Raw genomic sequence first — 57,671 nt, 5'->3', positions numbered from 1 at the left:
TGGCAGCGCAATTAGCCTATTACTTCTTACTTTCAATTTTTCCGCTCTTAATATTTGTTATCACGTTATTGCCTTTTTTGCAGGTTTCCCAAGCGGATTTGATGGAGCTTTTGCATACGTATGCTCCTGCAGAATCGGCAAATTTATTAGAATCGAGTTTAAAGGATGTCATGGCTAACCAAAACGGCGGCTTGTTATCTTTTGGTATCTTGGCAACGATGTGGTCAGCATCCAACGGGACCAATGCCATTATAAAGGCTCTTAATCATGCATATGATGTTGAGGAAACCAGATCATTTATTAAAACAAGAGGATTAGCTTTGATTTTAACCATTGGATTAATCCTGGTTGTAGTGGTTTCTTTGCTATTGCCAGTGTTTGGGAAATATATTCTCAATATTGTATTTGATTTCCTAGGATACGAGCCTTCCTTTGTTTATGATTTACTGCGCTGGGTGATTTCTATTGCTGTCATTACCTTTGTATTTTTAATTTTGTATTGGATTGGGCCCAACCTTAAAATGAAATGTAGAGACGTTTTACCAGGGGCAATCTTCGCGAGTGTCGGATGGGCGCTATCATCGTGGGCATTTTCAGTTTACGTGAGTACATTTGGTAACTATTCTTCCACATATGGCAGTCTCGGAGGCTTGATTGTTTTAATGCTTTGGTTATATATATCAGGTCTTGTCATTATTGTAGGCGGAGAAATTAATGCAGTATTGTCCAGAAATAAGAGGCACTGGACGATTAAATAAGTAGAGCGTGGATTCAAATTATAATGGTTCAGAACTAATGTGCGGACGAACGGTGATTGATTATTAAATGAACAGCCACCGTAGTTTTAGGAAGATTTGATGTGTTTCAGATTAACTTCCCATGAATAAAGAAAATAGAGGCCGTCCGGAAAGTCATTAACAGACTTACAGGATAGCCTCTATTTGTATTCTATTTAGATTTTAATAAACGGAGACTGTTTAGGATGACTAATATGGTGCTGCCTTCATGGCCGATTACACCGAATGGTAGGTCGAGAGCCTGAAAAAAGTTTGATACAACTAAAATCATAATGACGGAAATTGAAAAGATAACATTTTGGCGAATGATTCGGTTCATTCGTTTGGATAATTGAATGGCTTCTGCTATTTTTGGTAAGTCGTTTTTCATGAGAACAATATCAGCTGTATCAAGAGCCACATCAGATCCTTCACCCATGGCAATTCCGACAGAAGCAGTAGCTAACGCAGGCGCATCATTAATGCCATCCCCAACCATGGCAACGGTAGTATATTTCTCTCTAAGTTTTTTAACTTCTTCTACCTTTTGTTCAGGTAAACATCCAGCAACAAACCCAGATAAATGGCTTTCTTTGGCGATTACCTTGGCAGTGTGCTCGTTATCTCCAGTCAGCATGCATGTATATACATCCAGTTCCTTCAATGCTTCGAGAGCATCGGCAGTCTCTTTACGAATGATATCTTTTAATGCAATTATTCCTGCAATACCTTTCTCATCTTTTACATAGGACAATGTTTTCCCTTCAGACATTAATTCAAGTGCCGCTCCATTTTTAAATGACATGGCGGCTTCTTCGCCTACAAAATCCTTCTTCCCAATCTTCCAATAGTGCCCATTTGCATGTCCTTGAACACCAAATCCGGATATTTCTTCAGATTCTACGCGCGGCATGGTCTGTGAATAAAGCTGTTCAACATGCTTAACAATGGATTGTCCCAGCGGATGATTCGAATTCTGTTCAATGGAAGCTACACTTAATAAAAATTCTTTTTGATCGATGTCATCGCGGATTAAAATATCCGTCACAACGGGTTTCCCCTGAGTTAGTGTCCCTGTTTTATCGAAAGCAATGGCCTTTACATTGCCTAGGTTTTCTAGATGGATACCGCCTTTGAATAAAATCCCACTTTTAGCGCCATTCGAAATCGCGGATAAAGTAGCCGGCATGATAGAAGCAACTAATGCACATGGAGAAGCTACCACTAACAAAACCATTGCCCGGTAGAAGGTCTCTGTCCAGGACCAACCCAGAACAAAATGTGGGAGAAACAACATAATTCCAACGACAACAAGAACAACTTTTACATACGTATCCTCAAATCTTTCAATAAATAATTGAGAAGGAGATTTTTCACTTTGCGCATTTTGAACAAGTGTGATAATTTTTTGGAATAAAGTTTCACTGTTAGGTTTTGTAACCTTAACTTTTATGGTTCCATGTCCATTAACCGTCCCTGCAAATACCTCGTCTTGAATATATTTGCTGACGGGAATCGATTCTCCGGTAATTGCAGCTTCATCAACAGCAGTCTCTCCAAATAAGATTTCTCCATCTGAGGGGATGCGTTCCCCAGGCTTAATTAAAATCAAATCTCCAACTTGCAGGGAAGAAACCGGTACTATTTCTTCAGTGTTATCGACTATTCTCAAAGCCTGTTCAGGCTGCAAATCCATTAATGAAGAAATTTCTTTGTGACTTTTATTCATCGTATACGTTTCAAGTGCACCGCTCAAAGAGAAAATAAAAATCAGGATTGCTCCCTCAGTCCAATATCCGATAATGGCTGACCCAATCGCTGCCAGAATCATCAAAAGCTCTACGTTCAGTTTTCTCTCTTCAATCGTCTGAGTGATGCCTTCTTTAGCCTTGGCATAACCCCCAATTACATATGCCAGTATATAGACGAAGGCAGATGAGGCATTCAAATCCTTTGTTGATAATAGCCAGCCGCATAAAATCAGAATTCCGCTTAAACCGGCAGCCAAGAGCTCCCAATTGGACGTAAGTTTAGAGGTGAATTCTTTCCATCTATTATATTGGCTAGGTGAATTTTTCAAGCTTGATTTATTTAGTGCTGTTTCCATGTGAATAACCTCCTTGTAATTGAGAATAGATCTCGTTGTTTTTCTTTTCTAATTGAGAATGATGTTCAAAATCATTAGGCTTATAAAATAGCGGATGCTGCCACAAATACTGTGACAGCAACATTTTTCTTTCTTATTTATAATAATTATTATCTACATATTAGTATAACATGAGTCGCTAAAGAAGTTAAGTGAATTTATTTGGAAAAGAAAAAATAGCAATTTTCTACCTTGCTTATTTGTGGATAGGGGAAATTTTAACTGAAGATGCGTGAAGGTGAATATGAGATAAAATTGAGTGGATGAATAAATACAGCAACAATTACAGTAATAAAGTCGAATGAAAAAACCTCTGCTTACACAGAGGTTTGAATCTGGTCATTAATTGGATTTCTTTTAAATCTGCTAAGAGCGATGAAAATCAGTAACAGGATAACACTGATTACAAGAAGGAAATTCCCATTAGGCAGATATTGAATGGCCAAGCCGCCAAAAAATGGCCCAGAGATGCTTCCAAGGCTAAAGACTATTCCACAAATAATATTGCCGGCAGGAAGCAGTTGTGTAGGCAATAGATCGGTCATATAACTGATTCCTAAAGAGAAGGTGGAGCCGACAAGCATACCTGCAATAAAGAAACAGATAAATAAACCTGTAACGGTTTGTTCAATTAAGGCAGCTGTTAAAAAGATGGCAAAACCGCTAAAAAGAACATATTGAAGAACGCGTTTCCTCCCTAAGGAATCACTTAAAATTCCTAATGGGATCTGGGTAATAATGCTGCCTGCTGCAAAAGCAGGCAAGATGATGGAGACTTGTTGAACATCCATATTAATTCGTAAAGCATAGATAGGGAAATTTCCATTTAGGGATGCTTCCAAAAATCCATAACCAAAAGGAGGCAAGAACGCAACCCATGCATACTTGGCAACTTTTTTGAAACGATGTAAGGTACCGAAAACATTGGTTGTTTCCAAATCTTCATCTGGAAATTCATTTTTTAATAAAAAGACGGTCAACCAAGCAATAAGACTGATTGCTGATGCAACGATAAAGGGTAATGCCCGATTAACTTCAATTAAATTAGTCAGTAATGGCCCAACTGCGAAACCTATGCCGAAGGATAAGCCATAAATGGATATATTTCTGCCTCTCTTGTTTACTGGCGTAAAAGCGGTTATCCAGGTTTGGGTTGTGAAATGTAAGGTATGATCTCCAATTCCGATAATCATACGGAGAATGAACCAAAACCAGAAAGAATCTAGGATCGGAAATAACAGAAACGCAATAATCACCGACAGTCCGCCGAAAAAAATCAGGGGTTTATAACCAAATTTTCGCAGAGGAATTTCCATGAAAGGTGAGATTAATAGTATTCCCAGATATAGTCCTGTAGCATTTAATCCGTTTAGACCGGAGCTTACTCCATCCTGTTCAAAAATAATGGCAATTAAGGGTAACAGCATTCCCTGTGAGAAACCTGACACAGCAACTAGAATAATAAGTGCAGAAAATCTAATTTTTTGATAGTTCATAATTATCTCTCCTATATCTATCTGAATCAATATTAGAGTTGTTCACAAACTTTAGCAAGGAGATTTTGAAGACTAATCTAAAGGTAATTCGGGAATAAATGAATATATTTTAGATTAGAAAGAAGGAATTCAAGGGATGGGACAAAAAATATTTTCTGCAATGCTAATGATTGGCCTACCGGTATCCATAGCCGGCTCCATTTTACATTGGCCAAGTCTGCTCATGTTTGCTGTTTATTGTTTAACGATTATTGCTCTGGCAAGTTTTATGGGGAGGGCGACAGAAAGCTTAGCAATCATATCCGGACCGAGGATTGGAGGATTGCTAAATGCAACATTTGGAAATGCTGTTGAGCTGATCATCTCCATTTTTTCTCTTAAAGCGGGACTGGTGGGAATTGTATTGGCTTCTTTAACAGGAAGTGTCATCGGTAACTTATTATTAGTTAGTGGGGCTTCATTTTTCTTGGGTGGTATTAAGTATAAAAGACAAAAATTTAATGTATTTGATGCCAGGCACAATGCAGGGCTATTAACATTCGGTGTATTAGTTGCATTTATCATTCCTGAAGTATTTGCCGGAGAGATGGAAAGAAGTAACCAAATGGTCATGAGTACAGGCATATCCATTATCCTGATCTGTTTATATTTGGCTGCTTTATTCTTTAAATTGGTCACCCATCGCGGTGTCTATCAACGTAAGGAAGACTTGTCTTTTGCAGAGGAAGAAACTGAAGAAGCAGAGTGGAGCAAAAAATGGTCGATTATGGTCCTAGCTTTGGCAACAGTGGCAGTAGCCTATGTATCTGAGAAATTGGTACATACATTCGAAGACGTAGGGAATCAATTGGGCTGGTCTGAATTATTTATCGGGGTTATCATTGTAGCAATTGTCGGAAATGCAGCTGAGCATGCATCTGCCATTATTTTCGCTTACAAAAATAAAATGGACATTGCTGTTGAAATTGCTGTTGGTTCTACTTTACAGGTGGCCATGTTTGTAGCACCGGTACTTGTTCTGGTATCTTTATTATTTGAAACGCAAATGCCACTTGTCTTTACATTGCCTGAACTTGTGGCGATGGTGCTATCTGTCTTTTTAATGATTGTAATAACGAACGATGGGGAAACAAACTGGTTTGAAGGACTCACCTTACTTGCTGCTTATTTAGTGATGGGGATAGGTTTCTTTCTGTTATAATAATAAATTAAAAAAGACTCTGATCTACTATGGATTCAGAGTCTTTTTTATGTTTTTCCAATTTGCTTCATCATAAGTCATGTCTAACTAAATTCTAATCCTTCCAAAAATAAATGTATCTTTTCAAAGGTAGATATTTCTGTTTTAAACAGTCATGTTAGTTAGCCCTATAGGTCACATCCTTTATCTTTATTGTCCTGATTTGTGACGAAATCTACATTAAGTTTTCCGTGTGAGGATGGTTTCGATAAGCATTCCTCCCTGCAGTTATTCCGGCTGTTGATTTCGCCTCCTTTACGATATGTTGGTTTTAGTATAGCACCTTCCTGTAGTTTTGTAAATATTCTGAATTTTACAAAACTGTGACAAAAAATACTGGTTTGTAATGTGCTAAATAAACAGTTAATATAGCTTAACAATCTGTTAATTCTAGTAACTGCAAGGTGTAATAAAACAATCCTGATTTTTGAATAGTTTTTTTGCTTAAGAGGGAAAATAACGGAACAATCATTCTTTTTTGTATGTAAGAAAGGAGCTTCAAGCATGAGAAGAAATTTTTTTATCATGATCGTTATAGCCATGCTCGTTATTATTCCAACCCAGCATAACTGGGCTGCCCCAAAAGAAGGAGCAGACCCTACGGTTGAGGAAGCTAAGTATAAAATTCCGGAGTCCGTTTTATCGATCAATAAAGAAAACACATATCCCAATTCCAGTCAGGACACGCCAATGCTTGAGCCAAGTGAGTTATCCAAACAATTGCTTAAGTCCAGCAACGTTAAAATAGAAAATCCTGAATTAGTTCACATGCTTAATGAAACCAATATCGGAACCAATCCGGTTGCCTTTTGGTATAGAGCCACTGTTTACTTAGGTAAGTGGGCTTTAAATTATGAATCGATGGAAACCTCTCCAAACTGGGAGTATCAAAAAATCAATACGAATTTTTATGATAACCGTGGCGGGGATACGAATTTTCAAATTCATTATGTCCAAGAGACACAAAAAGTGGTGCGCGGAGGATTGACAGCAAAAGTACCTTCCAGTCAGGATATTCAAAAAATGATGCTGGCGAGAGCATCAGAAAAATCTAAACTGCCACTGGCATTTGAGACCATCATAGGTAGCGGTACAAAAAAAGACAGAGTATACAATATACCGCCAATGAGACTTGGCTACCTCTATGGGTATGCGCCGGCAATAAACGAGAAGGGTAAAGTCACATATGGTGAGGTCTATTTAGTATTGAAAGGAAGCAAACGTGAGATTGTAGTAAGGAATGTAACCTCACAAGGGATTGGAGCCTGGATTCCTATTCAAGATCATGTTTCATTCCAGTTCAGAGCGGTCAACCGACCATATTGATTGCCGTTTAAGTCTGCAAGCTTCAGCCGGTTTTGGTTGAAGCTTCTTGCTTTTGGGTAAAATAGAAAATGGTCAGTTGCGAAATAGGCTACTATCGTTTAGGATAATATTTATGATGAAAGGAGCCGGATTAGTTTGACAACACCGATTTATAATAAAGATGAACAAGTAAAATACTTAAAAGACCGACTTGAGTTATTTATGGAGGTTTTAGACCGGATTGAGCCTGAAACAGCGGATATTGAAGATATTGACCGCCTAATTGAAATCGTGGATTCAATTGAGGAGAAGTTTCAAAGCTTTCAAAATCGACCGGAAACAGAACCTAATAAAGAGGTATAAATGAATAAGATTATATGGCAAATCCGTTATAAGCGGATTTGTCTTTTTTATATTATATCGTTAATGCAATCATTCGCTGTGCTGCATAAATTCCCTTACTCTGATTAAAACTATCTTTATCAAAAGTATATTCAGGAGGGAAAATAGTGAAAAAATGGCTTATCACCGGATTATCTGCCATCATGCTTTCGGGGACATTATTCCTGGGCGTTGCTGAGGCGATTTCAAACGTACAGTATGGTTGGGGCTTTAATAAGGGAAAGAATGAACAGCCTGCTGATGCAGGGCCTAAATATAATGCAATCGTTGAAAAATACGGTGCTGTTTATAAAGTAAACACGACAAAGAAAGAGATTTACTTAACGTTTGATAATGGCTATGAAAATGGATATACGGAGAAGGTACTGGATGTACTGAAAGAACATAAAGTTCCGGCTACCTTTTTTGTTACAGGTCATTATTTGAATACAGCTGAACCGTTAGTGAAAAGAATGGTGAAGGAAGGGCATATAGTTGGCAATCATTCATGGAGCCATCCCAATTTCACACAGGTATCGGATGATAAAATAGCTGATGAACTGGAACGGGTTAAGAAGAAGACAGAGGAATTAACAGGGCAAAAGGATATGTCCTATATCAGACCGCCACGAGGAGTATTTAGTGAACGAACTTTACAGGTGGCAAATGATCTGGGCTATAAACATATTTTATGGTCGGTTGCTTTTCTTGATTGGGATGTGAATCGTCAGCAGGGGTGGAAGCATTCCTATGATCAAATTATGGCTCAAATTCATCCTGGTGCCATTTTGCTCTTACATTCTGTGTCTAAGGACAATGCAGAAGCACTTGGCCAGGTGATTACAGATTTAAAAAAGAGAGGGTATACCTTTAAAAGCTTGGATGATATGAATTGTGAAAAACCACAGAAGACACCACAAAAACAGAAAATAGACATAAAGATATAATGTGCCTAAACAAAAAACCGCTTACAAATAATAAGCGGTTTTTAGTATTAATATTGAAAAAACAACGGGCATCATATTTATCTTGAGAAAATGGTGAGATAAGGGCATTCCTGTGTGGGGTTCCCTTTTTGATGGTTGAATTCCTGTCAATCTATTTGGGAGCCATTCGCTTTCATTTTCATTGGCAGTATGGATAACAACCTTTAATCGAAAAACATTTAAGACTGAGGAGTGTAAACGATACAACCAATTTTACTGGAGTGGTCCTGAACAAAGACATCTGCTGAATACTTGCGCAATATCCAAAGAATGATAAGGTCCCCTAATGATCCGATGGTCATAAACAAGCCAATAAAAAACCAATAATCATTTCCGTTTAAAAATGCATAAATTAATGGCACAATTCCGAGGACAATCGGTAATAAAACACTAATCCGATAAGCTTTGATCCTGATTGGTATTTTGCAATGGGCATAAGGAGTAAGATACTTCCATAAAACACCCAGTTTAACCTCACTTATTTTGGCTTTCCCGAAAAATATGTAGCCTACTAGATGCAGTACTTCATGCATGAAAATTAGGAGGATGTATCCAACAGCCAGTTCAATTAAAAAGAATAGGTCAATCTCACCGATTTTCCAAATGAACCAATAGGGGATAAGCAATCCGACCATAAGAGTGAAAGTACTGATCAAAATTGGTTTATTTAAATCTTCCATTTCACGAGTTTCATCTATTATTTGATATGATTTCAAGGAATCAGCCAGCATCGGAAAACCTCCAGTTATAGATTACTATCAGTTTATCATATAAGAAGGATATATTTGGTGATTTTTAAGACTCCAGCTATCTTGTCTCACTAGTATAGATCAATCTCTATAAGCTATAATGGATGGTAGAATGATCAATGAATGGAGGAGGGAATTCATGCTTACAGAAGCAAGCTCTCTTTTAAAGAAGTATTTTGGTTATGATTCTTTTCGCAATGGACAAGCCAAAATTATTGAGCAGGTGCTACAAGGAATCGATACACTAGGAATTATGCCGACAGGCGGAGGTAAATCAATTTGTTATCAAATCCCGGCGATGATAATACCGGGCGTTACCCTCGTTATTTCTCCATTAATCTCTCTCATGAAGGACCAGGTAGATTCACTGGATCAGGCCGGAATACCCGCCACCTTTATTAATAGTTCCCTAACCGCGAGTGAAGTGAATGATCGTTTGTATGACATCCAGCAGGGGGCCTATAAGCTCTTATATTTGGCGCCTGAAAGACTGGAATCCCATGGCTTTATTGAGGATATCCGTCAATTGCCGGTTGGATTAATTGCTGTAGATGAAGCTCACTGTATATCACAATGGGGTCATGATTTCCGCCCGAGTTATTTACGCATCCAATCATTAGCCGAACAATTGAATTCCAATCCGGTTGTCCTTGCCCTGACAGCAACAGCAACTCCGCGAGTGCAGGCAGATATTCGCCGGTCCTTGAATATTGAGGATTCACATACGGTTATAACTGGCTTCGAACGGGAAAATTTAAGCTTCCAGGTCGTGAAAGGGCAAAATAAACAAAAATATATTGATGCGTATGTAGGAAAAAATAAACAGGAATCCGGGATTATTTATTGTGCCACACGAAAAACAGTGGACCATCTATATGAACGTCTCCAACAAAAAGGTATATCAGTTGGGAGATATCATGCGGGTTTATCAAGTACAGAACGTGAAACAGAGCAAAATAAATTTTTAAGTGATGAAATTACTGTCATGGTCGCAACGAATGCGTTTGGGATGGGGATAGATAAATCAAATGTACGATATGTGATTCATGCTCAAATGCCTAAAAATATGGAAAGTTACTATCAGGAGGCAGGCCGTGCCGGACGTGATGGCTTGCCGAGTGAATGTATATTGCTTCAATCTGAACAGGACGTTCAGGTCCAGCGCTTTTTGATTGATCAATCGTTTGGTGATGAAAACCATAAAAATCAAGAGTTGCAAAAGCTCTATCAAATGCGTGACTATTGCCATACTCAAGGATGTCTGCAGGCCTATATTCTGCATTATTTTGGTGAGCAGGAGGCAGATGACTGCGGGCGGTGCTCTAACTGTCTGGATGAACGAAGTGCGAAGGATGTGACAAAAGATGCCCAAATGGTCTTATCCTGTATAATCCGAACTGGCGAACGTTTTGGAAAAACAATGATTGCCCAAGTGTTAACTGGCTCATCCAATAAGAAATTGCTTGAACAAAACTTTCAATCCTTATCAACGTATGGGTTAATGAAAAATCAATCAACCAAAGAGATCGCTGAACTGATTGATTTTCTAACATCTGAGCAATTAATTGGGATTACGGGTGGGCAATATCCGCTCTTATATGTCACAGCTTCCGGCAAAGAAGTGTTGCTCGGGAAACGTGCGGTAATGAGAAAAGAAGCTGTGCGAATCACCGCTATTTCAACAGATGATCCTTTATTCGAAGTGCTGCGTAATTTGCGAAAACAAATTGCAGGAGAGGAAAAAGTGCCTCCATATTTGATATTTTCCGACCAAGCTTTGCGCGATATGTGCGTTAAACAACCGCAAACCAAAGATGAGTTCCTTGAGGTGAAGGGAGTCGGAGCTCAAAAGACAGATAAGTATGGTGAGCGATTTGTGGAAGTGATCACAGCGTTTATAAAGGAAAATGATTATGAAGCACCAATTGTAGAACAAGAGGGGAAAATGCCTGCGATGAAAAAATCCAAGGCGGGTACTGCCAACTCACATATGGATACGTATGAATTATATAAACAAGGGCTTACGCTGAAGGAGATTGCAAAAGAAAGAGATTTATCTTCTCAAACAGTAGAAAGGCATCTATTCCGATGTGCAGAAGAAGGATTGCCTCTGAATTGGGAGTATTTCTTCTCACCTGAGGAGGAAATCCAGATTCTACAGGCGATTGAGGAAGTGGGGAATGATTTTTTAAAGCCAATTAAAGAGCATCTTCCTAATGAAATCAGCTACAGTGCGATTAAAGCGGTAATAACGAAGAAGAACATGGATACGGCTCCAATTTAATGGGCCGTTTTCCTATGTACCCATATAGCTGCAAAACCTGTTATAATAACTGGACTAGTCCATAAAGGAGTGATAATGATGTGGAAAGAAACCATTCATGTAGAAGCTCCCTATGATTTTGACCTGGTATTGGAAAGGATCGGTCTTGATCCTCTGTATGAAATAGATTACCGCAATCGCTTGATTCAGGTCCCTTTACTGATTAATGGTAAGCCCAATGTTTATACCGTCCAAGCGATCGGTACGGTAGATAAGCCGGCCTTTACGATTAGCGGCAAAGAAGAACAAGTATTGGCGACGGATCGTTTAATGGAGATTTTTCAGTGGCATCTGCCACTTTCAGATATACATGCTCACTTTGGAGAGACGAAGCTCAATGATATTTTTACTCGCCATCGCGGTACCCCGCTTATTTTAGAATTCGACCTATATGGCTGTCTCGTGAAAAGTATTATCCATCAACAGCTGAATATGGCGTTTGCTCAAAAACTAACGAAGGATTTTGTCACAGCCTATGGGTATCAGAAGGACGGAGTATGGTTTTATCCATCTCCAGAGACAACCGCTGCTCTCACAGTAGATGAACTAAAAGGAATGAAATTCAGCGGCAGAAAAGCAGAGTATGTCATTGGCCTTTCAGAAAAGATTGCAAGCGGTGAACTCAGGTTGGAAGAGTTGCGCACAAAGACAGATGAAGAAATTATAGAAGAATTAACAAGAATTCGAGGTGTAGGCAGATGGACGGCTGAAAACTTCCTGTTATTTGGTCTTGGCCGCCCGAATTTATTTCCAAAAGCAGACATCGGCATTCAGAATGCTATTAAGCTGCTATATAACCTAGAACGAAAGCCAACAATGGAAGAGATGGAGCAATTCAGTAAGGAGTGGCATCCTTATTTAAGCTACGCTTCACTTTACTTATGGAGAAGCATTGAAAAACGGAGGAATATTGATGAACCAACAGGCAACATTAGTCCGTGAAGGACAAGAGATTTTACTAACTATTAAACGCCTTGGCATAAATGGTGAGGGAGTCGGCTACTATAAACGTCAGGTTGTATTTGTACCGGGTGCTCTGCCGGATGAAATTGTAGAAGTAAAGATTACGAAGGTCCATCCGAAGTATTCGGAAGGTCTTGTCAAAAAGATTAAAAAGGCATCGCCACATCGAGTCGAAGCACCATGTCCGGTTTATGACGTATGTGGTGGATGCCAATTGCAGCATTTGGAATACAGCCAACAATTGAAGGAAAAACGTGATATCGTTATTCAATCATTGGAGCGCCATAGCCAATACGATGCCAGCAATGTAGATATCCGTCCAACAATTGGGATGGAGAATCCATGGAATTACCGTAATAAAAACCAATTCCAGGTTGGCACCAATGAGACTGGAGAGTTGATTGCCGGCCTTTATGCGGCAAATACTCATAACTTGATTGATATTCCAAATTGTATCGTTCAGCATGAAGCAACGAACAAGGTTACTCGTACAGTATTGGATATTTTGCAGGAATTTGGATTGCCATCCTATGATGAGAAAAAGAAAAGCGGGATTGTTAAAACGGTCGTAACCCGTGTCGGCTTCTCATCGGATCAGGTCCAAGTGGTGATCATCACCATTTCTGAAAAGCTTCCTAAGAAGCGCCAAATCATAGAAGAAATCAACAAACGTTTACCGGAAGTCGTTTCCATTGTTCAAAACGTGAATAAAGAACAGACTCCGCTTATATTCGGCGAAAAGACGATTCATCTGTGGGGAGAAGAAGCAATTGAAGAAGAACTTGGCGATTTATCCTATGAGCTATCAGCGCGTACCTTCTTCCAATTGAATCCAGTACAAACCGTGAAGCTCTATGATGAAGTGAAAAAAGCAGCTCGCCTTCACGGTCATGAACGAGTAGTAGATGCTTATTGCGGAGTAGGAACGATAGGATTGTGGCTTGCGGATTTTTGTAAAGAAGTTAGAGGCATGGATGTCATTCCGGAATCAATTGAAGATGCCATTCAGAATGCTAAAAAGCATCATATGGATAATGTCAGCTTCGAAGTAGGCAAAGCAGAAGTTCTCATGCCTAAATGGCTGCGCGAAGGCTGGAAGCCAGATGTTGTTGTCGTCGATCCGCCAAGAAGCGGCTTGGATCATAAATTAATGGATGCCATCCTGCGCACACGTCCAAGAAAAATCGTCTATGTATCCTGTAACCCATCCACACTGGCCAAGGATTTGGACTACCTAAGCAAAAAATACAGACCAAAATATATCCAACCAGTGGACATGTTTCCACAAACTTCTCATATTGAGTGCGTTGTGGAGATTATGTTGAAGGTGTAACCAATAAAAATACTCTTGGCTAACTAAATAAACATTTGTTAATCGACCCAGTTTTCGTATAAATAATCTTTTATGAAAACTGGGTCTTTTTTTATTGAATCCGATTAGCAGATAGGTTTGTCTATTTAATATAATTTTTTGAACATGTCCTGCTACCTAAACCATTTACAAATTCCCCTTTAGCAAAAGCGGGTTTGAAATTTGGACAGGAATGTGTTTGATGAAATCTTTTAATCTTATATCAAAATAATCCTCTATATCCCGTTTTAGTATCTCTTCTAGTAGAATGAATTCCATTACAATATAGTCTAGATCGAAAACATTATATAGATCTTGTTCTGCCCAGATTGATTTCACTCTGGCCTTATTGGAAAAGGGGATTAATGACAGGATAGCTCCATTCTCATAGTCAGCATATTCAATCGTGTAATAATGGAATTCCGGTGTAGGATTCTTCTTCGTAATCTCTTCTTTCCATCTATACAATGCTTTATAGAATTCGAGTATAGCTAGTTCTGTTTCAAAGTATAATTCGTTGTTGATTTTTATTGTAAATGTGGCATCCACGGCTAATATGGCAGGCACATCCCTTTTATGCTTTTTTGAGATCATTTCTTTATCTACTACAAAATTGTATTCAAACTTTATTTTGTTTGAAATACTGTCCATGTCTTCGTCACCCTATCTCTATTCTAATTTTGTCTCTTCCTAAAATGCTGGAGGCTATTTTAGTTAAGCTATATATAATAGAATTCGACAAAAAAATGATAAATCTTTCTTTTAGGTTCCATATTTAATCCAGTATTCTTTCTCGGTTTTCTAAATGAACGCTTAGATAACGAAGCAGAGACCTGGAATTGTCCAAGAATTAATCAAGTTATATAAAGAATATTGTTTTGTTAATCGAGGAAAGTAAATATAAGTTAATTAGTTGATTCATCCAAGTCTAAAAAGGAATTATAGTATCGATATTACTTTTGTAATGAGGTAGTATACTTGAAGACTCCGAAAAATACATTTGCCAGATCGATCCTTGTTTCGTGAATTATACGAATTCGGGTCTTTTTTTTTTATCATCCATCCCCCCTGGTGGTTATATACATTTATTGTGCACGAAAGAAGGCATCTATTGATGTCTTTTTGATGTTTATATAAACGTCAAACCAATCAAAAATAAACTTTATTCCGCTTCTTTTGGTATGCTCATAATGATTGGTGGTTTGGAAAATATTTTATTTTCTGTAACCTTTTTTATATTTATACGTGGTATTAGTGAGAGGGGGTAATGAGGCTGATTCAATAGATAGTCTCTATAGCACTTATTTTTCTGATATATATCGTTTCCTTTTCTCTCTTTGTCATAATCATCATACAGCGGAGGACCTTGTTCAAGAGACCTTCTTTCGTGCCTATTTATTGAGAATTATCAAAGTGGAAGTGTAAAGGCATGGCTTTTTACGGTAGCATATCATGCATATATTGATCATCATAGAAAGCATAAAAGAGTAACAATTCAGGATGAAGGCTATTTTTCTAGATTTTTAGATAAGAACAGAGCGATTGATGAAACGATTGTGATTCATGAGGAAATAGAAGAGCTATTACGTGAAGTGAATGCATTACCTGAAAAACATAAGATGGCAGTACTGCTTTGTGACTTTAATAGTCTATCATATGAGGAAGCTGCTGAAGTAATGAAGGTTAGTAAGGCATATGTAAAAGTTCTTTTATTTCGCGGGAGAAAAGCAATAAGGAAAAGAAGGAGTAAAGAATATGAGTGATGAATTTAAAAAGCGCATGGAATCATATGAAAAAGGTGAACTTTCTGCAGAAGAGGCAAAAGAGATTGAGAAAGAACTGGAGAGCATGGAGAGATATTTGGAAGAAACTGATGAAGAAAATAGGGGAAAGTTAACTGATTCTGATATTGGCATAAAAAAACAACAACGAATTATGAAATTTGCAAAATGGAAGGCAAGATTTCAAACAGCACTTATGGCTATAGGTTTATTTCTTCTATTTTCATTCTTTTCTTCCATCCTAACTCTGATGTATTACTCGTTCGGAGCTCCTGACCGAGTAAAGAAATTACGTAATATCGTTGATTACAGTCTGACTGTAATGAATCCTTATGGTCATATGGATGGTACAAGTACGAGCACTTCTGCCTATTTTGGAATGACAGCCTCAAAAGATATAAATAAGGTTATTGGAGATGATACGATCAAAGTAGGTGAAATGGAAACTGATTTTTTCTTCTCAAGGATGTCATATCCCGAAGTTACCTATTTCAGCCCTATATCTATTAACAGTCCTGCTTTTATTTATCCGGGCTCAAGCCCACGAGGTTTTTCAGGGTGGGAACGATTAAAAAAGGTTCCGGAAGGGACGGTTGTTTCAGCCTATGTTTCATTTACTGATTTACTAGAGACAGAAGAGGTATTTTCATTATTCGAGACTAAGGATATGAGATTAATATGGCTTGCAGTGGATACTGGTTTTGAAAAGAAAGAGACCAAGTGAACCAACTTGGCATGAGGATGATATGATTATAGATTTTCGACAAGAGGAAAAAGCTTTTTTTGGAACTGAAATAGTTTCTGAGGGGTTTTCCTCACCGGAATATGAGGTAGGCGAAGGAGAACCACTGCATAAGCAATTCCGAAAAACACTGCAATTCCTGGAAAAATATGAAGGAAAAGCTGAAAAGTTTTATATGGGAGAGCTAAATCTATCAAAACGTATTCAATACATGGAGAAGCATGGTTATAAGCATTACGGGGCTGTTATTACAGGACCAACAAAAGAAGTATTAAAATTACAGGATGAAGGAAAAGTAAGTGAATTAGAAGTAGACGAAATAGAATTTTGGAATTGGGAAAGTGAACTCTGAAAATAGTTTGAGTAAAACTTTTGTTATGCGATATTCAGGCAGTTAAATAGAGATAGCTTAATGAACTAATTGGGTGCTCTTATTCTATTCTGGACTGTCATAAAAGAGCACGGATTAACCGGATTTGCTAAACTCATGTTGGTAGACTGAGTTTAGAAAGGAGAGTGCTTACATGGAGGGGCTTCAAAGGATGCTCGACAGCATCGAGTATATAGAAGGTAATTTGGAACAGTATCTTTGTATGGAAGATATTGCTAAAATTGCGTGTATGTCAAAATTTCATTTCCAGCGGATGTTCAGCATGCTGACGGGATATACCGTAAGTGAATATATTAGGAATCGCCGTCTCACAGTTGCTGCGCAGGAACTGGTATATTCCAAGTCTAAGGTAATCGATGTTGCACTGAAATATGGCTATGAAACTCCGGAATCCTTTACAAAAGCATTCCGGAAAATTCATGGAATCAATCCGTCATCTGCAAAGAAAAATACTCAATCCTTGAAGGCTTATCCGAGGCTCTCTTTTCAAATTCAGTTAAAGGGTGATGTGGGAATGGATTATAAGATTGTCGTAAAGGAAGCATTTAAGGTTGTTGGGAAAAGCATACGCACGAGTACTAGTGGGGGGGAGAACAATCGGAAAATAGCCTCTTTCTGGGATGAATCTAATCAGAATGGATTCGCCGCTGTACTTGCTAAAAATAGTGGATCTCTTGGATTAATTGGAGTTTGTATGGACTTTGATAAACTACAAGAAAATCTAACTTACTTGATCGGGGCAGAGAAACATATAGAACATGTCCCAAATGATTGGGAAGAACGACAGATTCCGGCTGCTACCTGGGCTGTTTTTCCTGTTCATGGCGCTATGCCTGATGCCATGCCAAAGGTGTGGAATCGAATTTTCTCTGAATGGTTTCCGGCAACAGGCTATGAGCATTCGGGTGGACCTGAGATGGAGGTTTACTTAAGTGATGGAGATCCATCTTCTAAGGATTATTATTCAGAAATATGGATACCAATTAAAAAATAAATAGAAGGATAAGCTTATAAATTAATCGAGCGGATTCATTAAAGAAGCAATGTAGTGGGCTACATTGCTTCTTTCTATTTGAGAGATGGAGAGACTTGAATTTAATAGGGGTTCTTGCCCTAGTGTTTTCTTTTTGACCTTCATATAAGAAAGATATTTGTAAGTAATTAACAATTATCTTGTATTGCAAGGTAGTGTGGTTTAAACTGGTAATATACCTTGCAATGCAAGATAAAAAGAGTGGTGGATTATAGATGTCGCAAACCCAGATGATGAAGGGTATATTGGATGGTTGCCTTTTGGCTATTATCAAAGGAAAAGAATGTTATGGATATGAGATGGCAGAACGTTTAAGTGAGTATGGATTTGAGACAATCAGCGAAGGTACCATTTATCCATTATTGCTCCGAATGCAACGGGAAGGACTTATTACGTCTGTTCGCCGGGATTCAATTGCTGGACCAAAGAGAAAATATTATTCATTAACAGATGAAGGACAGGTAGCTTTAGAAAATTTTCTGGTTAGATGGGGTTACCTTGAGAACAGCGTAAACGCGGTCATTAAGAAAGAAATTGAAGGATGAGGTGATGCAAAAGTGGAGCAACTTCAACTGTCTGATAAAAGTCAGAAGTTTATTGATGATTTAAAGATATACTTGTTTTCAAGTGGAAAAAATGATCAGGAGATTAATGATATTACGAAAGAACTTGAGGAGCATTTATATGAAGCCGAGCTAAATGGTAAATCTATTGATCAGATTATTGGATCTTCTCCTAAAGAGTATATGCAGAGTATCTCCAATGAAATGAGGACGGATTATAAAGCATGGGTAAAATATATACCCCTGATTATAGCTGGAGCAATGTCATTTTCGATTTTCGGAGATCTTTTGAAAGGTACATTAAGCTATAGTGTATTAAAAATCATTGGAACGGCTGTGTATTGTGTGCTCTTTTTTATCGGAGTAATGATTGCATTTCGCTATACAGCCAGGAATCAAGTGTCTAAAATTCGAGAGTTTTTAATATTATTAGCCCCTATTTTCATTAGTATGGTCGTCTTTATGGGTTTGCTTGTCGCTGATTCAATCTATCCTACACCAACCATTAACTTTGGTGTTTTAGGGAGTACAGTCATCGGTTTACTTTTTCTTTGCTTTATCGTTGCATTCTCCATTTGGGCAAAAACCGCAATCCTGCCCGTTTTTTTAATTTCATTTCACTTACCGACCATCGTATTAGCTCGAACAACTTTAAATGAAGAATTGCAGTTAATTATGGGTTTAGCTATAACATATATATTGATCGGAATTTATTTATTTTATGAAGTGAGAAAAACAAAATCATAACAAAAGTTTTTTGGGGGTTATCCGGAACGTTAGTTTTACTAACTTTCTGGAGGACCCTTTCCTATCTTATTCAATTGATTTCCTATAACAAGCCGGTTAACTAGGAATGCAGGTTAGATTAAGAAGGATTTATATATTTTAATCGAATTATTTAACCAAATTTTAAATTTGGAGGATTATATAACTGCCTTTGCGTTTTTGTTTATTCTAAAAATTGTTTTCTTAAAGGTTACTATAATAAGAGTAAAATAATATAAAATGAAACTGAAACTGAGGAGGTTATTGAAGTGAAAGAATGCCCATTTTGTAATCCTGAAACAATAGAACTGCAAAAAGTGGTTATAAAAAATGAACATTGTATGTTTCTACAGATACCCCAAGAAGTATTAGTCGGTTCAGGATTAATAGTTCCAATAAAACACCGTGAAACAGTGTTTGACTTAACAGAAGATGAATGGTTTGCAACCTATTCATTACTGCAAGAAGTGAAAGATCTCCTGGATGAAACATATCGACCTGATGGGTACAATATTGGTTGGAACTGCAATGCAATTGGAGGTCAACATATCATGCACTCTCACCTACATATTATTCCTCGATTTAGTGATGAACCCTATGCTGGCAAAGGACTTAGACACTGGCTGAAAAGTTTAGAAAATAAGAGATAATGGTAACTAATTCGAGCCTTACTTATCTAAAAAGTATAGGAGAGTTTTTATGAAGATTTACTGGTTATTAGTGTTTTTAATTTTTATCATTTGGTACAGAGTATCTCTACCATACGCCGAACCAAGTTGGTGGTCTATCTTTTCCTCGAGCCGTTCAACGCATACACCTATGATGGAGCAAGTTTCTTTAATTAAAGCAATTTTTATAGCACTTATATTTTTTGCTTTGGCATCTCCAGTGCGTCAAATAATCCAAAAACGTAAGTAGCCATGTTTATAATTCATATAGTAAGTGGAATTCTCACTTAAATTTTCAGGGCGTTGATCTTAGGAGGATTAATGCCTTTTCGTGTTGAATTTCTTATGGAGATAAAGAAGCAGGAATGTTGAACAATAGACAGAAACTAAACGGTGGCAAATTTATTTTGAGGGGTATTTGTGAAATGTCAAAATACGAAAAAGAAGAAATTCTAACTGGAGGAAATGTCTCAACCGTATATCGTTTAGGAGATACCGTTCGAAGAGATTTAAAGCCAGACAGTACGAAAATTCACAAGCTATTAATACATTTGGAAAATAAAGGATTCGTATATGCCCCTAAATTTTTTGGCATTGATGAAAAAGGTAGAGAGATTTTGTCATATATAGAAGGTGAAGCTGGTAATTATCCTTTAAAGGGATATATGTGGTCTGATGAAGTTTTAAAAGAAATAGCTCAGATGCTTAGTCTCTACCACGATTCAGTGAGTGATTTTTTAATTGAAGAAGATTGGAAGTCGATAGATAATACTCCGCAACCATTCGAGGTGCTTTGTCATAATGATTTCGCTATATATAACATTATCTTTAATCGTAAACGACCGGTAGGGATAATCGATTTTGATGTTGCTGGTCCTGGACCGAGACTCTGGGACATTGCCTATACCCTTTATACTTGTATTCCTTTAAGTAGAACTTATCAATCTGAAACAGGTGAAGAAGTTATTTATAATTTCTTAGACCACGCTATGAAAATAAAACACAGAGTAAAATTGTTTTTTGAATCCTATGGAAAGGAAGTGGAAGAAGACTTTTTAGAGATGGTATTGTTGCGATTACAAGGGCTATGTAAAACAATTGAAAGAAAAGCTAAAGAAGGCGATAGTAATTTTCAAAAAATGATAGATGAAGGACACCTTGAACATTATCAAAACGATATTAAATTCATTCGTGAACACGGAAAAGAGTGGATTTAAGGGGGAAAGGTTGGAATTGACAGGGGAAAGAGCAGAAGGCCAAGTTGACCAAGAAGGATTAATGCCTTTTCATGTTAAATTTCTTATGGTAGTAAAGGGACAAGTTAGCGAAGAAAGACTTGTTACAAATTTACAGAATGTTACAATCGAAGTGGGATAATTTACAAAAAAATAATAGGGAAAAGGAAGTGATTGGTATGTCCATCGGAATTCTTGCCCTTGTAACTATGACAATATGGATTATACAAATTAATGAGTTAAATAAACCTGAAGAAAAACAAGACAATAGAAAAACAATAATCTTAACTTCCTGTGGGTGTTTGTTAACAACAGTTTTGACCGTCCATCTTTTTCAAAATTTCATCGCCAGTAGTTCTTTAATAGTGTTATAGCAATTATATGGAGGTGTTATTGTTGAATGAGGACAAAGATAAGCGTAACAAAAATAAGATAGACACCGAGGATGGTTGGAATAGAACCGTTTATGGAAGTCCAACAATAGGGGGAATAGTCGTAGTCGGTGCCATTGTTCTATACCTATTATTTAAATAATATTTATTAAAGATGTCTAAGTTGAACAAGGATGATCAAAAGTTGGTCATTTAATTTTTCTTTTTACATTGTTAAAATCCTTCGAAAATAGCCCTCTCAACTGAAGCTGCTTTATTATTCTAAGACTAAATGATAAATAAAGAGCTGCAAAGTTGCAGCTCCTTAGAGTGGCTAGGTTATAAGAATTGTATGGTTGGCAATCAATGCTGTTATCTTAGGCTGCTGGAGAGCTCTGTGAAGATAACTCCAAGTCCATAAGCTCCAGCATCAGGATAACCCAGGCTTCTTTCTCCAACCGTACCAGCACGTCCCATGCGGGCGACGATTGTTTCTGTATATTTAGCGCCTTTAACAGCAGCTGCTGCCCCATTTTCAAAGGCAGTTTTAAAGTCTATTCCAGCTTTTGCGCACTCAGACCAAGAGTCAGCACATGGAACTAAAGCATCAATCAGAGTTTTGTCACCGACGACTGCACCTCTACCAAATGAACGTTCTCCAGTTACTTGTATTCCTTTAACAGCTGCCTGTAATAGGTTTGCAAACTCCTCGATCGTTAATTCATTTTTATCGCCTGCGGCTTTGCCGGCTGCACGGAATGCAGAACCCCAAATTGGACCGGACGCTCCACCGCAATATTCCATAATGACCATTGAGCATGCATCAAGGAATGCTCCAATAGTTAATGGTTCTTGGTTTAAGATAGAACTCCATTCTCGCTTCAATTGCTTGAATCCTTTAGCAACGCTCATACCAAAGTCTCCGTCACCGGCATGAGAGTCAAGCTCGCAGAATGGTATCTCATTACGGATAATGACTTCGCTCATTTTATCAATGAGATAGATGATGTTCTCTAAGGAAAGGACATCATCGTGGATTACAGCGTATTCCTCACTTGTCTCAGTATTGAATGAAACGCTTCTTTCTTCAATCTCATCAATAGGATCGGTATACTGAACACCCTCAACAGGTGCATCCACTTTAAATGCCGCAGCAGAACATTCGCTTGATAATAATGATTTCAGCTCATCATCAAGCTTCATAATTGTCAAGGATACTCCAGCCATATCAATACTTGTCATATAATTGCCGACAAAGGTTCTATAAACATGAATATTTCTGTTACTCATTTCTCTCATAACCGAATTGTTAAATAAATAGAGTTCTTGAAGTGGAGTACTTCCGAAGCCATTTACAAGAATAGCAATATCAGATGTTTCATCCCCATCTTGTCCAAAATCCTTTAGAAGATCATCTATCATTTGTTTAGCCAACTCATTTGCAGAAATCAATTTTTCTCTTCTGATTCCTGGTTCTCCATGAATGCCGACACCGTATTCGATTTCATCTTCTTCTAATTTGAATGTCGGAGTTCCTTTAGCTGGAACGGTACAGGATGTAAGAGCTGCCCCGATGCTTTTTACATTTTCTGCGGCTTTTTCTGCAATTGCTTTTACCTGCATAAGGTCTCTGCCTTCTTCGGCAGCTGCACCGGCAATTTTATGAACAAGTACAGTTCCTGCAACACCGCGGCGTCCTACAGAATACAGACTGTCTTCAACGGCTATATCGTCAGCTACTCGAACATATTCAACCTGGATACCATCCTCGATTGCTAAAGCGGCACCATTTTTAAAGTTCATGATGTCACCGCTGTAATTTTTAATAATCATCAGGACCCCTTTTTGACCGGCAGCTGCTTTGATTCCCTGATACACTTGTATTTGTGATGGCGAAGCAAACACATCCCCGCATACTGCAGCATCAAGCATACCTTTTCCGACAAAGCCCGCATGTGCAGGTTCATGCCCACTGCCTCCCCCGCTAATTAAGCTCACTTTGTTTTCATTTATTACTCGTTTCTTAATAATTTTATATTTCTTCAGAAACTCGAGTTCCGGATGTGCCATGATTAATCCATTAGCCATCTCCATTACGAGGTTCTCAGGTTTATTTATAATCTTCTTCATTTGTATTGCCTCCCGTTTCTATTAAAAATTGGTAGTCTTGCTAAATTTATTCATACTGTTAACAGTATAATGTAAGCGTTTTAAAGTAAACGGACAAATAACCATATTTGTCAAAATAGCCGTAATTATATCATTTTTGTATAATTAAATTACAATTTTAATAGGGAAGGTAACCCATGACCTCATCGATTATCACACAAAAAATAATTGCAAAATCATTAAAAGATTTAATGGTAACTGAACCTTTTCATAAAATTTCAGTAAGCGACATTATGGTAAACTGTAAGATGCGAAGGCAAACATTTTACTACCATTTTCAAGATAAATATGAATTGCTTGGCTGGATTTATAAAGAAGAAACGAAGGAAAATATTACAGACTTTATTGGATATGAAAAGTGGGAGAACATCTTTCATTTGTTATTGGAATACTTCAGTCAGAATCGACGATTCTATCAAAATGCATTTAAAGTAGAAGAGCAAAATTCCTTTAACGAATACTTATATGAACACACAAAGAATTTGTATCTTGAGATTATTACTAACCGTTTGGACGGAAGCGGATTAAAGGTTTCTAATGAAAGGAAAGAATTAATGGCTTCTTTTTATAGCTATGGGTTTGTAGGGATAATCAAAGAGTGGATTGAGAAAGATTGCACTCTCGAATCTTCCACGATGTCATCCTTGATGAAATATATGATAAATGATCAATTACTGCCATTTCTGCAGGAGTGAGCAGCGAGAGGGAATAAGAATGAAAAAAATAATTAATGATGTTCAGCATGTTGTAAGAGACATGTTGGCTGGATTTTGTTTTGAACATAAAGAAAGGGTTTCTTATGAGCCCAAGCATGATATTGTTTATCGGAAAGATTTAAAAGATATAAGAGAGGAGGTAGTCATTATTAGCGGAGGCGGCAGCGGACACGAACCGGCTCATTATGGATATGTAGGGAAAGGAATGCTCTCCATTTCTGTTAATGGAGAAATTTTCACGCCGCCAACAACTGAGCAAATAGTAGCCGCCATTCGGATGATTGATAAAAATAAGCGTGTCTTGCTCATAGTCAAAAATTTTAAAGCAGATTTAGAGAGTTTTTTGATGGCTGAATCCATCGCCCAAAAAGAAGGCTGGACTGTTGATCATGTCATTGTAAGTGATGATGTCTCCATTGAAGACGACAATTCCTTCAATAAGCGGAAACGTGGTGTGGCTGGTACTGTGTTTGTCCATAAAATACTTGGAGCTGCTGCACGTGAGGGATATTCTCTAAACGAACTAACGGAAATTGGCCAGTCTGTCATCAATCATTTACATACATTGGGAGTTGCACTTTCACCGGTAACCCATCCTGAGACAGATAGAAGGTCATTTATACTACAGGATAATGAAGTATTTTACGGAATTGGGATTCATGGTGAAGTGGGATACCGGAAAGAAGAATTTCATTCCTCTGAAATTTTAGCCATAGAGCTTATGAATAAACTTAAAAGTCTTTATCGATGGAAAAAAGGAGATCGATTTGCCATTTTGGTGAATGGGTTAGGGGCTACACCGCTGATGGAACAGTATATCTTTACCAATGACATCCGACGTTTATGCGAGCTGGAAGGCTTGGATATTAGATTTGTGAAGGTTGGAAACCATTTAACTTCCTTAGATATGAAAGGTATTTCATTAAGCTTACTCAAAATAACGGATTCTGTTTGGGAAAAATGGTTAAAAGCAGAGGTGGAAGTAGCTAACTGGTAGTTAAGATTTGATTAGTGCACAGTCAAATACCATATATAGCAGAAATAGAGTAAAGCCCTGTTTATGCTCGGGTATCATAACGAGCATAAACAGGGCTTTTCTTTTTCATTAAGTAATTTAGTAGCACCATATGAAATAAAATATATTCATAACTATTGCTTAATGTATCTCTAAATCTTTTACTGTTTCTCCTTCAACTAACACTGGCTGATAATAGGTTTCGTTTGGTAAATCTCGTTTTCCTTGCAATTTCTTAATGAGCCAATCAGCTGCATCACGTCCCATTTGTTCCTGTGGGTGGGTTAATGTTGTCAGTGCAATAGTAGCATTTTTGGCAATATAGGAATTGTCCTGCCCGATTATTGATAACTTCTCTGGAATGGAAATATTAAGCTGTTTACACACATTTACTACTTCTAAACCGACTTCATCGTTATAGCAAACAATCGCGGTTAATAGGTGAATATTTTCCTCTAAAAATTTCTTCAAGCTAGCTGATAAATTGGGCTTTGTTTCTGTATCGAATGTAAGCACATGCTCAGGTCGAAATCCTAATTTGGCTTCTCCAAGCGCTTTTATATATCCCTTCATTCGATATTTTCCCTGTAGGTCATCTGATTTTGATATTAGCCCGATATGTGTATGTCCCTTCGAAATTAATTCCTTTGTTGCGAGATAACTGGACTGGACGTCATCAAGACAAAGAAAGGGAACACTTAATTCTTCATAATAAGCATTAATCATAATGAATGGAACCTCTTGTTCTTTAAATGACAGGTAATAAGAGATGTTTGGATTATATAGATTGCTTTTCGTAGGCTCTATGATCAAACCATCCACTCCAAATGACAGCATCATTTCCAAAGCTTTCTTTTCCTGTTCGACATCATTATTTGTACTGGCTAATAATAACGAATAATTCTCTTCATTTAATCTGCCTTCAATCCCTCGAATAATGGAGGGGAAAATATAATCAGAAATGTAGGTTGTAATGACTCCGATTGTTTTAGTGTTAGATTGACCGCCAGATTTTGCTTGATATTGGTTACTGACATAAGTGCCAGACCCTTTTTCACTTCTTAAAAATCCTTCGTTTGATAGTTCTAAAATAGCTTTACGAACAGTTTGTCGGCTCACTTCGTATTTTTCTTGGAGGGAAGCTTCAGTAGGGATTTGGTCACCAACTTTATAATCTCCCGAAAGAATCTTGCTTTTTATATCATCAATGATGACCTGATATTTTGGTTTCATTTATAGCTCACTTCCTTCATTGGTGCTCTTGCACTAATTGATTGATTCGAAATAGTTGTATGTACATATTTTACTTTGAATTAGTAAGAAATAAAATAAGCAATCTAATTCTATTTTATAAGTAACATCTTTCATTAGTTCTTTTAATAGTATACCCAATAAATGGTTTTGTGGGTCTTTGTTTGATTTGTACTAAAATCGAGAATGTTAAATTTGTGTGTACTAATTACACATTAGTTGACATTTGTACGTACAAATAAATATAATCAAGTTAACAAATAGAAAGCGTAATCATTCCGGATATTGAAACCGCTATCAGATGGGGGTTTATATGAGAAAGAACAAAGCAAACATACAAGAGGCAATTGCTAGGGGAGAGACTTCTCTTGGAATTGAATTTGGTTCTACACGTATCAAGGCAGTGTTAATTGATCATAATTTTGAAACGGTTGCATCTGGAAGCTATGAGTGGGAAAACCGCTTGGAGGATGGTTTTTGGACATACAGCCTAGTCGATATTATTACTGGACTACAAGCAGCGTATCGTGAGATGAAGCAAGAAGTTGAAAGAAACTATGGGATAACGATTCGGAAGATTGGTTCTATTGGAATCTCAGCCATGATGCACGGATATATGGCCTTTGATCATACAGGAGAATTACTTGTTCCGTTTCGTACTTGGCGTAACTCAACAACGAGTGCGGCAGCTAAAGAATTGACTGATACATTTAAATTCAATATCCCAGAACGATGGAGCGTTGCTCATCTTTATCAAGCTATCTTAAATGAAGAGAAACATTTGCCGCGTATTGATTATGTTACGACTTTAGCAGGTTATATCCACTGGTTACTGACTGGTAATAAAGCGATCGGTATTGGAGATGCTTCAGGTATGTTTCCAATCGATGAATCAACAAAGAATTATAATGAATCAATGGTTAAGCAATTTGATGAACTAATTTCCACGAAGGGTTGTCCTTTGAGCCTAGAGGAGATTCTTCCTAAAGTTTATCTTTCAGGAGAACAAGCTGGTGAATTGACTGAAGTTGGGGCAAAAATTCTTGATCAATCACAGAATTTACAACCAGGTATTCCGCTTTGTCCGCCGGAAGGTGATGCGGGTACAGGAATGGTTGCTACAAATAGTGTGAGAAAGCGTACTGGTAATATTTCAGTAGGAACATCAGTCTTTGCCATGATTGTACTGGAAAAAGAACTCTCAAAAGTGTATCCGGAAATTGATTTAGTAACAACACCTGATGGCAGTCCTGTAGCGATGGTTCATGCTAATAACTGCTCCAGTGATTTAAATGCCTGGCTGAAATTATTCCGTGAGTTCTCTGAAGCAATGGGCCAAAAGATAGAAACGGATCAATTATATGAAGTGATGCTGAATAAAGCTTTGGAGGCTGAACCGGATGCTGGCGGATTGCTAAGCTATGGCTATTTATCCGGTGAGAATATTACAGGATTAGATGAGGGGCGACCGCTATTCGTACGACCTCCTGGTAGTCAGTTTAATTTAGCAAACTTTATGCGAGCTCATCTTTTTACTGCATTTGGCGCATTAAAAATTGGAATGGACATTATGACTAAAGAAGAAAGTGTTGAAATTGACGGCATTTTGGCTCACGGCGGATTATTCAAAACACCTATTGTAGGTCAAAAAATCGTCGCAGCTGCCATTGATGCACCAGTATCCGTTATGGCAACAGCCGGAGAGGGCGGTGCGTGGGGGATGGCTATTCTGGCTTCTTACATGATGAACAAAAATGAGAAGGAATACTTGGAAGAATTCCTTGACCAAAAAGTCTTTTTCGAGGTTGATAGTCAAGAAATATATCCGGATCAATTTGATGTTAAAGGTTTTGAGAAATTTATAGAGCGATATAAAAAAGGTCTTGTAATTGAGCAGGCAGCTGTCGATCATTTGATTTTATGAGTCCAAGTTTGGAGGGGTTCAAGTGTTAGAAAAGTTAAAAGAGGAAGTATTTGAAGCAAATTTAGAATTGCCCAAGCATGGACTCGTCAAATATACATGGGGAAATGTAAGTGCAATTGACCGTGATAGTGGCTTATTTGTTATCAAACCGAGCGGTGTTGATTATAAGACGATGAAGCCAAGTGATATGGTGGTTGTTGATTTGGATGGTCAGGTGGTTGAAGGGGAATTGAATCCTTCATCAGATACAGCAACTCATGCAGTACTTTACAAGCATTATTCAGAGATTGGCGGCATTGTGCATACGCACTCAACCTGGGCGACTATATGGGCTCAAGCAGGTTTAGATGTTCCGGCGATGGGAACTACTCATGCCGATACATTCTATGGTTCCATTCCATGTGCAAGGTTTTTAACTCAAGAGGAAGTTGACCGTGGGTACGAAGTGGAAACTGGAAAGGTCATTATCGAAACATTTGAACAACGTGGATTAGATATATTGGCAGTTCCCGGTATTTTACTTCATGGACACGGACCATTTACTTGGGGCAAAGATGCAAAATCAGCGGTTATGAACAGTGTGGTATTAGAAGAGGTCTCAAAAATGAATTTATTTACACGAGAACTAAATCATTTTGCTGAAGAATTGCCACAACGTATTTTAGATAAGCACTATCTACGTAAACATGGAAAAAATGCCTACTATGGGCAAAAATAATACAAACTATCAAACTACGAAAAGAGGATTATTATGTCTAAAGTAAAAGAGTTTTGGTTTGTCGTAGGTTCACAGCATCTATATGGGGAAGAAGCACTGGCGGAAGTCAAAGCACACGCACAAACGATGACGGATGCCTTAAATGAAAGCGGTATATTACCTTACCCGCTTGTATTGCAGGATTTAGCTGTAAGTGCAGATAAAATTACAAGCATTATGAAAGAAGTGAACTATCGTGATGAGGTTGCGGGCGTAATTACTTGGATGCATACCTTCTCACCAGCAAAAATGTGGATTCGCGGAACAAAATTATTACAAAAGCCATTGCTACATTTAGCAACGCAGTTTAACGAAAGTATTCCATGGGAAACCATTGATATGGACTTCATGAATCTGAATCAATCAGCTCATGGTGATCGTGAATATGGATTTATCAATGCGCGTTTGAAAAAGCAAAATAAAGTTGTAGTAGGTTACTGGAAACGTGCTGAAGTCCAAAAGCAAATAGCAGAATGGATGGATGTAGCGGTTGCTTATAACGAAAGCTTCAATATAAAAGTTGCTCGTTTTGGTGATAACATGCGTAATGTTGGAGTAACCGAAGGGGATAAGGTAGAGGCTCAAATTCAATTTGGATGGACTGTTGACTACTTTGGTATAGGCGATCTTGTTCAATATGTGAATGACGTTAAGGACGAAGAAGTGAACGATTTAATTGCTGAGTATGCGGAACTATATGAATTTGATTATGGCATATACAGCAAAGAAGATTGGGAAAAGAGCGTGAAGGTGCAAGCAAGCTATGAAATTGCCATTAAGCGTTTCCTTGATGATGGTGGTTACAATGCATTCACAACTAACTTTGAAGACTTATATGGCATGAAACAGCTTCCTGGCCTTGCAGTGCAACGTTTGATGGCCCAAGGATATGGATTTGCTGGTGAAGGGGATTGGAAGACTGCAGCCCTAGATCGCTTACTTAAAGTGATGAGCCATAACCAATCGACTGGATTTATGGAGGATTACACTTATGAACTAGCTGTTGGGCAAGAAGCTGCTCTTCAATCACATATGCTTGAAGTAGATCCAACATTAGCTTGCAACAAGCCAAAAATTGTCGTATCTCCATTAGGTATCGGTGATCGTGAAGATCCGGCTCGTTTAGTTTTCGATGGTAAGGCAGGAGATGGTGTTGTTGTTTCAATGGCTGACTTTGGTACACATTACAAGCTTTTGATTAATGAAGTTTCTGCTTTTGAGCCAACTGTTAAAGCACCTAATCTTCCAGTAGCACGTGTACTATGGGAAGTAAAGCCAAACTTCCAGGATGGGGTTAAAGCGTGGATTGAGAATGGCGGCGGTCACCATACAGTTGTTTCATTGAATCTGACAACAGATCAAATTATCACGTATGCAAAGCTTGTTGACTTAGATTATGTAGTTATTAGGTAATGGCTTTATCCTCCGAGGGGGCTTATGCTTTCTTGGAGGATAATAGATTATCCCAGAAGGTAGAATAAGATGCTTTTATTTGTAAGCGTGTTCTTTGTTTATATATATGAAAGCGTTTAAGATGAAGAAATAAAACTAAATGTTTTTGGATTCATTATATTTGATTCAAAAGTACCCTAATGCGTTATTCATTAAATTAAACAGAGCATCTCTATTATTAAATAGGCAACACCTACTATCATGTAAGACAAGCTATGAACGTAAACTGGTATTATAGCAATTTTGCAGGACTTGAAAACGCTTTTATATATGTTAAGGCTATTAATAGTCTTAGTGGTAGGATTTCTAGCAATATATTTTTGCACCTAGTGGAGGGAACATTCATGGTTAATGAAAAGAAAATATCAAGTCGCTTTATTTATTTCTTTGGAGCTTTTGCCGGCATTCTTTTTGGTTATGATATAGGTGTTATGACGGGAGCATTACCTTTTTTAGAAAGTGATTGGAGCCTCGAAGGAAGAGCTACCGCTATTGGTTGGATTACCTCTTCGGTAATGTTTGGAGCTATTTTTGGAGGTGTCGTAGCTGGTCAGCTGTCTGACCGTTTAGGACGACGCAAAATGATTTTAATATCTGCTGTCATTTTTGTTGTGGGATCCATATTGTCAGGCATAGCCCCCCATGATGGAATACTATTTTTGATTGTATCACGGATGTTTCTAGGACTAGCTGTTGGGGCTGCCTCTGCGTTGGTTCCAGCCTATATGTCGGAAATGGCGCCTGCAAAATTGCGCGGTCGTCTGTCAGGAATAAATCAAACCATGATCGTTTCTGGGATGTTGCTCTCATACATTGTTGATTATCTATTGAAAGACCTGCCAGAAACTATGGCATGGCGGATGATGCTTGGTTTGGCTGCAGTACCTGCTATCATCTTATTTTTTGGAATGTTAAAGTTACCTGAATCACCAAGATTTTTAATTAAGAATAATAAATTTGATGAAGCTCGTAAGGTATTGGGCTATATTCGTTCAAATAAAAAAGATATTGATGCTGAAATAAAACAAATTCAAGAAGCTGCAAAAGAAGAAAAAACGGTAAGTCAGAAAACGTCTTGGGGAACTCTCTTAAGTGGTAAATACCGTTACTTGGTCTTTGCGGGTGTAGGTGTAGCAGCTTTTCAACAATTCCAGGGTGCAAATGCCATCTTCTATTACATTCCTTTGATTGTGGAAAATGCTACGGGTCATGCAGCCAGTTCCGCGTTGATGTGGCCAATCATTCAGGGGATTATCCTCGTAATAGGTTCATTAGTATTCCTGGTCATTGCTGATAAATTTAAGCGCCGTACTTTATTAACAGTTGGCGGAACCATTATGGGACTCTCCTTTATTTTTCCGGCCATCTTAAACATACTAATTCCTAATGTGAATCCGATGATGATGGTTGTTTTTCTAAGTATCTATGTTGCGTTTTATTCATTCACATGGGCTCCTTTAACTTGGGTCATAGTTGGAGAAATATTCCCGCTAGCCATTCGTGGACGTGCGTCAGGATTAGCTTCATCATTTAACTGGATTGGTTCTTTCTTGGTCGGATTGCTTTTCCCAATCATGATTGCTTTTATGCCTCAAGAAGCTGTTTTTGCCATCTTCGGTGGTATTTGTTTACTGGGAGTCCTATTTATACGGACATGTGTTCCTGAAACTCGCGGTCGCAGTTTAGAGGATATAGAGAAAATTGGAGAAAGTAAACAGGCTAAGGCGAAAAGTGCATAAAAAGTAACATATTAATTGCTTATCGAAATGCAGTAAAGCTATACAGTAAGCAGTCCCTGATTTCTATACTGGAATCAGGGACTTTTTTTATTCATTCATTTATCTGAAGTGCCTGTGTTTACTTAAGGGGAATTCCAGTTTCATTGCTCCATCTCTATTTTTTCGCTATTATTTTACTATAACTCAATGAATACAGGTGAAGAAATGAAACCGAATGATGGAGTAAAAGAAGATAATTATAAAGTGTTCGCATTGCTAAGCAATTATTTAAATAAGGCGCCCGATTTTGTTGATAGAGAAGAGATAAATGAGATTGTTCAGTATGGCGTATCTTATGAGCATGCATTTGCGGTCATTTTAGCGGCTGCTTTTGGATTGGATATTGTGGATAAGATGGATGATAAGAATCTATTCAACAATTACTTTAATGGAATGTTTTTTAAATTGGATGAAAAGGAATATTGCGAAAACCCTTATTATAAGAATATCAAGATCCCAACGTTGAAGATTGGTAATAGTGAACTAAAATATGAAAAGTATAAACCGTTTGAGGGTTTTGTATGCAATGATATTGTCAAAACAAAAGAAGGCAGGCAAATCCCGCAAATCGGTTTTTTTGAAACAGAATTTGAGTATCCAGCTATTTTAGAAAACGAAAGAATATGGATGACGGTAACGCCTAATGAAATCGAAACCATGAAAGAACCGATTGAGCAGGCGTTTGGAAATGTACTTACATATGGATTGGGACTTGGTTATTATACCTATATGATTTCTGAAAAAGAGAATGTTGACAGCATCACGGTAGTCGAAATGAATGAAGACGTGATTAACTTGTTCCAAACGTATATATTGCCGCAATTCAAAAACCATCAAAAGATTAAGATCATTAAAGCTAATGCCTTTGAATATGCTCAAAAATCTATGGCCAAGGGTCAATTTGATTTTGTTTTTACGGATTTATGGCATGATGTTTCGGATGGAATTGATATGTATTTAAAAATGAAGTTATTTGAAAAAAGATGTCCAAATACGATATTTACCTATTGGATTGAAAAATCAATTAAATGTTATTTATAAAACATGGATGAGAAATCCTCTTTCAAAGTTTGAAGGGGGATTTTTATAGTTAGTAAAGGTATGTTTTCCTGAAGAGTATATAAATAAGACGTTGGTCAGGGGCGATAATCGTTCACTGAGAAATAGGTCAAAAATACCACATTGTTTATTTTAGCTTTATGCTTATAAAGATGGTACTTTTGTATTAAGTGAGTAGGAAATTGTATAACCAAAAGAAAACAAGAGGTAGTTGAACTTATGAATGAGAAGGTCATAAATAATAGTGATAAATGTTATGTATTGGCTGAAGAGAAGGCTGAAAAGTATTTTGAATCCTTGCGTGCGCAGGTGATTGAAAAGAGCTATATCGATGCATTAACGAAAGATATTCAATCGTGGAAGCAGAATCATATTCGTCATCGATCCTTAGCTTCCCTTTTTGCTCATAAAAATAAAAAACCAACAAATAAGGAGTATCATCAGTATATAAGCTGGTTGAATAAGAGAGGGAAACTGGAGCAGTATCTTCATCGAAGTATTTCATATATCTATCTGAGAGATTTGGGCAAAGCCCTGGACAAGCCTGAAACACAAACTAAAATCAAACAAGTCGTGGATACGCTCATCTCTCAATTAGTTACAGATAAATTTGAAGAAGCTAGTGAGTTTGATTTGTTTAGTACACACGGTTTGTACAGATGGGGCCAAAAGGAGAATATCGAGTCAACAGTCATCTGGCTATTCGACAAGCTAAGAATCGTGTCATCCTCTATACCGAATGGAATGGATGCCGAAAATGCCCAACGTAAATTAATCAAAATCATAGGTGGAGTTATGATGCACGTTAGGGAAGAGATGGGCTCTGATATTTCCCCGGAGGAACGGGCACAGAAACTTGATGAAGCCATTCGGCTAGGATATTCCTATGGTCTGACCTATCCTTTTATAGATGATTTACTAGATGCAAATGTTTTATCCGATGAGGAGAAAAAGCAGTTTTCAACTATCATTAGAATGACGCTTATAAATGGGACAGTCCCAGAAATAGACGAGTGGTCTGGTAAAAATGAAGAACTTATCCGGTTTATTCATTCAGAACTGAAGGAAGCATTCGAGTATATTAAAGGTTGCCAAAGCCCTGAAAATTCCAGGATATTTTTCGACCAGGCGTATGTGTTTTTTCATTCACAGGAAGTAGACCGAGTTAAAGAGTTAACAAATGAACATTACACCAATGAAGATTTGTTTATTCCAATCATATTAAAATCATCATCTTCACGATTGATCGTTCGTTCTGTTATTAGTGCACCAGAGGATGAAGGGTTTAACAAACGCACGTTTTACTATGGAATATACAATCAATTGGCAGATGACTTTGCGGATTTATTTGATGATATGGATGCAGGAGCGGTCACTCCATATACGTATTATCTAACCTATCATGATAAGCGTCCTGACCTTATTAACCCATTCGAATTATATTGGACGGTTATTTTCAACTTGATTCATCATGTATATGATTCTGATCCACATGCTTGTGAGGTCATACTAGATCGAGCAATTAATGGCCTAAAAAGAAATAAAGAACGATTAGGTACTAAGCAGTATGATGAATTGATGAATTTATTAACAGCAAATATGCCGACATTTAATCGCCTTATCCAAACGATGGTTCAGAAAGCAGATGATGTGGATTTCTTTGATAAATTGCTCCGAGATCATATCCTTTCCAATATGAGAAAGGATCGTCAAGAGGAAAGCGAATTTGCTAACACAATAAAGAGCATTCGTCAGGAGATTAATCAATATCTGCCTATTAATCAACTAGAATCTACACTTTTGACGAATGATCCAATCATTGATGCGGCAAATTACAGTCTTGAAGGTGATGGAAAGAGGCTAAGGCCAATCGTGACCTGGATGATGGGAGTCAGGGAGTATGGGCTGGATTCTACAGCGATTGTGCCGCTTCTTAAATCCCTGGAATATATGCATACGGCATCTCTTATTCTCGATGATCTGCCATCTCAGGATAATGCGCCTATTCGAAGAGGCCGTGCTACCTTGCATACGGTCCATAATACAGGAATAGCAGAAATAACTTCAGTATATCTTATTCAGAATGCTATGAAGGAACAAGCATCACTGAAACAGTTTGATGCTGCGTCTGTTCTACAGTTAATTCGATATTCATCCCAGGTAGCCATGGATATGTGCAGAGGGCAGGCAATGGACTTGGAATCGAAAGGGAAAATGCTGACTTTAGAGGAATTAAACACGCTTTCCTTCTACAAAACAGGAATCGCATTTGAGGCATCACTCATTATGCCTGCCATTCTTGCTCAAGTAGGGGAATCCGAGATAGAGAAGTTAAAAAATTTCGCTCATCATGCCGGAATCGCATTTCAAATTAAAGATGACTTGCTTGATCTGGAGGGGGATGACCTTTTACTTGGAAAACCTGTCGGACAGGACAAAGAGAATAAAAATTCTACATTTGTATCAGTTCTTGGCAGGGAGGGTGCTCGTAAAGTAATGTGGGACCATTACTGCTATGCTATGGAAGCTATTGTACAAATTTCACCGAAGAGTTCATTTTTAAAGCATTTATTGAATTATATGGTGAACAGACAGCGCTAAAGTGATTGTCTGTTCGCTGCCTGATAGCAGAGAACATCCAGAACATAAAGATGCCCCCGGTTTTAAAACCAGGGGCATCTTTTTTTCTTATTTAACGCCTCTCATGTATTTTTGGATGGTTGGTGAGATGAAGTAAATAATAATTGAACATAGAATTGCGAATCCACCGATTAATCCAAAATACAGGAGTTCCGTTTCCGTACTATAAAGTTTTACAAGCTGTGCATTTATAGCCTGTGCAACTGCGCTTGCGAGGAACCATAGGCTCATCGTTTGAGCGGAGAATGCAGCAGGTGCCAATTTAGTTGTAGCAGATAAACCAACAGGAGATAGACAAAGCTCTCCAAGTGTGACGATTAGGTAGCTCAATATGAGCCAATAAGGACTAACAAGTGAGTCACCGCCACTTAGGTATCCTGGTACAAGCATCACAATAAATGATAGACCCGCTAATAGCAAGCCAATTGAAAATTTTCTGGAAGTTGAAGGCTGTCTATCCCCAAGCTTCATCCATAACCAAGCTGCAACTGGTGCAAAGATGATTACGAAGAGGGCAGGCATTGCCTGTAGCACACCAGGTGCGATTTTAAAACCTAACAAAGTTAAATTAGTTCTCTCTAAAGCATAAATATTCAGTAAATTAGAGCCTTGCTCATAAATAGCCCAGAATATAACTGCTGACAGGAATAATGGAATATAGGCAAGTAATCTTGACTGTTCTTCTGCAGTTGTTTTAGAGCTTTTGTACATCCAGACAAAGTAAACGACTGGTATAATAACTGCCAAAATCGTTACGAGTAAGACAAATCGATCAATGGTTAGCCAACCGATTGTAATCAGTGCGTAGAAAAGGACAATTAATAGAGCAATTGTTACCCCAAAATAAAGAGCAAATTTCTTTTTGCCTTCAGGGCTTAATGGATTAGGTGGCTGTGTTCCAATGGTACCCAGATTTTTCTTTTTCGTAATAACAAATACGATTAATCCAAGGAACATACCTACAGCAGCAGCTGAAAAACCTGCATGGTAGCTATCGTAATGTCCGCGTAATCCTTCTACAACAAATGGAGCTATAAAAGCACCTAAATTAATCCCCATATAGAATATACTGAATCCTGAGTCCCGGCGATTGTCGGCCTTTGTATATAAATCACCAACAACACTGGAAATGTTCGGTTTTAGCAATCCAGTACCAATGATAATTAAGAACATACTGGCAAAAAAGGCTTCAGCCCCGAGTGGCAATGCCAGAACAACATGGCCCAACATAATAAAAACTCCACCGTAGAATACGGTTCTGCTTGTCCCAAGTAAACGGTCCGCAACCCATCCACCGATAATACCTGATAGATAGACTAAAGATCCATAAATGGCAGCAATGGACATGGCTGTGGTTTGATCAAAGCCCAGTCCGCCCTTGCTAACTTCAGCGTATAAGTAGAGGACCAGGATGGCGCGCATTCCATAATACGAAAAACGTTCCCAAAACTCTGTGAAAAATAATGTGAAAAGTCCTTTTGGGTGTCCGAAAAAACCTGTGTTCGGAATGCCTGGAACACCCGACTGTTTGTTTAATTTAACCAAAAATTCTCTCTCCTTTAGCATGATGTAGTACAATATACCATTTTATTTTAGATTAACTAAAAAATCAAAATTGAGAGACTATAATTTTGCTAATTTAATAGAAATATGTCGAAAAATGTTAGATTATGTGTGATAAATAAAGAAGAATAAATAATGTTTAATAGAAAATGCCCCAAAGTTATTGATAACTTTGGGGCATTTTTATTTAGGCTTCTATTTGATTTTTTAGTTTTGCATATTCTTCATCAGAGAATACTCGTGATTTCGTAATGAAATGACAATCTTCTATACTATCAAGTGAAAAGGCTGCTCCTCTTCCATCAGTAGCATCTAGGATCAATTGAGTATGTTTCCAGTACTCATATTGCATCTTATGGATATAAAACGGTGCTCCTCCAATGGAACCGAGGTATACATCAGAATCCCCCGTTTTAAAATCATCTTCCTTATAACACTTGGGAGCAGATCCATCACAGCAGCCTCCGGATTGGTAAAACATAATAGAGCCGTGAGTTCTTTTTAATGAATCTATTAATTGAAGTGCCTCTTCGGTTGCTACGACACGTTCTACCATTTTAGAGTCACTCCTTTTAGAAGAAACCTTGAGCATTTTTATCATAGCTTACTAACAAACATTTTGTTTGTTGGTAATGATCTAACATCATAGCATGGTTTTCACGGCCGATACCGGATAATTTGTAACCGCCGAAAGCAGCACCTGCTGGATATTGATGATATGTGTTTGTCCATACACGACCAGCTTGTATCGCACGGCCGGCACGGTAAGCAAGATCTCCACTGCGGGACCATACACCGGCACCTAATCCGTACAAGGTATCATTTGCAATTTCCATTGCTTCGTCAAAATCTTTGAAAGTCGTTACACTAAGAACTGGACCAAAGATTTCTTCCTGGAATATACGCATTTTGTTATGACCTTTGAAAACAGTCGGTTTAATATAGTTACCATTTTTAAGGTCTTCACCAAGGTCATTTTCTTCTCCGCCAATTAAACATTCAGCACCTTCTTCTTTGCCGAGTTTAATGTAGGATAAGATTTTTTCTTTTTGTTCATTTGAAGCCTGTGCGCCCATCATAACTTCTGTGTCAAGTGGGTTGCCAATCTTAATAGCTTTCACACGCTCTAATGCACGTTCCATAAATTTATCATAGATTGATTCCTGGATTAATGCACGGGAAGGGCATGTGCAAATTTCACCGGAGTTTAGAGCAAACATCACTAAGCCTTCGATTGCTTTATTTAAAAATTCATCATCTTTGTCTATTACATCTTCAAAGAATACGTTAGGTGATTTACCGCCAAGCTCCAATGTGACAGGAATAATGTTTTCAGTAGCATATTGCATTATTTGGCGTCCCACTGCTGTAGAACCAGTAAAGGCAATCTTCGCAATACGTGGATTTGTTGCAAGTGGTTTTCCTACTTCAATACCAAAACCATTTACGATGTTCAGAACACCCGCTGGGAGTATATCCTGAATTAACTCAACAAGAACCATAATGGATGCAGGAGTTTGTTCAGCTGGTTTTAATACGATGCAGTTACCTGCTGCTAATGCCGGGGCAATCTTCCAGACAGCCATTAGAATTGGGAAATTCCAAGGAATGATTTGACCAACAACACCAAGTGGTTCTTGGAAGTGGTAAGCTACTGTATCATTATCTAATTGAGTAGTTCTTCCTTCTTGTGTACGAATGGCACTTGCGAAATAACGGAAGTGATCAATTGCCAAAGGAACATCAGCATTCAATGTTTCACGTACTGCTTTCCCGTTATCCCAAGTCTCAGCTACAGCGAGCATTTCCAGGTTTTCTTCTAAACGATCTGCAATTTTATTTAAAATACGTGCACGTTCAGCAGTAGAAGTTTTCCCCCAAGCTTCTTTTGCTGCATGTGCCGCATCTAATGCTAATTCAATATCTTCAGCAGAAGAACGAGCAGCCTTTGTAAAAACTTCTCCGGTTACCGGAGATTTATTTTCAAAGTATTGACCTTTAACAGGTGCGACCCATTTTCCGCCGATAAAGTTATCGTATTTCTCTTTGAAATGCACAACTGCGCCTTCTGTATTTGGATTTGCATAAATCATGTTGATATCTCCCCTATGTTCGTATTGAAAACTCTTAAATATAAAGTTTTGATGCCACTTTGGAATAAAAATACACCAGTGAAGCGTTTTCTATACTATTATTTGTCTAATTTAATAAAATTTCAAATAATATGACTGTGAATATAGGAGAAATATGATGTATAAGTGTAGTATAGAAATAGGAAAAAAATGTGTCTTCCATTACTCGTTACTAGATAGATAAATTTTGCAGGTTATCTATTACATCTAAAGAGAATTATTCACCCATGAATGGAACAAGAGATTGGAGACAGGCTGTTTAATTTTACTAACAGCAACCAACAGATACGGGCGCTCTTATTCTGCCGAAATGCAGCGCTGCAAAAAAAAATGATCTATATTTAATTCAGTCGGCAAGAGAAAAATAAGGTGGTAATAGCATGGATATTGCGGTGATAGGATCCAATATGGTCGATCTAATTTCCTATATTGATAGAATGCCAGAAGAGGGAGAAACACTTGAAGCACCTAGCTTTTCAATGGGGTGTGGAGGAAAAGGGGCCAACCAGGCAGTGGCAGCTGCAAAACTGGGCTCCAAGGTCATGATGGTTACGAAGGTAGGCGATGACATTTTTGCAGATAACACCATTCAAAATCTTAAACGCTATGGAATTGATACAGAATTTACGAATAAGGTCCCCGGAAGCAGCAGCGGGGTCGCACCAATCTTTGTAGATTCGGATTCCAAAAATCGTATTTTAATCATTAAAGGGGCCAATCAGTACCTTTTACCTGAGGATGTCGATAAAGCGGCCGAAAAGCTCAAGACATGTTCTTTAATTATTCTTCAGTTAGAAATCGCGCTCGAAACCGTTTATCGGGCGATAGAATTTGGGAACGAGCATGGGATTCCTGTTATTCTGAATCCTGCTCCTGCTACCAAAAATTTGGATTTCAATTATGTATGCAAATGTGACTTTTTTGTTCCCAATGAAAGTGAACTGGATATCTTGACTGGCATGCCTGTTTCAACGATTGAGCAAATTAAAGCTGCTGCAGTCAGCCTGATAGATAAAGGAGTTAAAAATGTTATCGTGACGATGGGAAGCCGAGGCGTGATGTGGATAACCGATAGAGGAACGCAAATCGTTGATTCATTCAAGGTTGATGCTGTAGACACAACGGGGGCCGGAGACGCATTCATCGGCTGTTTCGCCTATAATTATATTCAGAATGGGGATATTGTCCAATCGATAAAAATGGCTAATGCCTTTGCAGCATTAAGTGTCACAAAACGTGGTACACAGAATTCTTATCCAAGTATGGATGAAGTTAAGTTGTTTTTAAGCAAAAGAATTGAAGCGTAAGCAGGATTTTAATTAAAACTTGGTTTTTAGTGAATTAAAGGATGGCTCTTAGTGATGGAGTCATCCTTTAATATTTAAGTTATTTTACACAAATATATGACTAAGATATTTTTAGGGGTTATTAAGATTACCTTTCTATTGTTCAAGTGTTTGTCATAAAAACAAATATAATTCAGATTAATCAGTTAATAAATTTGTTATCAATCGATATAATGATATAATAAAAGTGTTCTGTATTATGCGTTTCTAACAAAATTTTAGGAGATGACCAATATGAAAGCACTCAGATGGTACAATGCTAAAGATTTAAGGTTAGACAATTTAGAGGAACCTACTGCCAAAAAGGGAGAAGCAAAAATTAAAGTTGAATGGTGCGGTATTTGTGGAAGTGACTTACACGAATATACTGCCGGTCCAATTTTTATCCCAACCGAAGAGCCACACCCATTGAGTAAGGAGAAAGCTCCGATTGTAATGGGACATGAATTTTCTGGACAAGTTGTAGAGGTTGGCGAAGGCGTAACCAGAGTCCAAGTTGGTGACCGTGTTACAGTTGAGCCCGTCTACTCCTGTGGAAAATGCGAAGCTTGTAAACAAGGAAAATATAATCTATGTGAGCTAATGGGCTTTTATGGTTTAGCAGGAGGCGGTGGAGGATTCTCTGAATACGCTTCTATACCGGAACATATGTTACATAAGCTGCCTGAAAATGTTTCATTTGAACAAGGGGCACTCGTAGAACCTTCAGCTGTTGCTGTACACGCTGTTAAACAAAGTAAACTTAAAGTTGGCGATAAAGCAGCGGTATTTGGAACAGGACCAATTGGTTTATTAGTTATTGAAGCGTTAAAAGCAGCTGGTGCGGCTGAAATTTATGCAGTAGAATTATCAGAACAACGCAGGCAAAAAGCAGAAGAACTTGGTGCTATTGCTATCGATCCGAATCAGGGTGATGTCGTTGAACAATTAACTAAATTGACAAATGGCGGTGTTGACGTTTCATATGAAGTAACAGGAGTACCGATTGTTTTAAAACAAGCTATTCATTCAACTAAATTTAATGGTGAAACGATGATTGTTAGTATTTTTGAAAAAGAAGCGTCTATTCATCCAAACGATATTGTTATGAAAGAACGTACAATCAACGGTATTATTGGATACCGTGATATATTTCCTGCTGTTATCAATTTAATGGCTCAGGGCTACTTCCCAGCTGACAAACTCGTTACCAAACGAATTAAGTTGGATGATGTGATTGAAGAAGGCTTTGAAGGTTTATTAAACGAACGAAATCATATTAAAATATTAGTAAAAGCTGAATAATCATTGTACAAATGCAAATATGATAATCATATATAGAAACTAAAATGGCCTTCTCTTCAAATGGAATGGCCATTTTAGTGTTTATGGATTTATTAGTAAGAAAGCAACACGTGGTGTATTGGATTTTGAGGTGTATTATACATTTCTGAGTATACAATTCTGCTAAAACACGTAATTTAGTCGTATTTGTGGAAGTTAGTTGGAGATGTATATATTTTAATAATCTGAATATATAAAATCGTTCAATATGTATTTACTTTGCTAACTATTATAATTATAATAAGTATGTGAAACATTGAGCAAGTTAATATACATACGGAGGATTGATTGGAATGAAAGCAGCTGTAGTGAGTGCAACGAACCCTGGTAAGTTAGAATTAGTTGAAAAGGAGCTTCCTAAGTTAAAACCCGGTCAAGCTTTAGTTGATGTAGAATATTGCGGAGTATGTCATACAGACTTGCACGTAGCAAAAGGAGATTTCGGCGCAGTTCCAGGAAGAGTTCCAGGGCATGAGGGAATCGGAATCGTTAAAGAAATCGCAGACGATGTGACAAGTTTAAAAGTAGGAGATCGTGTCAGCATTGCTTGGTTCTTTAAAGGATGCGGAACTTGCGAGTACTGTGTAACAGGAAATGAAACATTCTGTCGAAGCGTACAAAATGCAGGCTTCACTGTTGATGGTGCAATGGCTGAACAATGTATCGTAGAAGCGGATTATGCGGTTAAAGTTCCTGAAGGATTAGACCCAGCTCAAGCAAGCAGTATTACTTGTGCAGGTGTAACTTGCTACAAAGCAATCAAAGTTTCCGATATTAAACCAGGTCAATGGATTGCAATTTATGGTTGCGGTGGTTTAGGCAATCTTGCCATTCAATATGCGAAAAATGTATTCAATGCGAAAGTAATCGCAGTGGATATTAATGATGATAAATTGGCGCTATCAAAAGAAGTAGGAGCAGACCTTGTATGTAATCCATTAACTGATGGTGATGCAGGTGAATGGATTCAGGAAAAAGTTGGTGGAGCTCATGCTGCTGTTGTAACGGCTGTTTCTAAAGTTGCCTTTAACCAGGCAGTAAACTCTGTTCGTGCTACTGCTAAAGTTGTTGCAGTAGGATTACCTCCTGAAACAATGGATTTGGCTATCGTGAAAACCGTATTAGACGGTATCCAAATTGTTGGTTCCTTAGTTGGTACACGTAAGGATTTAGAAGAGGCTTTCCAATTTGGAGCAGAGGGAAAAGTAGTTCCAATTGTTGAAACAAGATGCTTGCATGAAGTAAATGATATTTTTGAAGAAATGGAAGCAGGTAAAATCCAAGGCCGTATGGTCATCGATATGCACAAACACGAATAATTCCAACCAATAACCTTATAAAATAAACCTCAAACAGTCTTACATTTAATTATGAATGTAAGGCTGTTTTTTTGTACGTTTTTTTTATATATGAGGGCTTAGTAGATAGATAATATTTTTAATAGCATGGGTGCTTTAGTAGGATTATTTTTCTAAAAAATAAAGGTAATGTGAAGCTGGTTGATGTAGTGTGAAACTAGATAAATCTAACGTGTGTGCTAAGTATCCTAAATAAAAATAAAAAACTTCCAATATTTGAAACCATTTCAAGAGAATTCATCACTAATAGGCAGAAGGGGGCGAGAGAGTGAATTATAAGGAGGAGCAGAAGCTGGTCAAGAAAGCAATAAAGGGCAATAAAAAGAGTTTTGAACGATTAGTTAAACAGCATTATGAAAGAATATATCGAACAGCTTATATATATGTTAATAATCAGGAGGATGCATTGGATGTGGTTCAGGACGCAACATATCAGGCCTTTATCTCTATTCATTCCTTAAAACATCCTGAGTACTTCATGACTTGGCTCACAAAAATTATCATTCGTTGTGCTGGCCAAGTGGTCAAAAAGAGAGGAACTGTTATACCTTTTTCGGATGAAATATTAATCGGTATGATTCCGCAATCGGAGGAAAAGAGAGAATTCGATTGCGGAGAAATAATGGATGCTTTGGCCCAAATTAAAGAGAATTATCGGACAAGTATTCTTTTGTTTTATTATCATGATTATTCTATTAAAACAATCAGCACCATTATGCAAATACCTGAAGGAACCGTTAAAACCTATTTAAGCAGAGGGAAAGAGGCGTTAAAAAAAATCTTGAATGAGGAGGGATTCGACTATGGAAGAAAAGGATTTAAAGAATGCATTCAACCAAATACCAGTACCTAAAGAGAGAGTGTTAAAGGCTATTGATGATGGTCTAAATCAGGTGGTACATGAAAAAAAGAGACGGCAACCGAAGAAGAAACTCCTGTATGGTGGTGTGGCTTCTATAGCGATTCTATCTTTGACCATCAGTTCAGGATTTATCATACCGTCGTTGAACAAAGTGCTGGCTAAAGCTCCTATAGTCGGCGGAATATTTAAAGACTTTAATGATCCGCTTGGAATAGAATTAGCCGAACAAAACCTCGTTACTGAATTAAATAAAACTAGTACCAAAAAGGGGATTAATGTAACCCTGACAAGTGCTTATTTTGATGGATATATTGTATCGATTACTGGACATGTGGATGGCGATATAAAAAAGCAAAGTAACGAAGAGAGCGAAGAATTAAGTGTGGATGAAAACTTTGAGAACTATGAAGGGGATGCTGATCCTTGGTTCAATGGGCAATCAACTGTTTATAAGAAAAAAGGAGATGGGTATGATTTTCAAATGACTTTAAATTATCCGTATGAGGAGCTTAAAGAGAATTACACTCTGCCACTCACAATCCATTCTATAAACGGAGTTGATGGAGACTGGAGATTCTCGATTCCAATTTCACAAGAAAAGAATAAAGCTACCGCAATAGATTACACAAAAAACTATCCGAATGAAAATGTTCAAATTAAAGTAAATGAATTGCTCTTTGGCAGAATATCCTCGACTGTTATGTTTGAAACAAACACAGAGTATGAGAAGGATGAGATATACATATGGAAGGCAACTGACCATAAAGGGAAAGAGTTGGATATTGGAAACAGTGTAAGATTTAATAAGGGGATAGATGGAGAAGTACGTGAATTTAGACGATCTACAATAGGGAATTTAAATCAAGATGTTAAAACCATCACGTTCTATCCACATCTAGAACGATCAGAACCTTTAGCGGAGAAGGATTTAGCGACCGGTACTTCCTTTACATTGGAAAGTCAACGTTCAAATAAGGCAATCCGAGTTAACAGTATTAAACATGAGCAGGATAAATTGATTGTTGATTATCAAGTACTTGGATTTCCTAAGAGTCTTAAGGGAGAGAACTATGATCGTTTACTGCATAATTTAGGTTATCAGTTTAATATAATAGACCCACGGATTGATTTGGATGATGATTGGCCATTTTATATACATCGGAATCATGTTGAAGTCCTTAATAAAGATACAATGCATTTTCAATCAGTATTTGATTTAAGTGGAGAAGTTGTGTATGAAGGGGATATGGTTCAAAAAATCACCAATTTTGAAATGGATCATGCCATTCTGCAATTTGATTTTAACTCATTTTTAGATACAGTGGAGCTTGAGCCTTTCACAGTAAAAATACCTCAGAAGAAAGAGCAACTTGAGAATCATAAATAAAGGAAATAGTTTATTGAAACTATTTTGCTCAATTCGGTACCGAGCTGTACTAAGTTTTCATTCAACCATAGAATACTATAGAAAAAAATGCACTCCAATTGTTAAGTGTAATCTAACAACTGGAGTGCATTATTATTTTTGCTTTTGCTCTATTATCATAATCTCTTCTTTTTATGATAGTTATATAAAATGAACAATAAGACAAACCATAATGGTGTAAGCAGCATTGCTAAGCGTGTTTCCGCAGCAATGAGCATTACAATCAGTATGAAAGCAAACATACCTAGGATTACATAATTTATAGCTGGTGTTAATGGAGCTTTGAATGTAGATTTAGCTCTTAAATCAGGTCTTGTTTTTACATATTTGATATGCGAGATTAAAATAATGCTCCATACCCAAATGAAACAGATGGCGCTGATTGTTGTGACGATTGTAAAGGCCTGCTCTGGTATCAGCTTGCTAAGCAGTGCACCGACAGAAACTACAATAGTAGAAGTTAATAATGCATTGCTCGGTACATGGTGTTTATTTAATTTGCCAAGTTTTTTTGGTGCTTCATTATGATTGCTTAAGTTGTACATTATCCGGCTGGTTGAGAATAAACCGCTGTTTGCAGCAGAGGCTGCCGATGTTAATACAACAAAGTTGATAATACCTGCCGCCATTGGAATCCCGATTAAGGCGAAGACACCTACAAATGGGCTGCTTGTCGCACTTAATTGATCCCAAGGATTGATGCATAAAATAACAAATAAGGCACCTACATAAAACAGTAAAATCCGTACCGGTATTTTGTTGATAGCAGATGGAATGTTTTTTCGTGGATTAGCTGTTTCAGCAGCAGATACACCAATAAGTTCAACTCCGACGAAGGAGAAGACAACCATTTGCAGTGATAGTAAGAACCCTGATATTCCATTCGGGAACATGCCGCCATGATTCCAAAGGTTAGAAACAGAAACAGTTCCGCTATCTGTTTCAAATCCAATCACAAGCAGTACGATTCCTACGACAATTAGTGCAACAATAGTGACGACTTTAATAATCGCAAACCAGAATTCCAACTCACCAAACAGTTTGACGGTTAATAGATTTAATCCTAATAGAATTACTAAACAGATGATGGCAGGCACCCATTGCGGGATATCAAACCAGTATTGTGTATATAAACCAACAGCGATAATATCAGCCATGGCTGTCATAATCCAGCAGAACCAATACGTCCAGCCAGTCACAAATCCAGCCCATGGACCCAAATATTCAGCTGCGAAATCGATAAATGATGTATGATTTGTATTGGATAAAAGTAATTCACCCAGTGCTCTCATAACAAAAAATAGAGCTACTCCGATAATCAGATAAGAAAATAAGATGGATGGACCGGCTAAATGAATGGATTTTCCGGAGCCTAAAAATAAGCCGGTTCCAATTGTGCCCCCAATTGCTATTAATTGTACATGACGATTTTTTAAATCCCTTTTTAACTCTTGCTTAGCCAAGTTGCATGCCCCCGTTTAATCTTAGATGTCTAAAACAGGCACCTAGTAAAATAGATATTTATCATTTTTCTCGCTTGATTTAGATACTATGTCTCACCTCACTATTGATATTGGAAAATAAAAAAAGAGATTGGTTGTCTCCAATCTCTAAAAGGGCAAGAATAACAAAAATCGTTACCATTCTGTCCTTTTGCCTGAGATTGTGAATCCTTCGGCGCTGTATAAATACAGTCTCTCCAGAAGCTGCTCCCGCCATAGTTTTATCCACAGCGATCAAAGCGTGCTATATTAAATTATCAATTATCAGAGTATGTTACCTTATTAACATAATTCTGAAAAAATGTTATGGAAAAAATGCTATCACTAAATTATTATGTTGTCAAACTAAGTACATGTAATTAAATGATTTGTTGAAGCATATGGAAGAGACCAAGATTTACTTGAAATATATTTAACCCATATGCTTTTGAACAATCAATTAATGATACTAAACAAGCTTCAGTTCTGATAAACCATTACAATAAGTATTAAATAGTAAAGAAAGGTACTAGGTCTCTCTCTTTTTTTGTTTACTAATTTAAACATCTTGAGGAGTATTCCTTCAGATATATAAGCATGGCAGTGAGGTTAAGGGGAAGGCCAGAATCGAAAGCTCTCTTTTTCATGTTTATCTTAGCAGTAGCACAATTCATTCTGAAAAAAAGACCAAATCCATAAGGGATTTGGTCTTTAATCTACATTATTAAAAGGCAAATTCAAATTTAGAGTTCATCCGCTATCCCCAGCAGGATAATACCGAAGATAACAACTGCGATGATCATGTATTGTTTTTTAGTCAGCTTCTCTTTTAGGAAGATTCGTGACAGGATAATTGAAAAGATACTGTAAGAAGCAATCAATGGTGCTGCGATAATTGCATAGCCTGATGCCATGGCAAATACGTAGAAAAATTGACCAATCGTTTCCAAAATAGCAGCTATCCCTTTATCGCGCTCTTTAAATACATGGAAGGATTCCTTCTTAATAAAGCGAAGATAGATAAAACATACGGCAGCGCATAGGAAAAAGGTATATTCATACGCAAGCAAAGCTGAATTTTCGCTGATTAAATTCAATTCATCCAGATAGATGGCATCCGCAAATGTAGCAAGTCCATCAATAATGCAATATAAAATTGGGAAGATAATAGCCAAGAAACCAATTTGGTATTTTTTATCGATATGCTCAGAATTCAGTCGACGAGCTTCATCTTCTGCTCTTTTTTCCAGAACGGCTATCCCCACAATCCCAAGAGTGATGATGATAATCCCAAGTACTTCAATGATACTTAGCTCATGAGTGAAAAAGATGAAGAGCAGAATGCTTGTTACGACACCTGAGGAATTCTGTATTGGTGAGGCGATAGACAATTCAATATAGCGCAAACCAATATACCCAAATGCCATGGAAAGGATGTATAAAGAAGATACTGGTAAATAATGAATCATCTCCATTGGATTGAACTGTATATCTTTTATAATCATATAGGCTGTTGCATGAATTCCCATGACAAGACCAACCATGATGATAATTTTAATATGGCTGTACTTGTCATTGCTGTCTGATCCCTTTTTATAAAATAGGTCAGCACCACCCCATGCTAAAGCTGTTAGTAGTGAAAAAATAAACCACATAACGATTCTCCTTGTTGAAGTTTAATAAGCTTTCTGAACCCCGTATAACAAGACATACAGAATCGTTTACTCAAGTGAGAAGACGTTACTGCTGCTATTGCAAAACGGAGAGCAGAGCTGTGAATAAAAATGAATTTTAATAGAGTCACAGAGTCAAGAATATAATTTCATTGTAAACTGTGTCAAGGGATTTAAAGGATGAAACTATAATAGAAGTGTGCATTTAATATAACAATAGTAATGAAAGGGCTATCTTTTTGTTTTTCTTAATTTTTCAAATATAATAAAGGGAGAATTAACAATTATAGAAGAGGATGGAAAGTTCGCTAACCAGGGGAGATGGCTATGTTAGATTTAGTCCCAATTATGCTTGAAAAGGTAGGCATTATTGTCATTGTAGCCTTTTTAATTTCTAAAATGAATTCCTTTCGCCAAATCATTCACCCAGACCATAATCTAAATGAGCAGTTGAAATTATTTCTATTATTCGGCATGTTTGGGGTTATTAGTAATTATACTGGAATAGAAGTTTATCATTCTATGGTTGAAGAGAATAGATGGCTTTCAGCTATTGGAGAAGATAGTGCCATTGCTAATACAAGAGTGATGGGTGTTGTGATAGGCGGATTATTGGGAGGTCCCGTTGTTGGAGGAGGAGCTGGTCTGATAGCCGGTATACACCGTTATACATTGGGAGGGTTTACAGCCTTTTCCTGCGCCCTTTCTACCATCCTGGCCGGAATATTGGCAGGGTATATAGGCAACAGAAGAAAAAGGAGCGGGGGTCAGATAACTCCTTTGTTTGCTGCAGGAATTGGGATGTCCCTCGAAGCTTTGCAAATGGTGATTATCCTTGCGACTGCCAAACCTCTTGAGCATGCATGGAGCCTCGTGCAGTTTATCGGTTTACCAATGATCACCATGAATGGATTCGGAACACTATTATTTATGCTGATCGTTCAGTCTATAAAACGTGATGGGGAGATAGCGCGTGCGAATCAAACCAATCAGGCATTTTTAATTGCGGACCAGACTCTTCCGCATTTTCGACAGGGCTTAAACACCCAATCATGCAAAGAAATATCAAAAATTATGCTTAATTTAACCGATGCAGATGCTGTCTCTATCACGGATGAACATTTGGTTCTTGCACATTTGGGGGCAGCCTCCGATCATCATAAACCTGGCGTGAAGCCGAGTACTGGGCTGACTAAAAAAGTACTTGAATCAGGATATGTTTCAATAGCCAAATCGAAGGAGGAAATCGAGTGCAGGCATAAGGACTGTCCGCTCGTAGCTGCCATCGTCCTCCCTTTAAAAGTGAAGGGGGAAATATCTGGAACTTTAAAATTGTATTATACAAAGCCGGATAAATTAGACAGAGTTCAGCAGCAGTTAGCAGAGGGGCTGGCTAATTTATTTTCAACTCAGCTTGAGCTGGCAGAAGCGGAACGGCAGGCGAGGCTTTTAAAGGATGCTGAGATTAAAGCCCTGCAGGCTCAGATTCATCCACACTTCTTATTTAATAGTTTAAATACGATATCTGCCTTATGCCGGACTGATCCTGATAAAGCTCGTAAACTACTATTGGAATTAAGTTTATTTTTTCGAGGCAATTTACAGGGAGCCAGACAGTTGCTGATCCCGTTAGAAAAAGAGCTGGAAAATGTAAAAGCCTATTTATCTTTAGAGCAAACACGTTTTCCTCATAAATATGAAGTTAATTTTGATATAGAGAATGGATTAGAAAATGTATTGATTCCCCCATTTTTATTGCAGCCTTTGGTAGAGAATGCGATTCATTATGCATTTCCACAAAGAAAACAGTTTGGGAAAATTAATATACAAGTGTGCTCAAATGGCAATTATATGAGAATGATTGTTGCGGATAATGGACAGGGGATTGTGGAAGAAAGATTGAAAAGTCTGAGCAAGCAGGTTGTACCGTCAGCCGGTGGAAACGGTACAGCCATTTTTAATATTAGTGAACGCTTAAAAGGTATTTATAATAACCAAGCCCATTTTAAGGTTGATAGCAAAGTGGGTGAGGGCACCACTGTTAATATCTTAATCCCGCTGGAAAGTAAAGGAGGTGACGAGCAGGATGCTGCGAGCCTATGTAGTGGATGATGAACCATTAGCCAGGGACGAATTAAAATATTTACTAGCAAGAAGCAGAGAAGTGGAGGTCTTGGGTGAAAGTGATTGTATAGAAGATGCATTACATGATATTCCACTGTTAAAGCCGGATATTGTCTTCTTAGATATTGAATTAGCGGGAGAGAACGGATTACATTTAGCCGCTAAACTAGAAGGACTGAACCCGGTTCCAGCTATCGTTTTTGCGACTGCCTATGACGAGTATGCTCTTCAGGCTTTTGACGTAAATGCGGTAGATTATCTTTTGAAACCCTTCAGTGAAGAACGTATTCATAAGATGCTGGACAAAGTTAAAAAGCTTCATTTACACACAAAGGAGCCTGGAAAAGTAGATACCAGTAATCTTCAATGTAAGGGAAAAATAGCTGTTATGACAGAAGAAAAAATTATATTGCTTACATGCAATGATATCGTATTCCTAGAATCATACGAAGGAAAGTGTAAAATCCGGGCTGTTAATCATCTTTATAAAGTAAGTGAGGCACTGATTGGATTGGAAAAAAAATTGCCCCGGACACAGTTCTTTCGGGTACATCGGAGCTATCTTGTGAATATCGATCATATCGTGGAGATATTACCATGGTTTAATTCAACCTATAACTTACGTATGTCGGATGGTTCCGAGGTTCCAGTCAGTCGAACCTATGTAAAGGAACTGAAACAATTACTAGGATTATAGGACTGATTTGCTATTCATTAGTTGTAAGTTGTAATTCATCCCATTTATTTTGCGGTTCATTTTGAAAATGAGGTGTAAGTGTTTTCATTTGATACTATGATAGTATAATACGTATGCAAAAAAAGGGGGAACACTAAAATGAATGCGATTACAATTGTTATCGGCTCGATTTGTATCCTTTTAATAGCCTATCGTTTGTATGGGACATTTATGGCGGCAAAGGTGTTGAAATTATCTAATGATAAACCAACACCAGCTGAAAAGCTTGAGGATGGTCAGGACTATGTGCCAACAAATAAATGGGTGGTATTTGGACACCATTTTGCAGCCATTGCTGCTGCAGGCCCATTGGTTGGTCCGATTTTGGCAGCTCAGTTTGGTTATTTACCCGGACTGATTTGGCTATTGGTTGGGGCAGTAATTGGAGGAGCAGTTCATGATACAGTTGTGCTCTTTGCCTCTATGCGCCGCGATGGTAAATCATTATCCGAGGTAGCAAAAGAAGAACTTGGGCCTGTAGCGGGATTCTGTACTGGATTGGCCATGCTATTCATTATCACAATTACGATGGCAGGTTTGTCATTGGTTGTACTTGGAGCACTTGAAAGAAACCCATGGGGTACATTTGCGGTAGGGATTACAATTCCGATTGCGATGTTAGTGGGAATCTATCATAAAAAGACAGGGAATTTAAAAGTCCCGACGACCGTTGGATTTATCTTAATTATGCTAGCAATTTTCTTTGGTCCACAAATTCAGGGAACATGGTTAGGCGATTTCTTAACGCTTGAAAAGAGCACTCTTGCTATTATTTTACCAGTCTATGCCTTTTTCGCTGCTGCACTTCCTGTTTGGTTATTGCTTGCACCACGTGATTATTTAAGTACATTCATGAAAATAGGAGTTTTCGCAGCACTTATTATTGGTGTATTTATCGTTAACCCTTCAGTTGAGTTTCCTGCTATTATTCCAGATTTCATTAACGGTGGAGGACCAATTGTGGCCGGCCCAGTATGGCCGTTTATTTCAATCACAATTGCCTGTGGTGCCATTTCAGGTTTCCATGCTTTTGTTGGTTCAGGTACGACTCCGAAAATGGTCAGCCGTTGGAGCGATATTAAAGGCATAGCCTTTGGTGCGATGTTAGTAGAATGTTTAGTGGCTATTATGGCATTGATTGCTGCAGTTGCTCTTCAGCCTGGTGATTATTTTGCGATAAACTCATCACCTGAGGTCTATTCAACATTAGGAATGGAAACAGTCCATTTAGATAGATTGGAAGAAGCAGTAGATATGGACCTTGAAGGAAGAACAGGTGGAGCCGTAACACTTGCTGTTGGTATGACGGAAATCTTCACCAGTGTACCATTCTTCCAACACTTAGCTTCCTATTTCTATCAATTCGTAATTCTGTTTGAGGCGGTATTTATTTTAACAGCGATTGATTCAGGAACCAGGGTTGCCAGATATCTCATCCAGGACTTCTTCGGAGACTTTATTAAACCTTTGAAACGAACAGATTCTCTTGGGGCTAACATTTTTGCCAGTGCATTAGCCTGCTTTATTTGGGGATATCTATTATTCTCTGGAGATATCAGTTCCGTCTGGGCACTGTTTGGAGTATCCAACCAGTTGATGGCGTCAATCGGATTGATTGTCGGAGCTACAGTTGTTTTGAAAATTGCAGAGAAACGCTGGTATATGCTGACATGCTTAGTCCCATTGGCGTATCTATATGTTACGGTTAATGTGGGTGGATTCTGGATGATTAAGAATGTCTATTTGAATCCGGATGCAGGTGGATATAATGTATTGAACGGTGTTCTATCCATTATCATGCTTGCGTTAGGTGTAGTGATTATGGTGGCTTCCATCATGAAATGGATTAATCTATCCAAAATACCACAAGCAGAATTGGTTAAACAGTCAGAGGAAGAACTGATGAAAACGATGTGAAAAATTAGCAGGTAAAGGGTCCGAATAAATGGTCTCTTTACCTGTTTTTTTATGTTTAAAAGCGAATTATTGAAGCTTAACGGAGAGGGATTTTAGGAAAGGAATGCCCGATAATGTAATAATCAGTTTTTCCTTTTTTCGTACATTTTTATGAATATAAAATAATACTTGATCGGATGTAATTTGATAATAATGATTCAGAGTTTTAGGTTTACCAGGCAATGCTACAAGTTCTTGAACACCGGGTCCGCAGCAGGCTTTAACATCCAACGTTTTAATGGTTACTTGATCTCCTTTTGATGAAATCCACTTTTTTGATTCTTCGTCCATTTCAATAATCATTTTTGGTGCCTCCTTCAAGTGAGGTATATTCTTAACTATAATGGATGGGATTTTAGTTTCCTATAAAAATGCATTATAATAGAGTGATATAAGCTTTTTATAGATTGTTGAAGAGAATACAACAGAATGGGATTGGTGGAGCCAATTTTTATATACACATATGCATGCAGTTCAGAGGAAGAACCTTTATGCAAAATGGAATTCAGGGCGTTGTTTGATATGAATCCTGATGATTTTGTTTTTAAAAGTACAAGAAAAGTCGATCCAAGCCGAAGTCCCTTTATTAGGGAAAGAATAGAAGTACTGACCGAAGGGGATAGTTTGGAGGCCCTTTATCACAAGGCAGACAAACTTTCCTTCCCGGATCAGACATTCAAAACAATCTTTGTGAAAACGAATGATCTAGAGGATAAAGTTAGCTTTAGTCAACGAAGAAAGATTGAACGGGAAATCGGATTAAAAATCCAGGGTGAAGCTGATTTGGAGAAGCCGGATATCGTTCTTGGCATCATTACTTGCGGCGGTAAATGGTATGTAGGTATTTATGAAAAAAATGAAGCGATCTGGTTGCATCATCAGAAGAAACCACGAGAGTATTCGACAGCTCTCAGTACTAGAATGGCAAGAGCAGTTGCTAATATCGCGGTTCCCAACCCTGTTGGTGTGAAAGCGATTGACCCATGCTGTGGAATTGGGAATGTATTGGTAGAAGCCTTGTCGATGGGGATTACGATATGTGGACGTGATATCAAGCCATTGCCAGCTATTGGCGCCAGAGAAAATGTAGCTCATTTTGGATATAGCTGTGATATTGCAATAGGGGCAATTGAGGAAGTTACCGACTATTACGATGCAGCTATTATTGATTTACCCTATAATTTATGCCATACAGCGAGCCCGGAGGAACAATTATCCATTTTAACGCATGCCAATCGCATTGCAGACAGAATTGTTGTTGTTACCGGGGAACGAATTGATGACATGATTAAGGAAGCTGGCTTAACTATACAGGATCGATGTCAAGCGAAGAAGATTGGGTTTACAAGAGAGATTTTGTTATGTAATTAGATTAATAAATAAAAAAGAGGGTGGCACCGATTTTGCCACCCTCTTATTCTATATACTTTTAAACATCTACACGCTTAATGAAGAAAGAGACTACCAGTCCGATTATGGAGGCAATTAACGCAAATAGAAAGGCGTTTTGCACACCGGCTGTCAAAGCTTCAGAGGCAGCAAGCGGATTATTGGGGTCAGCCGTAGCCAAATAGCTTGCCTGGCCAGCGGACATGATGCTGACAGCAATAGCCGTACCGATCGCTCCGGCAATTTGTTGAAGTGTATTCATGACCGCAGCTCCATCAGGGTAATACTGTCTTGGCAACTGGTTTAAGCCATTTGTTTGCGAAGGCATCATAAGCATGGCAACCCCAATAAACATACATGTGTGTAAGATGATAACTGTTAGTTGTGAAGTTTCAGTTGATATATTAGTAAATAAGTAAGTAAATATGGTTGTTAATATAAAACCTGGGATAACCAAATATTTTGGCCCGAAGGTATCAAATAATTTCCCCGTAATTGGTGACATAATTCCATTCACAATACCGCCAGGCAATAAGACAAGGCCGGCTGCAAAAGCTGACAATAACATTCCGCCCTTTAAGTACATAGGCAATAGGATTGATGAGGATAAGATGATCATCATACCCAAGAATACCATTAAAAGTCCAATAGAGAACATAGGGAACTTAAATACGCGTAAATTCAGCATTGGCTGTTCCATTTTAAACTGGCGGAATGAGAATAGGATTAGGCTGAGTACCCCAACAATGATCGGTAAAAGAACTGCTGGGTCGCTCCATGAGCCAGCACCCTCCCCGGCACTGCTGAAACCAAAGACGATTCCTCCAAAACCAATGGATGAAAGAATAATAGAAAGAATATCTATCTTGGGTTTTGTGATGGTTGATACATTTTGCATATAGATGAGACCATATACGAATGTAAAAATTAGCAAAGGTAAGCATAGCCAGAAAATTGATTGCCAACCCAGACTGTCTACGATTAATCCTGATAGGGTTGGACCAACAGCAGGTGCAAACATAATGACAAGCCCCATCATCCCCATAATTGTTCCGCGTCTATGAGGTGGGAAAATAACCAAAATAACATTTGTCATTAATGGAAGTAAGAGACCTGTTCCTATAGCCTGGATGACACGGGCTAGAAGGAGTATTTCAAAATTAGGTGCCAAAGCTCCTACTAATGTTCCTGCAATAGAAAAAATGAGGGAGGCACTGAATAGTTGTCTGGTAGTAAACCATTGAAGAAGCAATGCTGTTACAGGCACAAGAATACCAAGTACTAGTAAGTAGCCGGTTGTTAACCATTGAACGACATGTGGTTCAATGCGAAAGTCCTCCATAATATTGGTGAATGCCATATTTAAGGCAGTTTCACTAAAGAGTCCGATAAAAGCACCAATCATTATAGCAATCACGATTGGAAGTGGCTTAATCTGCTTATTTTCTAAGTTTGTAGCATGATTATTACTCAAATAATATTCCCCTTTCATTATGTATAATTACTAGACCAGTCTATATAATATGCTGATTAAGGATATACATCTTTGCTTATTTCTTTATTATATCGGGCAGACATTTAGAGATGTTTAGTAAAGGCTGTCCATTTAAATTGGTTAGCGACCGGGTGATGGCTCCTTCTATCATTGAATTAACCAATAGACTTAAACGGTGCGCTTTTTCTGGTTCAAAGCCATCTTGAAGCATTTTATCATAATAAAGTGTTTCCCAGCCTTCAAATGCTGCCTTGCACGCTTTGCGTAAAGGTTCGCTCATTAAGGAAGTTTCCGCTGCCAATAATCCAATTGGTAAACCTTCAAAAAGGTCATTTTCATTGAAATGTTGAGCGATTTTTTTAATATGATATTGGAATGCCTCTAAGGCATGATCATACTGATTCATGGCCAGCTTAATATCATTTTCAATTTGAACGGCCATTTTATTGACTGCTTCTACGGCCAGTTGTTCTTTACCATCAGGGAAGTGATAATATAAAGACCCTTTAGGGGCACCGCTTTCCTTCAGAATTTGATTTAAGCCTGTTGCATGATATCCCTGTATGTTGAAAAGGCGAGTAGCAGCCTCTAAAATTTTTTGACGCGAGTCCATTTTTGCACTCACATGAAATCCCTCTTTTCAAGTATAATGACTGGTCTATATAAATGAGTGACTGTTTCATTCTATAAGATGGCTGTATTTTATGTCAATCATTCGTTGCAGGTATATTTTTTCGAGAGTAGATAGATTAGAAAGGGTGGTTGAGGTTATAAATTGGTT

At 37.9% G+C, this 57,671-nt stretch carries 50 protein-coding genes and 1 riboswitch (1 of these 51 cut by a window edge); of the genes, 36 read left to right on the top strand and 14 right to left on the bottom strand.

Annotated features, from left to right (window positions below; all coding sequences use genetic code 11):
- Nucleotides 1-758 carry the 3' portion of a YihY/virulence factor BrkB family protein gene (locus FHY45_RS18130; protein ID WP_066108277.1) on the top strand. It extends 82 nt beyond the left edge of the window, so 758 of the gene's 840 nt are visible here — the last part of the coding sequence; its start codon lies off the left edge, out of view; its stop codon occupies nt 756-758.
- A 190-nt stretch (nt 759-948) separates the two neighbouring features.
- Here FHY45_RS18130 and FHY45_RS18125 read toward each other — a convergent pair whose 3' ends face one another.
- Nucleotides 949-2,883: a heavy metal translocating P-type ATPase gene (locus FHY45_RS18125; protein ID WP_066108274.1), complete on the bottom strand. Its 1,935-nt coding sequence runs from the start codon at nt 2,881-2,883 to the stop codon at nt 949-951.
- Nucleotides 2,884-3,239: 356 nt separating this feature from the next.
- Nucleotides 3,240-4,418, bottom strand: coding sequence for an MFS transporter (locus tag FHY45_RS18120; protein WP_066108271.1), 1,179 nt, complete (start codon nt 4,416-4,418; stop codon nt 3,240-3,242).
- 136 nt (nt 4,419-4,554) lie between these two features.
- On the opposite strand from FHY45_RS18120, the gene cax reads away from it, so the two are divergent.
- The 4 genes from cax (at nt 4,555) to pdaA (ending at nt 8,291) form a co-directional block, all read left to right on the top strand.
- Nucleotides 4,555-5,619, top strand: a complete 1,065-nt coding sequence (gene cax, locus FHY45_RS18115) for a calcium/proton exchanger (RefSeq protein ID WP_139892730.1) — start codon at nt 4,555-4,557, stop codon at nt 5,617-5,619.
- A gap of 543 nt (nt 5,620-6,162) precedes the next feature.
- A complete protein-coding gene (locus FHY45_RS18110; RefSeq protein ID WP_066108261.1) occupies nt 6,163-6,984 on the top strand; it encodes a YfkD famly protein in 822 nt (273 codons plus the stop codon).
- Nucleotides 6,985-7,119: 135 nt separating this feature from the next.
- Complete coding sequence (locus FHY45_RS18105; RefSeq protein WP_066108258.1) at nt 7,120-7,326, top strand: SE1561 family protein; 207 nt, start codon at nt 7,120-7,122, stop codon at nt 7,324-7,326.
- A gap of 182 nt (nt 7,327-7,508) precedes the next feature.
- Nucleotides 7,509-8,291, top strand: coding sequence for a delta-lactam-biosynthetic de-N-acetylase (gene pdaA / locus FHY45_RS18100; protein WP_139892767.1), 783 nt, complete (start codon nt 7,509-7,511; stop codon nt 8,289-8,291).
- A 218-nt stretch (nt 8,292-8,509) separates the two neighbouring features.
- Here pdaA and FHY45_RS18095 read toward each other — a convergent pair whose 3' ends face one another.
- The gene (locus tag FHY45_RS18095; protein WP_139892729.1) at nt 8,510-9,061 is read right to left on the bottom strand and encodes a DUF3267 domain-containing protein; all 552 of its coding nucleotides are present in this window, start codon (nt 9,059-9,061) and stop codon (nt 8,510-8,512) included.
- A 157-nt stretch (nt 9,062-9,218) separates the two neighbouring features.
- On the opposite strand from FHY45_RS18095, the gene recQ reads away from it, so the two are divergent.
- The 3 genes from recQ (at nt 9,219) to rlmD (ending at nt 13,698) form a co-directional block, all read left to right on the top strand.
- Entirely contained in the window at nt 9,219-11,363 is a 2,145-nt protein-coding gene (gene recQ / locus FHY45_RS18090; RefSeq protein ID WP_066108252.1) for a DNA helicase RecQ, read from the top strand.
- 78 nt (nt 11,364-11,441) lie between these two features.
- A complete protein-coding gene (locus FHY45_RS18085; RefSeq protein WP_139892766.1) occupies nt 11,442-12,344 on the top strand; it encodes a DNA-3-methyladenine glycosylase family protein in 903 nt (300 codons plus the stop codon).
- Entirely contained in the window at nt 12,316-13,698 is a 1,383-nt protein-coding gene (rlmD, locus tag FHY45_RS18080; RefSeq protein WP_139892728.1) for a 23S rRNA (uracil(1939)-C(5))-methyltransferase RlmD, read from the top strand. Before FHY45_RS18085 ends, rlmD begins: the two co-directional genes overlap by 29 nt.
- Nucleotides 13,699-13,863: 165 nt before the next feature.
- Here the strand turns inward: rlmD and FHY45_RS18075 are convergent, their stop codons facing one another.
- Nucleotides 13,864-14,367 (bottom strand): DUF7878 domain-containing protein, encoded by a 504-nt coding sequence (locus tag FHY45_RS18075; protein WP_066108243.1) that lies wholly within the window; start codon nt 14,365-14,367, stop codon nt 13,864-13,866.
- Between the two features lie 594 nt (nt 14,368-14,961).
- Between FHY45_RS18075 and FHY45_RS21280 the strand changes: the two genes are divergently transcribed.
- The 11 genes from FHY45_RS21280 to FHY45_RS20670 all read left to right on the top strand — a co-directional run bounded on the left by FHY45_RS21280 (nt 14,962) and on the right by FHY45_RS20670 (nt 21,428).
- On the top strand, nt 14,962-15,141 hold the full coding sequence (locus FHY45_RS21280) for a sigma factor (RefSeq protein ID WP_373925502.1): 180 nt from the start codon (nt 14,962-14,964) through the stop codon (nt 15,139-15,141).
- On the top strand, nt 15,114-15,479 hold the full coding sequence (locus FHY45_RS21035) for an RNA polymerase sigma factor (protein WP_225983701.1): 366 nt from the start codon (nt 15,114-15,116) through the stop codon (nt 15,477-15,479). The genes FHY45_RS21280 and FHY45_RS21035 overlap by 28 nt, the downstream gene beginning before the upstream one ends.
- Complete coding sequence (locus FHY45_RS18065; protein ID WP_257469180.1) at nt 15,472-16,221, top strand: anti-sigma factor; 750 nt, start codon at nt 15,472-15,474, stop codon at nt 16,219-16,221. Before FHY45_RS21035 ends, FHY45_RS18065 begins: the two co-directional genes overlap by 8 nt.
- Nucleotides 16,199-16,591: an anti sigma factor C-terminal domain-containing protein gene (locus tag FHY45_RS21030; RefSeq protein ID WP_139063872.1), complete on the top strand. Its 393-nt coding sequence runs from the start codon at nt 16,199-16,201 to the stop codon at nt 16,589-16,591. Before FHY45_RS18065 ends, FHY45_RS21030 begins: the two co-directional genes overlap by 23 nt.
- Before the next feature lie 172 nt (nt 16,592-16,763).
- Nucleotides 16,764-17,624, top strand: coding sequence for an AraC family transcriptional regulator (locus FHY45_RS18060; protein ID WP_139892727.1), 861 nt, complete (start codon nt 16,764-16,766; stop codon nt 17,622-17,624).
- Between the two features lie 254 nt (nt 17,625-17,878).
- Entirely contained in the window at nt 17,879-18,208 is a 330-nt protein-coding gene (locus FHY45_RS18055; RefSeq protein WP_066108236.1) for a PadR family transcriptional regulator, read from the top strand.
- Between the two features lie 12 nt (nt 18,209-18,220).
- A complete protein-coding gene (locus FHY45_RS18050; RefSeq protein WP_139892726.1) occupies nt 18,221-18,973 on the top strand; it encodes a DUF1129 family protein in 753 nt (250 codons plus the stop codon).
- Nucleotides 18,974-19,260: 287 nt separating this feature from the next.
- Nucleotides 19,261-19,641, top strand: coding sequence for an HIT family protein (locus FHY45_RS18045; protein ID WP_139892725.1), 381 nt, complete (start codon nt 19,261-19,263; stop codon nt 19,639-19,641).
- A 443-nt stretch (nt 19,642-20,084) separates the two neighbouring features.
- Nucleotides 20,085-20,876: an aminoglycoside phosphotransferase family protein gene (locus tag FHY45_RS18035; RefSeq protein ID WP_139892724.1), complete on the top strand. Its 792-nt coding sequence runs from the start codon at nt 20,085-20,087 to the stop codon at nt 20,874-20,876.
- Nucleotides 20,877-20,886: 10 nt separating this feature from the next.
- The gene (locus FHY45_RS20675; protein ID WP_180350019.1) at nt 20,887-21,036 is read left to right on the top strand and encodes a hypothetical protein; all 150 of its coding nucleotides are present in this window, start codon (nt 20,887-20,889) and stop codon (nt 21,034-21,036) included.
- A gap of 254 nt (nt 21,037-21,290) precedes the next feature.
- Entirely contained in the window at nt 21,291-21,428 is a 138-nt protein-coding gene (locus FHY45_RS20670; protein WP_180350018.1) for a hypothetical protein, read from the top strand.
- A gap of 209 nt (nt 21,429-21,637) precedes the next feature.
- Here the strand turns inward: FHY45_RS20670 and dhaK are convergent, their stop codons facing one another.
- Nucleotides 21,638-23,395 (bottom strand): dihydroxyacetone kinase subunit DhaK, encoded by a 1,758-nt coding sequence (gene dhaK, locus FHY45_RS18025; protein WP_139892722.1) that lies wholly within the window; start codon nt 23,393-23,395, stop codon nt 21,638-21,640.
- A gap of 176 nt (nt 23,396-23,571) precedes the next feature.
- Between dhaK and dhaS the strand changes: the two genes are divergently transcribed.
- On the top strand, nt 23,572-24,129 hold the full coding sequence (gene dhaS, locus FHY45_RS18020; protein ID WP_066108222.1) for a dihydroxyacetone kinase transcriptional activator DhaS: 558 nt from the start codon (nt 23,572-23,574) through the stop codon (nt 24,127-24,129).
- 19 nt (nt 24,130-24,148) lie between these two features.
- A complete protein-coding gene (dhaQ, locus tag FHY45_RS18015) occupies nt 24,149-25,147 on the top strand; it encodes a DhaKLM operon coactivator DhaQ (protein ID WP_139892721.1) in 999 nt (332 codons plus the stop codon).
- A 159-nt stretch (nt 25,148-25,306) separates the two neighbouring features.
- On the opposite strand, the gene FHY45_RS18010 is transcribed toward dhaQ, so the two are convergent.
- A complete protein-coding gene (locus tag FHY45_RS18010) occupies nt 25,307-26,398 on the bottom strand; it encodes a GntR family transcriptional regulator (protein ID WP_139892720.1) in 1,092 nt (363 codons plus the stop codon).
- Nucleotides 26,399-26,729: 331 nt separating this feature from the next.
- Here FHY45_RS18010 and FHY45_RS18005 point away from each other — a divergent pair, with 331 nt between their 5' ends.
- From FHY45_RS18005 to FHY45_RS17980, 6 genes are all read left to right on the top strand, one after another.
- Complete coding sequence (locus FHY45_RS18005) at nt 26,730-28,340, top strand: xylulokinase (RefSeq protein ID WP_066108213.1); 1,611 nt, start codon at nt 26,730-26,732, stop codon at nt 28,338-28,340.
- Nucleotides 28,341-28,362: 22 nt separating this feature from the next.
- Nucleotides 28,363-29,058 carry an L-ribulose-5-phosphate 4-epimerase gene (locus FHY45_RS18000; RefSeq protein ID WP_066108210.1) on the top strand — a complete coding sequence of 232 codons (696 nt, stop codon included), beginning with the start codon at nt 28,363-28,365 and terminating at the stop codon, nt 29,056-29,058.
- 33 nt (nt 29,059-29,091) lie between these two features.
- Nucleotides 29,092-30,510: an L-arabinose isomerase gene (araA, locus tag FHY45_RS17995; protein WP_066108207.1), complete on the top strand. Its 1,419-nt coding sequence runs from the start codon at nt 29,092-29,094 to the stop codon at nt 30,508-30,510.
- Between the two features lie 383 nt (nt 30,511-30,893).
- The gene (locus FHY45_RS17990) at nt 30,894-32,288 is read left to right on the top strand and encodes a sugar porter family MFS transporter (RefSeq protein WP_066108204.1); all 1,395 of its coding nucleotides are present in this window, start codon (nt 30,894-30,896) and stop codon (nt 32,286-32,288) included.
- Nucleotides 32,289-32,492: 204 nt separating this feature from the next.
- The gene (locus FHY45_RS17985; protein WP_139892719.1) at nt 32,493-33,368 is read left to right on the top strand and encodes a spermine/spermidine synthase domain-containing protein; all 876 of its coding nucleotides are present in this window, start codon (nt 32,493-32,495) and stop codon (nt 33,366-33,368) included.
- A gap of 237 nt (nt 33,369-33,605) precedes the next feature.
- Nucleotides 33,606-35,987: a polyprenyl synthetase family protein gene (locus tag FHY45_RS17980; RefSeq protein ID WP_139892718.1), complete on the top strand. Its 2,382-nt coding sequence runs from the start codon at nt 33,606-33,608 to the stop codon at nt 35,985-35,987.
- An 87-nt stretch (nt 35,988-36,074) separates the two neighbouring features.
- Here the strand turns inward: FHY45_RS17980 and FHY45_RS17975 are convergent, their stop codons facing one another.
- The 3 genes from FHY45_RS17975 to exaC all read right to left on the bottom strand — a co-directional run bounded on the left by FHY45_RS17975 (nt 36,075) and on the right by exaC (nt 39,682).
- Nucleotides 36,075-37,571: a peptide MFS transporter gene (locus tag FHY45_RS17975; protein ID WP_175354309.1), complete on the bottom strand. Its 1,497-nt coding sequence runs from the start codon at nt 37,569-37,571 to the stop codon at nt 36,075-36,077.
- Between the two features lie 205 nt (nt 37,572-37,776).
- The gene (locus tag FHY45_RS17970) at nt 37,777-38,145 is read right to left on the bottom strand and encodes a DUF779 domain-containing protein (RefSeq protein ID WP_139892717.1); all 369 of its coding nucleotides are present in this window, start codon (nt 38,143-38,145) and stop codon (nt 37,777-37,779) included.
- A 16-nt stretch (nt 38,146-38,161) separates the two neighbouring features.
- On the bottom strand, nt 38,162-39,682 hold the full coding sequence (gene exaC / locus FHY45_RS17965) for an acetaldehyde dehydrogenase ExaC (protein WP_066108192.1): 1,521 nt from the start codon (nt 39,680-39,682) through the stop codon (nt 38,162-38,164).
- Nucleotides 39,683-40,101: 419 nt separating this feature from the next.
- Here exaC and rbsK point away from each other — a divergent pair, with 419 nt between their 5' ends.
- From rbsK to FHY45_RS17940, 5 genes are all read left to right on the top strand, one after another.
- A complete protein-coding gene (rbsK, locus tag FHY45_RS17960; RefSeq protein WP_139892716.1) occupies nt 40,102-41,028 on the top strand; it encodes a ribokinase in 927 nt (308 codons plus the stop codon).
- Nucleotides 41,029-41,301: 273 nt separating this feature from the next.
- A complete protein-coding gene (locus tag FHY45_RS17955) occupies nt 41,302-42,351 on the top strand; it encodes a 2,3-butanediol dehydrogenase (protein WP_066108186.1) in 1,050 nt (349 codons plus the stop codon).
- A 332-nt stretch (nt 42,352-42,683) separates the two neighbouring features.
- On the top strand, nt 42,684-43,709 hold the full coding sequence (gene adhP, locus FHY45_RS17950; RefSeq protein ID WP_139892715.1) for an alcohol dehydrogenase AdhP: 1,026 nt from the start codon (nt 42,684-42,686) through the stop codon (nt 43,707-43,709).
- A gap of 307 nt (nt 43,710-44,016) precedes the next feature.
- Nucleotides 44,017-44,601 carry a sigma-70 family RNA polymerase sigma factor gene (locus tag FHY45_RS17945; protein ID WP_139892714.1) on the top strand — a complete coding sequence of 195 codons (585 nt, stop codon included), beginning with the start codon at nt 44,017-44,019 and terminating at the stop codon, nt 44,599-44,601.
- Nucleotides 44,552-45,997, top strand: a complete 1,446-nt coding sequence (locus FHY45_RS17940; RefSeq protein WP_180350017.1) for a DUF4179 domain-containing protein — start codon at nt 44,552-44,554, stop codon at nt 45,995-45,997. Before FHY45_RS17945 ends, FHY45_RS17940 begins: the two co-directional genes overlap by 50 nt.
- 155 nt (nt 45,998-46,152) lie before the next feature.
- On the opposite strand, the gene FHY45_RS17935 is transcribed toward FHY45_RS17940, so the two are convergent.
- Both FHY45_RS17935 and FHY45_RS17930 read right to left on the bottom strand, forming a co-directional pair.
- Complete coding sequence (locus FHY45_RS17935) at nt 46,153-47,499, bottom strand: amino acid permease (protein WP_066108180.1); 1,347 nt, start codon at nt 47,497-47,499, stop codon at nt 46,153-46,155.
- Nucleotides 47,500-47,671: 172 nt separating this feature from the next.
- Nucleotides 47,672-47,749: riboswitch (glycine riboswitch) on the bottom strand.
- 511 nt (nt 47,750-48,260) lie between these two features.
- A complete protein-coding gene (locus FHY45_RS17930; protein WP_066108178.1) occupies nt 48,261-49,172 on the bottom strand; it encodes a DMT family transporter in 912 nt (303 codons plus the stop codon).
- 345 nt (nt 49,173-49,517) lie between these two features.
- Between FHY45_RS17930 and FHY45_RS17925 the strand changes: the two genes are divergently transcribed.
- The 3 genes from FHY45_RS17925 to FHY45_RS17915 all read left to right on the top strand — a co-directional run bounded on the left by FHY45_RS17925 (nt 49,518) and on the right by FHY45_RS17915 (nt 53,967).
- Complete coding sequence (locus tag FHY45_RS17925; protein WP_139892712.1) at nt 49,518-51,302, top strand: sensor histidine kinase; 1,785 nt, start codon at nt 49,518-49,520, stop codon at nt 51,300-51,302.
- A complete protein-coding gene (locus tag FHY45_RS17920; RefSeq protein ID WP_139892711.1) occupies nt 51,277-52,011 on the top strand; it encodes a LytR/AlgR family response regulator transcription factor in 735 nt (244 codons plus the stop codon). Before FHY45_RS17925 ends, FHY45_RS17920 begins: the two co-directional genes overlap by 26 nt.
- Before the next feature lie 138 nt (nt 52,012-52,149).
- On the top strand, nt 52,150-53,967 hold the full coding sequence (locus FHY45_RS17915; protein WP_139892710.1) for a carbon starvation CstA family protein: 1,818 nt from the start codon (nt 52,150-52,152) through the stop codon (nt 53,965-53,967).
- Nucleotides 53,968-54,033: 66 nt separating this feature from the next.
- Here the strand turns inward: FHY45_RS17915 and FHY45_RS17910 are convergent, their stop codons facing one another.
- Entirely contained in the window at nt 54,034-54,309 is a 276-nt protein-coding gene (locus FHY45_RS17910; protein WP_139892709.1) for a CC/Se motif family (seleno)protein, read from the bottom strand.
- Nucleotides 54,310-54,435: 126 nt separating this feature from the next.
- Between FHY45_RS17910 and FHY45_RS17905 the strand changes: the two genes are divergently transcribed.
- Nucleotides 54,436-55,377 (top strand): TRM11 family SAM-dependent methyltransferase, encoded by a 942-nt coding sequence (locus FHY45_RS17905; protein ID WP_139892708.1) that lies wholly within the window; start codon nt 54,436-54,438, stop codon nt 55,375-55,377.
- A gap of 58 nt (nt 55,378-55,435) precedes the next feature.
- On the opposite strand, the gene FHY45_RS17900 is transcribed toward FHY45_RS17905, so the two are convergent.
- Nucleotides 55,436-56,869, bottom strand: a complete 1,434-nt coding sequence (locus FHY45_RS17900; RefSeq protein WP_257469177.1) for a DHA2 family efflux MFS transporter permease subunit — start codon at nt 56,867-56,869, stop codon at nt 55,436-55,438.
- 76 nt (nt 56,870-56,945) lie between these two features.
- Nucleotides 56,946-57,503 (bottom strand): TetR/AcrR family transcriptional regulator, encoded by a 558-nt coding sequence (locus tag FHY45_RS17895; RefSeq protein ID WP_151675545.1) that lies wholly within the window; start codon nt 57,501-57,503, stop codon nt 56,946-56,948.
- Nucleotides 57,504-57,671: the final 168 nt, after the last annotated feature.

Source organism: Bacillus sp. D386 (assembly GCF_006346415.1).
This window is presented reverse-complemented; position numbering and strand designations above follow the sequence as displayed.

Bases quoted from the DNA above. Each gene is read 5' to 3' on its own strand.
- FHY45_RS18010 (WP_139892720.1), bottom strand. From the start codon at position 26,398: ATGAAACCAAAATATCAGGTCATCATTGATGATATAAAAAGCAAGATT.
- dhaQ (WP_139892721.1), top strand. From the start codon at position 24,149: ATGAAAAAAATAATTAATGATGTTCAGCATGTTGTAAGAGACATGTTG.
- dhaS (WP_066108222.1), top strand. From the start codon at position 23,572: ATGACCTCATCGATTATCACACAAAAAATAATTGCAAAATCATTAAAA.
- FHY45_RS17905 (WP_139892708.1), top strand. From the start codon at position 54,436: ATGGGATTGGTGGAGCCAATTTTTATATACACATATGCATGCAGTTCA.
- FHY45_RS17970 (WP_139892717.1), bottom strand. From the start codon at position 38,145: ATGGTAGAACGTGTCGTAGCAACCGAAGAGGCACTTCAATTAATAGAT.
- FHY45_RS17925 (WP_139892712.1), top strand. From the start codon at position 49,518: ATGTTAGATTTAGTCCCAATTATGCTTGAAAAGGTAGGCATTATTGTC.
- FHY45_RS18085 (WP_139892766.1), top strand. From the start codon at position 11,442: ATGTGGAAAGAAACCATTCATGTAGAAGCTCCCTATGATTTTGACCTG.
- FHY45_RS18055 (WP_066108236.1), top strand. From the start codon at position 17,879: ATGTCGCAAACCCAGATGATGAAGGGTATATTGGATGGTTGCCTTTTG.
- FHY45_RS18035 (WP_139892724.1), top strand. From the start codon at position 20,085: ATGTCAAAATACGAAAAAGAAGAAATTCTAACTGGAGGAAATGTCTCA.
- cax (WP_139892730.1), top strand. From the start codon at position 4,555: ATGGGACAAAAAATATTTTCTGCAATGCTAATGATTGGCCTACCGGTA.
- FHY45_RS17895 (WP_151675545.1), bottom strand. From the start codon at position 57,503: ATGGACTCGCGTCAAAAAATTTTAGAGGCTGCTACTCGCCTTTTCAAC.
- araA (WP_066108207.1), top strand. From the start codon at position 29,092: ATGTCTAAAGTAAAAGAGTTTTGGTTTGTCGTAGGTTCACAGCATCTA.
- adhP (WP_139892715.1), top strand. From the start codon at position 42,684: ATGAAAGCAGCTGTAGTGAGTGCAACGAACCCTGGTAAGTTAGAATTA.
- FHY45_RS17910 (WP_139892709.1), bottom strand. From the start codon at position 54,309: ATGATTATTGAAATGGACGAAGAATCAAAAAAGTGGATTTCATCAAAA.
- FHY45_RS18095 (WP_139892729.1), bottom strand. From the start codon at position 9,061: ATGCTGGCTGATTCCTTGAAATCATATCAAATAATAGATGAAACTCGT.
- FHY45_RS17980 (WP_139892718.1), top strand. From the start codon at position 33,606: ATGAATGAGAAGGTCATAAATAATAGTGATAAATGTTATGTATTGGCT.
- FHY45_RS17920 (WP_139892711.1), top strand. From the start codon at position 51,277: ATGCTGCGAGCCTATGTAGTGGATGATGAACCATTAGCCAGGGACGAA.
- FHY45_RS18125 (WP_066108274.1), bottom strand. From the start codon at position 2,883: ATGGAAACAGCACTAAATAAATCAAGCTTGAAAAATTCACCTAGCCAA.
- FHY45_RS18120 (WP_066108271.1), bottom strand. From the start codon at position 4,418: ATGAACTATCAAAAAATTAGATTTTCTGCACTTATTATTCTAGTTGCT.
- rbsK (WP_139892716.1), top strand. From the start codon at position 40,102: ATGGATATTGCGGTGATAGGATCCAATATGGTCGATCTAATTTCCTAT.
- exaC (WP_066108192.1), bottom strand. From the start codon at position 39,682: ATGATTTATGCAAATCCAAATACAGAAGGCGCAGTTGTGCATTTCAAA.
- FHY45_RS17930 (WP_066108178.1), bottom strand. From the start codon at position 49,172: ATGTGGTTTATTTTTTCACTACTAACAGCTTTAGCATGGGGTGGTGCT.
- FHY45_RS18005 (WP_066108213.1), top strand. From the start codon at position 26,730: ATGAGAAAGAACAAAGCAAACATACAAGAGGCAATTGCTAGGGGAGAG.
- FHY45_RS17915 (WP_139892710.1), top strand. From the start codon at position 52,150: ATGAATGCGATTACAATTGTTATCGGCTCGATTTGTATCCTTTTAATA.
- recQ (WP_066108252.1), top strand. From the start codon at position 9,219: ATGCTTACAGAAGCAAGCTCTCTTTTAAAGAAGTATTTTGGTTATGAT.
- FHY45_RS18065 (WP_257469180.1), top strand. From the start codon at position 15,472: ATGAGTGATGAATTTAAAAAGCGCATGGAATCATATGAAAAAGGTGAA.
- FHY45_RS17990 (WP_066108204.1), top strand. From the start codon at position 30,894: ATGGTTAATGAAAAGAAAATATCAAGTCGCTTTATTTATTTCTTTGGA.
- FHY45_RS18110 (WP_066108261.1), top strand. From the start codon at position 6,163: ATGAGAAGAAATTTTTTTATCATGATCGTTATAGCCATGCTCGTTATT.
- FHY45_RS18060 (WP_139892727.1), top strand. From the start codon at position 16,764: ATGGAGGGGCTTCAAAGGATGCTCGACAGCATCGAGTATATAGAAGGT.
- FHY45_RS18075 (WP_066108243.1), bottom strand. From the start codon at position 14,367: ATGGACAGTATTTCAAACAAAATAAAGTTTGAATACAATTTTGTAGTA.
- FHY45_RS17955 (WP_066108186.1), top strand. From the start codon at position 41,302: ATGAAAGCACTCAGATGGTACAATGCTAAAGATTTAAGGTTAGACAAT.
- FHY45_RS17940 (WP_180350017.1), top strand. From the start codon at position 44,552: ATGGAAGAAAAGGATTTAAAGAATGCATTCAACCAAATACCAGTACCT.
- rlmD (WP_139892728.1), top strand. From the start codon at position 12,316: ATGAACCAACAGGCAACATTAGTCCGTGAAGGACAAGAGATTTTACTA.
- pdaA (WP_139892767.1), top strand. From the start codon at position 7,509: ATGCTTTCGGGGACATTATTCCTGGGCGTTGCTGAGGCGATTTCAAAC.
- dhaK (WP_139892722.1), bottom strand. From the start codon at position 23,395: ATGAAGAAGATTATAAATAAACCTGAGAACCTCGTAATGGAGATGGCT.
- FHY45_RS17985 (WP_139892719.1), top strand. From the start codon at position 32,493: ATGAAACCGAATGATGGAGTAAAAGAAGATAATTATAAAGTGTTCGCA.